This window comes from Terrisporobacter othiniensis (assembly GCF_000808015.1).
GTDB classification, from domain to species: Bacteria; Bacillota; Clostridia; order Peptostreptococcales; family Peptostreptococcaceae; genus Terrisporobacter; species Terrisporobacter muris.
In genome coordinates this window covers 1-55,536 of record NZ_JWHR01000093.1, presented here as the reverse complement: position 1 = coordinate 55,536, position 55,536 = coordinate 1, and the positions used below count along the sequence as shown (strand labels likewise).

The window sequence follows — 55,536 nt, the reverse complement described above, 5'->3', positions numbered from 1 at the left end:
TAAAATAAATATTTTCGACTTTTTTTATTTTAAATTTTATTAATAATACAAAAAATGAATAAATTAAAATAAATATATCAGTTATCAAATTTATAAAAATAATTATTACTTAATAAAAATAAGGAACTGTTACAAATATCACTTTTGTAACAGCTCCTTATTTTTTATTTTTTATTTTTTATTTTTTTCCATATATTGCTTCCAGTCTCCATTTTTAACTGGAACTAATTTATCATCTTTATTATAATCTGCTGATTCATTGTATTCATAGTAATATGCTTTTATAACAGTTCCTTCTGCAATCTTTACATTTACAACTTTTCTGTTATATTCATTTTCACTTTCCTTACCTTTTTCATAAGCTTCTAACTCATCAAGTTCTTTTAATACAGATTCAAAATCATTAAATGACATTAATTCTCCAACAACTTCTCCCTCTCCTGGAACTACTGCTGGGTATCCTTTATTTTCTATATGGAATAAATCTCCGCTTATTGTTCCTTTTACATTTTCTTTAACTTTACCATCTAGATAAGTTTTATAGTTGAACATATCACTTCTTAAGCTTCCATATACAAATACTCTTTCAACTTTCATATTTTCCATATATGAGTTCCAGTCACCATTTTTTACTTCTATTAATTTATCATCTTTGTTATAATCTGCTGATGGGTTGTACTCATAGTAATATGCTTTTTCTACACTACCATCTTCCAACTTAACATCTACAACTTTTCTATTATATTCATTTTCTTTTTCTTCACCTTCTACATAAGCTTCTAATTCATCTAAATCTTTTAATGTAGATTCGAAATCTTTAAATGTCATTAACTCTCCTATTACTTCTCCATCTCCTGGAACTACTGCTGGATATCCTTTATTATCTAAATGGAATAAATCGCCTTTAATTGTAGCCTTTTTATTTTCTTCAACTTTTCCGTTTAAATATACATCATAGTTAAACATATCGCTTCTTAAGCTTCCATAAACAAATACTTTATTAATGCTTTCAACTTCTTCTTTAGGAGTACTACATCCAGTCAAAGTTAGTAAAAATGTCAATAATAAAGTTCCTAATAAAATTTTCTTCATTATTTTTCCTCCAAGTTTATTTTTATTTGCATGTACTAGTTTACTTATACTAAACATTTAGTATTTTTATGTATTTGTTTTGTTTTTCTAAACATTAGGTTAAATATAACTATACAATAATCTCTACATTAAAATAACAAATTATACTCTATATGTCAATATATTCAAACTTAAAATTTATAAATAAGACGATAAAATATTTATGCATTAAAATAACTCTACCTTAATATTTTAAATATACTGAGGTAGAGTTATTTATTTTGCTATTTTTAGTTTCTGTATTACTTATTATTTTTTACTTATAGATTTAAATGAAGCAGTTTGTTCTTTAATTCCTTTTTCTGCTGCAAATCTTTCTATACTTGAAGCACCGAAGAAGCCATCAATTCCTTCAATGTTTTCTATTATGTAAGCAGCATCTTGTGGCTCTGCAATTGGTCCACCATGGCAAATAACCATTATATCTGGATTTACTTCTTTTCCTGCTTTCATTATAGCTTTTATTTTTTCAACACAATCATCTAATGTAAGAGCAGTTTTTGCTCCTATTGTACCTTTTGTTGTTAATCCCATATGTGCTACTAATATGTCTGCCCCTGCTTTTGCCATTGCTTTTGCTTGATTTGGATCAAATACATAAGGAGTTGTTAGCATATCTAACTCATGAGCTTTTCTTATCATTTCAACTTCTAAGTCGTATCCCATTCCCGTCTCTTCTAAGTTTTGTCTGAATACGCCATCAATTAATCCTACTGTTGGGAAGTTTTGAACTCCACTAAATCCTTGCTCTTTAAGTTGTTTTAGAAATACGTCCATTACTCTAAATGGATCTGTGCCACATACACCAGCTAAAACAGGCGTATCTTTTACAACTGGTAGTACTTCTGCACCCATCTCTACTACAATTTGGTTTGCATCTCCATAGGATAATAATCCCGCCAGTGAGCCGCGCCCTGCCATTCTATATCTACCTGAGTTATAGATTATTAACATATCTGCGCCCCCAGCTTCACTACTCTTAGCTGTAATACCTGTTCCAGCACCAACTCCTACAAGTATTTTACCTTGCTTAACATCTTCTTTAAATTTATTTATTATTTCTTGTCTTGTCATTTTATTCATCTAAGATTCCCCCTAACTATTAATTATTTTTCCATTAAATCTATTAAGTTTTGTGCTGCTCTTTGAGCAAATTCTATATCATTAATGTTACAATTCATCTCTTGGATTGTAACAACATCTTTATTTGTTAATTCTTTTAAAGTATCAAATAATTTTTTATCTTCTTCCTCTCCATAAAAAGGTTGGTCTTTGGCATCAATTCCCGAAACTCCTTTTAAAGGTAACATAAGTATAGTTTGTCCCTTTGACATATTTAATTTTTCAGCAATCTTTCTACCTATTAATTCATTTTCTTCTACAGTAGTTCTCATTAGTGTTACTGTAGGATTGTGTTTATATAAATTACGTCCTGTGAATTTTTCTGGCACTGTATCATAAGGTCCAAAGTTACACATATCTAAAGCACCTACTGATACTACTTGTGGTATATTATGTTTTGCAGCTGCTTCTAATCTATTAGGACCTGCATTTAGCACTCCACCAATAATTTCATCTGCCCATTCTGTTGTTGTAAGATCTAGAACCCCTTCTATAAATCCACCTTCTATAAGAGATTCCATTGTTCTTCCACCAACTCCTGTGGCATGAAATACTAAAACTTCATAACCTCTCTCTTCCATGTATTCTTTTGCTGCAGTTACACATGGAGTAGTTACACCAAACATAGTTGCTGCCACTAAAGGCTTTTTATCAAGAACTTTTTTGTTTTCAAATTTAACCATACCTACAATTGCAAACACAGCATTTGTAAATATTTTTGTTGAAATAGAATTAAGGCCTGCCACATCCACAATAGATGGCATCATAACAATATCACTTGTTCCCACATATTGAGATGTATTTCCCGAAGCCACTGTTGATACCATAAGTTTTGGTACACCAATAGGAAGAGCTCTCATTGCAGGAGTTACTAAAGAAGTTCCCCCTGACCCTCCAAAAGAAATAATTCCATCAAACTTTCCTTGTTCATAAAGCTTAGGTACTAACTTTTCCATACCTTTTGATAATACTTCTGTTGCCAATGCTCTATCTTTTTTGCTAACAATATCATTTATATTCCAACCTACCGCTTGTGCCACTTCTTCGTTGGATACGTCAGGTTCAAAAGTTGATTCAAAAACCCCTGTATGTATTGTTAAAGTACTTAGACCTAAACTTTCAATTAACTCTTTCACATATAAATATTCCTTGCCTTTAGTATCAAATGTACCAGCAATAGCAATAGTTTTCATGAATTAATCTCCCCTACAGATATATTTTATATAGTTGGTATAAATCAACTTATAATCTTTTGTTTTTTAATACTAACTATACCTTAATACTATTCTGTTTTACTTTTTAAGTAAACGTTTTTATGTTCTGTAATTTTGTGTTTATGTCGTATTGGGGAATATCCTTTATATTTTTTAAACATTTTGCTGAACTGTGAATAGTCATTATACCCAACCAATGATGCTACTGTTGATAGAGGAATATCTTTTTTATTTAAGATATCGACAGCTTTATTTATTCTAAACTTTACTAAATATTCTGGAAAAGAGCATCCAACTTCTTTTTTAAATAAACTACTTAAGTAACTTCTAGACACATGAGCTACTTTTGCCAAATCTAAAAATGATATTTCATTCATATAATTTTCAGCAACATATTTTTTAACGAATTCAACATAATCATAATGTTTTGTAATTCCGTCAAGCATTTTCACCATTAAATCATCTTCATCCACATTGGAAGTTGTTTTAAAATCTTTTATAGTTTTCGTAAGCGATTTTTCTAATGGAATTCTTTCAAAAGCAGAACCGCCAATATATCCCATTAAATCTTCATTACTATACATATATTGAATATCTATTGGTGTTTTAACAGGGCCACCATAAATTAATTTAATTACGTTTGGATTTAGTTCATTGCATAGTTTAAAAATTTTTTCCATTTTACTTTTTACACTTTCCAAAGAAAATACTTTCTTTGCCCCCAATAATCCCCCTTCAGTTAGTCCCAAATGAACACAAATAGTATCAGCTCCAGCCTCTATCATTTGCTTAGCTTGAATTTCATCAAAAACAAAAGCTACAGTAAATAAACCTTTCTTATGTGCTTTTCTTATTAAATCTACTTCTAATAAATAACTAAATCCTGATTCCTCTAATGCTTCCCTGAGCTTCCCATCAATAAGTCCAATAGTTGGATAGTTATTGACTCCAGAAAATCCTTTTCTTATTATTTCATCTATGTAAATATCAATATCTTTTGTGGGATCTGTTGCATTTACACCAAAAATGATAGGTATATCTTTTACTAAAGGAATAATTTCTCTTGATGCAAATTCCATAACCATGTCATTGCTGTTAGAGTATGGTAAAAAACCTGCTAATGACCCTCTTCCCATTTGACGAAATTTTCCTGAATTAAGCATTAAAAGGAAGTCTGCACCAGCCCTTTCTGAATACTTTGCTGTCATACCAGAACCTGTTGCTACTCCCAAAATATGGTTTCCTTTCTCTACCTGAGCTCTAAGTCTTTCTAATATTTTTCGCCTATCCATAATTTTCCCCCCTTATGCTTCCCTTTAAAATATTACTATGTAATTAAAGCCCCTAGTTATTTTTTTATAAATACTAGAGACTTTATATATTTTCAGATTTACTTTCTCTCATTTTAGTGATTCTTTTAATGAATTACTTTAATTAAAGCATATATGTAAATAGTAGTGATTAATATAGTAAATCACAATAAAAAAAATTCGCTTCGCTTAAGTGACGTGGCTGCGAAACACTTTAAGCCACTGCGTGGGCGCTATGAAATTTTAAGTAACGACCTTGATAAAAAACTAACTTTTTACATCTTAATATTTGTAATATTACTTCGTTTCACAAATTTCCCACAGATTTGAGAGCAATATAATTTCCTTATATGTAAAAAGTACCCACTAAAACAGATATTTTAGCGGGCACCCAATTTACAAATTATTCATTTTTCATTACATAACTATTTCTTTTACATTACCATCTCTATACATTATTTCGCCTTTTCCTATTGCTCCAACAGGACATACTAAGCTACATAAATGACATCCAACACATTTATCTTTATTTAAAGTTATTTCTCTAGTTTCTTCATCATATGTATAAGCTTGATGTCCTCCATCAAAACAAGAAACGTAACATCTTCCACATCCTATACATCTATCTTTATCTATTTCTGGATAAATAACAAATGTACGATCTATGTCTTCAGCAGGTATTATGTTGTTATTTGCAAGTCCTACTAAATCTTGTAATTTATCTATTCCTCTTTCTTCCATAAAATATGATAATCCACTTATCATATCTTCAACTATTCTATATCCATATTGCATTACAGCAGTTGTAACTTGTAAATGGCTTGCTCCTAATAATATAAATTCTAATGCATCTTTCCAAGTTTCTATACCACCTATACCACTTATAGGAACATCTTTTAATCTTTCATCTGTTCTCATTTGTTGTATAAATCTTAGAGCTACTGGTTTTACAGCTTTTCCTGAATAACCAGATATTGAAGATTTACCATTTACTATTGGAAGTCCTACCATTTTTTCAAAATCTACACCAGTTATTGATTTTATAGTGTTTATAGCAGATATTCCTGCTGCACCACCTTCTATAGAAGCTACTGCTGGAACTACCATATCTCCAATGTTTGGAGTCATTTTTGCTAATATTGGTAATTTAGATCCTCTAGCTACTGCTTGACAGTATTTTTTAACTAATTCTGGGTTTTGACCAACATCTGAACCCATAGCATGACTAGTCATTTGAGGACATGAGAAGTTACACTCTATCATATCTGCACCAGCTTCTGTAACTAATCTAGCTAGTTCTTCCCACTCTTTTTCGTTTTCACCCATTATAGACGCAACTATAACTTTATTTGGATAATTAGTTTTTAATTTTTTTAAAGCCTCTAAACTTTCTTCCAGTGGATGTTCAGAAATTTGTTCCATATTTTTAAATCCAACAAATTCAGTACTTTCTTTTCTTAAAGCGTCAAATCTTGGAGAGCAATCTGTAGGTATAAAGAAACCAAGAGTTTTAAATACAACTCCTCCCCATCCAGTTTCCAAAGCTTTCGCACACATTTCATAACAGTTATCTACAGGTGAAGAAGATAAAAAAAACGGATTTTCACACTTAACACCACAAAATTCTATTGATAAATCTTTTTTAAACATTAATTTGCCCACCTTTCTTTTATTTAAGGGATATTAATTATAATTTTTTATTAGCACTTTACTGAACTTTTTTCATTTACAAAGTCTATTACTTTCTTAGCCACTTCTTTACCGCTCTTTATAGCATAAACTACAGTTTTTTCACTTGAAACCACATCACCTGCTGCAAATATTCCTTTTGAAGAATCTAGTAATTCATCCACATTTTCTTCACTTTCTTGACTTATTGCTAATATATATTGATCACATTTCATTGTTATAGTTGTATCATTTCCTAAACTTTCAAATGTTGCTTTTTCAACTTTTGAATTACCTTCTATGCTAACTGGTTTAAATTTAACATACATGTTTACTCCAGCTTCTTTTGTTTCAACTTTTTCATCTATATATGCTGGCATTTCATTTTCAGTTCTTCTATATAATATATTAACGTTATCTGCACCTCTTAATTTTGCAGTTCTAGCAACGTCCATAGCCACGTCTCCACCACCAACTACTATAACATTTTTACCAACATATACATTTTGTGGTTCTTCTTTAACTTTTCTTAAGTAATCAACACCGATCTCAACATTTTCTAAATTTATTCCGTCTATATTTAAAGTCTTACCTTTGTGTAGTCCACATGCCCATATAACAGCATCAAAACCTTCTTTTAATAAATCTTCTGGTTTTTCTACTTTTACATTATTTTTAAATACAACACCTAATTCTTTTATTTGATTTATTTCATGAGCTACTAATTCCCCAGATAATCTATCACTTGGTATTCCATAAGTTAAATAACCGCCTAATTTTTCATCTCTTTCATAAACAGTTACATCATAACCTTCTTTTAATAACTCAACTGCTGCTGCAAGACCAGCTGGTCCAGATCCAACAACGCCAACCTTTTTATCAACATGTTTTCTTTCTCTTAACATTGGAACATTTAAAGTTTTATCTAATTCCATTAAATATTCTTGAAGCATTTTTATTTTTATAGGTGTTTTTAGACTTACTCTACTACAAGCACCTTCACAATAAGCTTTTGATGGACATACTTTACTACAAACTCCACCTAAAACATTGTTTTCTTTTATTGTTTCTATAGCTCCTTTTGGGTTTTCAAATCTTAATGATCTTATAAATTTTGCTGGGTCTGTTCCTGCTGGGCATGCTTTAGAACAAGGTGCATCATGACATAATAGGCATCTAGATGCCTCTTCACGTATTACTAACTCAAAATTCTTATCAGTTTTTTTGTTTTGATCCATTTTCATTTTCCTTTCTTAACTATTTTTTATTTTAGGCCTAATAAGGCTTAATGAACTTTTTTAATTTTCACTCAGAAACTTTCACATTTTTTATTACTTGTTTTTTATCTAATTGGTAAAATACATAAGATAATAGTGCTACAATAGCGCATCCTACTACCCAAGATAGTTTCATATTAGCAAGTGGCATTTTTAAATATAGAGATTCAAATGTATTAAGATTCCAGCCACATAAGCTGTTATAAGCATATATAGCATCTAAAATTCCATATACAAAACTAGCGTACATAGTGCATCTAGCTGCAAATAAACATCTTTTGTCATTAACTTTAGGTACAAATACATAGAATAAAATTAAAATTATTAAGGCTGGTGATAAAGAGTCTAGTAATGGTCCTACATAAGCCAAAATATTATCTAATCCTATGGCTCCAACCAAAGTACTACTTACACAAACAACTATTACAGCTGTTTTGTATGATATTTTTTTATTAGATACGTCTTCGAAAAATTCTGCTGCAGCTGCTGTTATTCCTACAGCTGTTGTTAATGATGCTATAGCTAAAGCTACACAATATAAAACTCCTCCTGATCCACCTAGTAAAAGAAATGCAACCTTTGTATACAACTTAACATATGTTAAATCTCCTGTTGGTCCCATTGCACCTCCAGTTGTTGCTCCAATAACCATATGTCCTAAATGGCTTAATGTAAGCATTCCAATACCACATATACCAACTTTTATAATATTGCTATTCATATTTTTTTCTGTTACGCCTTTTGCTCTTAGATTATTTAATATGACTATTCCAAAGACTAAAGCACATAGTATATCACCTGTGGCATATCCACCTGTAAATCCATAAGAAAAGGCTGAACCTTCATAAGATTTAGGGGCCCATGTTTTTGATATAGGATCTAGCAAACCTTTTCCAATGATGCATACAACTATAATCAATAATACTGGGAATAGAATCTTACCTATTTTGTCCATAGTGTCTGATCTACCTGCTAAAAACCAATATGTTACTAAATAGAAAATTATAGAAAATATAATTATTGGCAATTTACTACTTGTTTCAAACCCTGTTGCTTGAACTATACCATCCCATGATGATGCACTCATTCTTGGAACCACATATAATGGCCCTAGCATCAATATAGTAATTGTTGTAAAGATAGAACCAAATTTCGGCATAATTTTTTTTGTTAATGTATTATAAGTTCCCTCTCCTCTAACAAGAGCCACATAAGCTAACATTGGCATTAGTAATGCTGTAATAAGTACTCCTATAAAAGCTATAAATACAGAACTACCACTTTCTTTTCCCCAGTTCATTGGCCATGTCATACTTGATGACCCAAAATGCATGGAAAAAAGTGCAGCTCCCATTAAAAATAATTCCTTTGCTGGCAAACTATCTTTAATTTCTTTACTCTGCTTTTCCATAATACCCCCTCTTTCAAATGTGATTTTATGTAATTTATGTAATTTATGTAAACGGTTACATAAGGTTTATACTTAATTTATAATTCCATTTCTTACCATTGTCAACAAAAAAGTAATATTTTTGTTATTTTTTTATTTATATAACAAAAAAATGTACCGCATAAAAATATTTAATAATATTTTTATGTGGTAACTTCTTAAAATAGTTCACTCTCATATTCCTTATGGTAATTAACTTTCATCATAAATTTTTAATTTATTTATAGGGCAAACAAAAATGCATAACCCACATCCTATGCATTTTTCTTGATCAATCTTTATATCATTATCATTCACTGTATCTATTGCATTCTCTAAACAATGCTCTACACATAAGTTACAACCCTCTTCGCATTTTTTATTATCTGATTTACATGTCATCGGCTCTAGCGCTAATTCATCTAATGGTTTAATTTTTTCCAATGCCTTACCACATATTTCACTTATGGAATTAATTTTTTTCTCTTTAAACCACTTTTCTAGATCATTTACTATTTTTTTAATTATACTATCTCCATTTAACATAAGGGCTGTGCCAATTTGTACTGCAGATGCTCCTAACATAATATACTCTATTACATGCTCATAATTTCCTATTCCACCTATACCACAAACAGGTATATCTACAGATTGTGCAATAGATGCTACACTAGCTAATGCAATTGGTCTAATAGGTTCTCCAGAATATCCCCCATAAGTTGGTAACAACGGAATCTCTTTGTCTATATCTACACCCAAAATACATCTTATGGTATTTATAGCACTTATTGCACTTGCACCTGCCTTTTTTGCAGCTTTTGATACTTCACTTATATTATTAACATGCTGAGATAATTTCACCATTACTGGTATTTTTATATTTTTTGATACATCATTTACCACATTAAAAACAAACTCACTATCAGAACAAGGTATTTCTACACCTTCTCCTAATGGACTTGATAAGGATATTTCTATACCGTCTGCACCATATTTTTCTAGCTTCTTTGCCAAATATGTAATTTCTGATGGAGAGTGGCCTGATATGCTTGCTATAACAATTCCTCCATCACTTTTAGCTATTTTTAGTTCCTCTTTCCATCTTTCCAGTTGAAAACGACTATAAAATCTTATATTTTGTAATCCTTTTCCATTAAATGCTATTTGTTCTCCTGTTTTAGAGTATGGATCACTCACTATAGTTTCTGTAATTACAGCCCCTGCGCCAGCTCTTAGATTATTTCTTAATTTTTTACCATTACCATTCCAAGGACCGGCTGAAATTATTACTGGATTTTTTAAATTCAATCCCATGAAGTTAGTCTCTAACATAATTAAAATATCTCCCCTATTCTCCTACCATAACCACATGATTTGCGTATTTTAATCTTTGTTTCTAGTAATATTTCTTGAGTAAAACTATCTTCAGATTCAAGGTTATTAATTATATCAATCAATAATCTAGCACCTAGTACTCCTTGCTTATGTAGAGGATTTATTACTGTTGTTAATTTTGATTCAATCATCCTTGAAAGATTTATATTATCAAACCCTATAACAGCTATATCCTCTGGTACTTTTACATTATTATCCCTTAACGCCGCCATTGCAGCAAAAGCGAAAATATCATCTGTAGCAAAAATTGCCCTTGGTGGATTTTTCAATTTAAGTAACTTCTTAGTAAGTAAATAACCCTCATCCAAAGATACTTTCGAATGTAAAATATAATCTTTTTCCATTTTAATATTATTATTCTTCAAAGCTCTCTTAAAACCTTCTAACCTCAAGGCATTTTCTCTTTTTTCTTTCGGCCCGTTAATAATAGCAATTTTATCATATCCAATATCTATCAAATGCTTAGTTGCTTTATAGCTTGCTTTTTCATAATCAATTTTAACTGTATCAATTTCTTTACAAGCGTTACTTTCTCCTATTGACACTATAGGTATTCCTTTTGACTTTATAGAAAGTAGCTTCTGTCTACTTATTGAACTTGAGATAATTATTAGGCCATCAGTATTTCTTTTAATTAAACTATTTATACTGTCTTCTTCTTTTTGAGCGTCACATGAACCGTCACAAATAACAGTTATGTAACCGCTTTCCGTCATAATGTCCTCTATTCCTTTTATAATTTCCATATAGCTTGGATTCAAAATATCTGGAACAATAATTCCAATAGTTTCTGCTTTACCTATGTTCATCCCCCTAGCAAACCAGTTTGGTGTATAGTTACACTCATCGATAATAGCTTGAACTTTTTCTCTAGTAGCTTTAGCAACTGTTTCTGGATGATTTTGTACTCTAGATACTGTTGCTACTGATACACCTGCTTTCTCTGCAATCTGACGTATATCCATATATTCCCTTTCCCCAACCATTTGTATTATATTTATTTTTTATTTATTATGGTTTTTATTTCAACTATATTTTATCACATATTTAATAACTTTCATCTTAATATTATTGTTTCAATATTCACTCATTCCATTTTGGAATTGTTAAATTTTTATAAAATAGTTGACTTTCTAACTTTTCAGCCTTATAAAAATAGTATAGAAGATATGTAAACGTTTACATACTTTCTTAATATTATAAAATTTAATTATTGGAGGTAGGTTTGTATGTTTAAATGTAGTACTGAAAGAATGAGAGATAAAATTGAAACTTTTTCAAAATTCGGGGATGCAGGACATGGCGGAATAACAAGATACTCTTTATCTCCCGAAGCTATTAAAGCTAGAGATGAATTTGTAAAAAGAATGGAAGCTATTGGTGCAACTATAGAAACTGATGATATGGCTAATATGTATGCCACTTTACCAGGAACAGATCCCAACGCAAAAAGAATTGTAATGGGCTCTCACTGTGACTCTGTAAAAAACGGTGGTAACTATGATGGTATCTTAGGTGTTATGGGTGCTATGGAAGTTTTAGAAACTGTAGCTACTGAAAAAATACCTCATAAACATCCTCTTACTGCTATGATATGGACAAATGAAGAAGGTTCATTATACCCACCTGCAATGATGAGTTCAGGAATAGTGTGTAACGATGTACTTCCTGCAGAAATAGCTAAAAACTTCAAATATGAAAATATGATGAGCTCAAAAAGTGTATTAGATAAAACAACTACTTTCGGCTCTCAATTAGAAAAATTTAAATATAAAGGACAAAAAGAAAATCGTTTAAATACTGATAAATATAAATGCATGTTTGAACTTCATATAGAACAAGGTCCAATACTTGAAGATGCTGGCAATGATGTTGGTGTTGTTACTTGTGTACTTGGAATGTTCAACTGCCGTATAAAATTCTATGGTCAATCAGACCATGCTGGTACAACTCCTATGCATAAACGTCAAGACGCTTTATATGCTGCATCTCAAGCTCTTTGCTACTTACACGATGAAATAGACAAATTAGGAAATAAAGAGTTAGTTTATACTACAGGTGAAATAGTTTGTCACCCATGTGTACATACAGTTATACCTGATTTTGTGGAATTCTCTATAGACGTTCGTCATGAAGATCAAAAATTATTAGATAAAGTATATGAAATAGTAAGAAGTTTAGAAAATAAAGAATGGGCTAAATGCAAATGTGAAGTTGAATTAGCTTGGAACAGAGACACTGTTTACTATGACAAAGAATTAGTAGGATATGTTAAAAAATCAGCTGAAGAATTAAATATTCCTCATCAATATATTAATTCAGGTGCTGGACATGATGCTCAGTTCGTTTCTTACATGATGCCAACAACTATGATTTTCGTAGTTTCTAAAGATGGTCATTCACATTGTGAACAAGAATACTCTACTCCAGAGCAATGTGCAAACGGAGCTACAGTTCTTCTAAATGCTGTTTTAAAAGCTGATTTAACTGACTAATACTATAATCCACAATTAATAATATTTTTTTATTTGAGGAGGAAATTATGAGTAAATTTGATAAGGTAATAAAAAATGGTACTATTGTAACAGCTTCTGATACTTACAAAGGCGATATAGGTATAAAAGATGGAATAATAACTGAAATAGGTCAAAACTTAGATTGTGAAAATATAATAGATGCTACTGATAAATTAATAATACCTGGTGGTATAGATGCCCATACTCACTTAGATATGCCTTTTGGTGGAACTTTCTCAAGTGACGATTTTGAAACTGGTTCAAAAGCAGCTGCTATAGGTGGTACTACATCTGTAATAGACTACTGTGTTCAACCTGGTGATGGAACTTTAGCTGATGGTCTAAAAATATGGAAAGAAAAAGGATCTAAATCTTGCATAGATTATGGTCTTCATATAGCTGTTACTCATGCTGATAAGGAAACTTTAGAAGAAATGCCTAGTATGGTAGATGAAGGTGTTACAAGCTTTAAAGTTTACATGGTTTATGACGGAATGAGAGTTAACGATGCTGCATTTATGAATATATTAGAAAAATCAAAAGAATGTGGTGCTTTAGTAGCTGTTCACTGCGAAAACTATCATGTAATAAATCATAGAGTTGAAAAACTTCTAGCAGAAGGTAAAACAGAGCCTAAATATCATGCAGTTTCAAGACCAGCTAATTGTGAAGGTGAAGCAGCAAACAGAGCTATAACTCTTGCTAAATTAACTGATGCTCCTTTATTTATAGTTCACAACAGCTGTAAAGAGTCTATATCAAAAATAAAAGAAGCTCGTGAAGCTGGACTTCCAATTATGGGAGAAACTTGTCCTCAATACTTAATGTTATCAGATGATAATTATGAAGAACCTAATTTCAATGGTGCTAAATATGTAATGTCTCCTCCACTTCGTAATAAATCTAATTGGGATTACATATGGCAACAATTAAAAGATGGTACTATACAAACAGTAGCAACTGACCACTGTCCATTCTTCTTTGAACAAAAGAAATTAGGAAAAGACAATTTTGCTAAAATACCAAATGGTGGCCCTGGTATAGAAACAAGAATGCCAATAATGCTTTCTGAAGGACCAAAACATGGCTTATCTTTAAATAAAGTTGTTGAAGTAACTGCTACAAATGTGGCTAAAGTATTTGGTATGTATCCTAAAAAAGGTACTATAGCTATAGGAAGTGACGCTGACTTAGTATTATATGATCCTAACAAAGAAGTAACTTTAACTAAATCTATATTACATGAAAACGTTGATTATACTGCTTTTGAAGGAATTAAGTTAAATGGTTACCCTGTTATGACTTTATCTAGAGGTGATGTTATTGCTAAAGATGGTGAATATATAGGAACTGCTAATCGTGGTCAATTCATCAAACGTAATAAATCACAACTTCTTTAATATAAGGTTTATTAGGTGAATGATATGAAAAAAATGAGTTATCTTTGCGCACTGGGAATAACTACTGCCATACTTTGTGGTATATGGACATGGTTTGCTGGATATGTAGGACTTTTCGGTTGGGCTGGTTTTGCTGGATGTACTACTTACTTTGCATGTGGTCACCATGGTGTGGAAGGTCTTAAAAAAACTATTATCCCAAATATGGCTGGTGTTCTTTGTGGTGTTACTATATTCTTCTTAACTGATTTAGTTCCCATATTAGGTACTCTAGGTATATGGTGTGCCATAGTCACTTTTATAATGTGTATAATAGGTAAATCAAAATGGTTTGATTTTATCCCTGGTACTTTTATGGGATGTTTCTCAACATTTGCTGCTGGCGGAAACTGGATGATATTAGTTCCTTCTTTATTAATGGGTGCCTTACTTGGTATTTCTTGTGATAAAAGTGGTGATTGGTTTTTTAATACTTTAACAAAAAATAATTCCAGTGATAATAGCTCTAACAATGTAGAAGTTTAATGCAAGTATCTTCTCTTTGTATATAAAAACAACTCTATTTTAGGTTGTAGTTCTAAAGTGGAGTTGTTTTATATTGATATATTATGTTAAATATACTTAAATCCCTATTATGACTTATTTTTACTACTTGTTAATAAATATTTATACCTTAACCTTAATTTATATTTATTAACAATGTATATATAAGTTTAATAGTTTATATAAATCCCTAAAATTAAATTAATTGCCTGTAATACAGACAAAAGAAAGGAGTATCTCAAAATGATTTTTTATCATTAAAAGAGATACTCTCTTCTTTTCTATTTCTAAATTAAATATTTATGTTATCTACATATCACTATGTAGGTTACTATTTGAGCCACGCGTGGGCAAGCTGCTTAAAAAAATACATTCTTTATTAATGATATATCTATCAGATCTCCCCCAGATAAGATCAACAACCTTCCGCTCATATATCTGCTACATTTAATACTTAAGACTTGGATAATATTATACTTTGTTCTGTTACGCAAACTCATCCATTTCTCAGTAGCTTCATATGTAATTTTTGTTCCTTAGAACTAGACTTTATCCTAGGCTTCCTTCAGGTTCTAACTCACTATGAATACCCTTCCCCTTATCTAGTAGTTCCAATATCAATACTTCAATGGACTTTCTCAATCAAGTTGTTGCCCCTACTGGTCACAAAAAAAGATGAACTCACATAGAGCTCATCCTTTCCTTTTTTGTGGAACTATCTTTTTATTTTGAGATAGCCCCTTCTTCTATTTACTTATATATTATTTTCTATTCAGTTACTTTACAATACATAAAGTATTTATATCCAAGTGGTGAAGTATACATACCTTCTAACTTATCTGATATTATATATAAATCAGTGTAGTAATATAGTGGTATTATTGGCATATCTTTAGCTAATATATCTTCAGCCTCATGCATTTTTGCATATCTTTCTTTTGAATCAGTTGTAGCTTTTATTTCAGATACTAATTTATCGTATTCTTTGTTTGACCATTGAGCGTTATTATTTCCTCCACCAGTTATCCACATATCTATGAAAGATATTGGATCATTGTAGTCACCTAACCAACCATCACGAGCAACTTGGAAATCTCCTTGTTTTCTTGTTTCTAAGAATACGTTCCAGTCTTGAGATGATATAGTAGAATTCACTCCAAGATTTTCTTTCCACATATTTTGAACTGCTTCCATTATTGGCTCATGTCCTGGATTACACATAAGCTCTATACTTGGAAGACCTTTACCATTTTCATATCCAGCTTCTTTAAGAAGTTTCTTTGCTTTTTCAACATTTCCTTTATAATCTTTTACATCATACCATTTTTTAGCATTTTCGTGGAACTCAGTTTTTCCATCTGCATCAGTTAAACCAGTAGCAACAAATGAATCTGCAGGTATTTGACCACCTTTAGCTACTTTTTCAACTATATAATCTCTATCTATTGCTAAAGATAAAGCTTCTCTTACTTTTACATTATCTAATCCTTCTTTATTAACATTTATAGATAAGAAGTAAGTTCCAAGTTGTTTCTCTATTTCTAAACCTTTATCTTTCATTGCGTCTATTTCTTCACTTGGTAAATCATCACCAAATAATATTTCACCATTTTTAAATGCTGATAATATTGTGTTTTTATCTTCCATAAGTACGAAGTTAATAGTATCTGGTCCTAATTTATCTAAGTCATAGTAATTTTCATTTTTTACATATGTCATTTTAGCTTGATGTTCCCATTCTTTTAATACATAAGGTCCATTTCCTATATAAGTTTTTGGATCTGTTGACCAAGTATCTGCATTAGCTTCTACTACATCTTTTCTAACTGGGAATGTAGCTGGGAAAGCACATACTTCTAAGAAATATGGTGTAGGAGTTGCTAATGTAACTTCTACAGTTTTTTCGTCTAATGCTTTTATTCCTAATTCTTCTGGTTTTTTCTTTCCAGCCATTATTTCGTTAGCATTTTTAACCATGTCTATCATGTAGTTATAATCTGCACCAGTTTTTGGGTTAACTAATCTTTGCCATGAATATACGAAGTCTTCTGCTTTTACGGGCTCACCATCTGACCATTTTGCATCGTCACGAAGTGTGAAAGTATAAACAGTTTCATCTTTATTAACTTCATATTTTGCTGCTTGACCTTCTACTATTTTGTTGTCCTTATCTAGTTTCATTAATCCTTCAAAAGCATGGTTTATTAGTGTGGCTCCGTCTACTGCACTGTTTTTTGCTGGGTCTATTGTTGCTGGTTCTGGACCAACATTTACATTAATTTCAACCCCTCCCGATGAGTCGCCACCTGTAGAGCTACATCCAACTAAAGCTGTACTAATTGCTAAAGTTGATGCTAATAAGACTGCTAATTTTTTCTTAAATTTCATATTCCTCCCCCTATTCAAAAAAATCTCTATATATAATACTCTTAGTAATATATATCTTATATTTTTCCAATATTATGACAAGCTACAAAGTGGCCTTTGTCATACTCTTTTAATATTGGTGCTGAATTTTTACATTCATCAGTTGCATGTGGACATCTAGTTCTAAAAGTGCATCCACTTGGTGGATTTAAAGGACTTGGTATATCTCCTTTAAGTACTATACGTTTTCTTTCTCTGCTTGATTTTGGGTCTGCAATTGGAATGGCTGATAATAATGTTTTTGTATAAGGATGCATAGGGTTTTTATATAGTTCATTGCTTGATGTAAGTTCCACCAAATGACCTAAGTACATTACTCCAATTCTATTACTAATATGTTTTACTACGGATAAATCATGTGCTATAAACAAGTATGTAAATCCTCTTTCTTTTTGTAAATCTTCCAACATATTAACTATTTGTGCTTGTATTGAAACGTCAAGTGCTGATATAGGCTCGTCACAAACTATAAATTCTGGCTCTACAGCTAAAGCTCTAGCTATACCTATTCTTTGTCTTTGACCTCCTGAGAATTCATGCGGAAATCTATTGGCATGCTCTTTATTTAATCCTACAGTCTCCAACAAACCATAAATTTTTTCTTGTCTTTCTTGTCTGTTTTTATATAATTTGTGTATATCTAAAGGCTCTCCAATTATATCCCCAACTGTCATTCTAGGGTCTAAAGAAGCATATGGATCTTGAAATATTATTTGCATTCTTCTTCTATAAGAATGCATATTTACATTAGTGATATCTTCACCATCATATATAATTTTTCCCTCTGTTGGCTCATGAAGTCTAAGTATGGTTCTTCCCAAAGTAGTTTTACCACATCCACTTTCTCCAACTAATCCTAAAGTCTCACCCTTTTTTATATGAAGAGTTACATCATCCACAGCTTTTACAAAATTTGATTTAAGAAATCCCTCTTTTACTGGAAAGTATTTTTTTAATCCTGTAATTTCAACTAAATTAGTGTTTGCATTTTCCATGGTTTACTCCTCCCCTTCCAATTCTTCTTTCACTAATAACCAACAACTAACTTCATGATTTTCGTCAATTGTATAAACAGGAGGTACATTTTCCATGCATACTTTCATACAATGCTCACATCTTGGTGCAAAAGAACATCCTTTAGGTGGATTGATTAAATCCACAGGGTTACCTTCTATAGGTATTAATCTTTCGTGGGTTTCATTATTTATTTTAGGTATAGATTTTAATAATCCATGAGTATATGGATGTTTTGGATTATAAAAAATATCATCTATACTTCCTCTTTCTATAATATTTCCTGCATACATTACGGCAACTTTGTCACATATTTCTGATATAACTCCCAAATCATGAGTAATAAATATGATAGACATATTAATTTTTTCTTTTAATTCTTTTAATAATTCTATTATTTGAGCTTGTATAGTAACATCTAGAGCAGTTGTGGGTTCGTCTGCTATTAGTAGTTTAGGATTACAAGCTAGAGCCATAGCTATCATAGCACGTTGTCTCATTCCCCCAGAAAACTCGTGAGGATATTGTTTTAGTCTTTTTTGGGGCTGATTAATCCCAACAAGTTCAAATAATTCTATTATTCTTTTTCTTCTTCCTTCTTTATCTAAATCTGTATGTTTTTTTAAACTCTCATCAATTTGACTTCCAACGGTAAATATAGGATTAAGAGATGTCATAGGATCTTGGAATATCATCCCCACATCTTTTCCTCTTAGTTTTAGCATTTCAGATTCTGGCATATTAGTTATTTCTTTATTTTCAAAATTAATACTTCCACCTATTACTTTACCTGGTTCTGGAATAATTCCCATAAGTGCATAAGAAGCGACCGATTTCCCACTTCCTGACTCTCCAACTATTCCCATGGCTTCACCATATTTTAAATCATAAGATATTTTACGAACTGCTTTTACCTCTCCTGCATAAGTAAAAAAAGATACTTCCAATTCATCAACATTTAATAATACATCTTTTTTATTATTTGTAATCTCCATATAATTGTCCCCCTTATTTCTTTAATCTTGGGTCAAGGGCATCTCTTAGACCATCACCAAATAAGTTAAATGCAAGTATAATAATACTTATTGCTACAGCTGGAAACATTAATCTATATGGATAAGATGCAATTCCATCTAATGCATCTGAAGCCAATGAACCTAATGATGCTAATGGCTTGCTTACACCTATTCCTAAGAAACTCAAAAACGCCTCAGTAAATATTGCTGAAGGTATTTGTAACATGGTAGTAACTACTAGCTGACCTACACAGTTTGGAAGCAAATGTTTAAGTATTAATCTTTTATTATTAGCACCAAGTGCTCTAGCTGCACTAACGTACTCCATTTCTTTAAGTTGTAAAACTTGACCACGAACTATTCTTGCCATACCTACCCAGTACAGCAAACCATAAACTATGAACATGGCTATTATACCTGGCCCTAGAGTTTGAAGAGGGCCAAAAACACCACCAGAGTCAAAAGCCTTCGTCAGAGGTTCTTGCAATACTATTCTTAATAAAATAATGATTAGCATATCTGGTAAAGAGTAGATTATCTCAACTATTCTCATCATGACTATATCTACTTTCCCACCAATAAGACCAGAAATAGATCCATAAATTGAACCTATAACCAATACTATAAGAGCAGAACCTATACCTATTAATAAAGATATTCTTGCTCCTACCATAGTTCTTACTAACAAATCTCTTCCCAATTTATCTGTTCCAAAAGGGTGAGCCATGCAAGGTGTTAAGTTTTCATGTCCCCTTACTTGCTGGTCATATGTATAAGGACTTAAATAAGGCCCTATAAACGCAAATATAATAAATAGTACAATTACTATTAAAGAAATCATTGCTATTTTGTTATTTTTTAATCTTCTCCATGCATCTTTCCAGTAACTAGTATTCTCGCCCATAGAAATTAAGCTTTTTTGTTCTTGTTTTGAAACTGGCATAAAGTCTTCTGGAGATAATTTTAACTGAGTGGTAAAATGCTTACTTTTTTCTAAAATCATAATATTTATCCCCCTTATCTAATCATCTAACTTAATTCTAGGATCTACCAGTTTGTATAAGATATCACAAAGCAAGTTCATTAATATTACAAATGAAGCCAAAAATACAGTTGTACCCATTATAATATTATAATCTCTTGCATCTATTGCCTTAATAAAATATCTTCCAAGACCTGGAATATTAAATACTTTTTCTACAACAAATCCTCCTACAAGGGTGAATGCTACTAGAGGTCCTAAATATGTTATAACTGGTATTAATGAATTTTTTAGGGCATGCTTAAATGTAACTACAAACTCAGACATTCCCTTAGCCCTTGCCGTTCTAATATAATCCTGACCTAAAGCGTCAAGCATACTTGAACGCATTAATCTGGTTATATAGCACATAGGATAAAATCCCAAAGTAAATACAGGCAAAATGTAGCTCGAAGGTCCACTGAGTCCATATGTTGGTAGAATGTTTAATTGAATTGCAAACAACAACATAGATGCTGTTGCTATTACAAAGGACGGCACTGCAATACCAAGAGTTGATATTACACGAATTACACTATCCTGCCACTTCTCTCTTTTTAATGCTGACAAACATCCAAGTGGTATACCAAGCACTATTGCAAATATAATTGCCATGGCACCAATCTTAGCAGATATAGGAAATGACTGTTTTATTATTGTTAGAACTGGCACGTTTCGTTGTAGTTTATAACTAATTCCCAAATCTCCATGCAACAATTGCTTAAGATATATTGTGTATTGCTCAAATACTGGTTTGTCCAAACCATACTTTTCATTTAATGCTTGCTGGGCTATCTCATTTGCTTTTTCAGAAGCAAAGGGGCTTCCTGGTACTAATTTCATCAAAAAGAATGTAATAGTAGCTGCAACAAAAATAGTAAAAATAGCCATCAAAACACGTTTAAAAATAAACTTTACCGTGTCCACTGTTTCCCCCTCCTCATTTAACTTTTAATATAATTACCCACTTGAAACTTCGAAAAATAATATTTTGTATATTATTTATGTATTATATTTAGTTAGTTACTTACATATTAATTTACGGTTAATTTAATGTCAATGCGAGGATTTTTACAGATTTTTACCATTATCTACCAAATATCTTATTATTCTTCTATTTATAACAAATACCAACATTTTTCTCTGCTAAAAAATATATTTTTTTGTATTTTTATAATATTCCTTTATGGAATTTGTATTTAAGAATACATAACTCAGTATGCAACATTCTTTTTATGATGTTTTTTATACTTACCAGTTCATATAATGAAATAAATTTTCTTTCTTCCTTATAAAAAGCCCTGAATATTAATTATTGTACTCATATACAAAAATTAACCTCCATGACTTACATATTTTAAAGGTAAATACACTTTAAAATTACTTTCCTTTCCTAACATACTATCTACTTCTATCTTTCCATTATGAGCTTTAACTATTGATTTTACAATAGCCAAATCAATTACAGCCCACATGTATTTATTTAAAAACAACAATCCAACTAATACTATTACTAATATTAAAAATGTATTATCCTCATCTTTATTCATACTTTTTTATTTTTACTATTCACATTCTTATTTATTATTTTATTGTTGAGATCAAAGGCCTTATATCCTTCTTCATTAATTATTTTAATCAAATCGTTTATTGGTATTTTATCTTCATTATAATCAATCTTTACTGTACCTTTATTGTGTGATGCTTCAACTTTTATAACACCATCCTTTTCTAAAAGCACGTCTTCAATAAGATTTTCACAATTTACACATACCATGTCCTCAACCTTAAGTATTACTTTTTTAATGTTATCTTTCAAAGTATCTTCTCCCTTCTTTTTGTCTACTTATTAATATAAAAAGAAGTTGTGGAGATTTTATGGAGAAAACAAAAAACACCTAATCATTTAGGTACTTTATGTTACTAATATTTAGATTTCGACTTACTTAACATAAGTATGCTCTCTTATTTAAATGTAATGGTATCCACTGATATAATAACATACTTTTATTCGAGAAAAACATAAGGTCATACATTAATCTATTTTGATATAATAACATTAAATTTTATGCCGTATTTTACATCATCAATCCGAAATATATTTTGCTTTCTAAATGTTTTATTATAATTATATAAAATTTATAATATATTTTTCTATTTAGTGCAAATTATATAAAAGCTACTTAATGAAAAAAGGAGGTTTTTATGATGACTAATTCTATTAATAAAAAGAATTTTTCAACTGCTTGGTTAATAGTAATTGCTTGTGTACTTATCCAAGCCATACCATTTGGTGTAGCTTCCAATATTCAACCACAATTTGTTAGTTATGTTGTGGAAGAATTTGGATTTACCCTTGCAGGTTTTTCCTTAATATTCACAATAGGTACAGTTGCATCTGCTGTTGCATCACCTTTTATAGGTGCTTTATTCAATAAGGTAAACACTAAAGTAATGTATGTTGTCGGATGCATACTTTCTGGTGGAGGATTCTATCTATTCTCCATGTGTAGAGAGTTATGGCAATTTTATCTTGTTTCTGCTTTAGTTCAAATTGGTACATCTGTCATATCTGCAATAGGTGTTCCTCTTTTGATAAACAGCTGGTTTGATGATGTTACAAAAGGTAAAGCTATGGGTATAGCATTTGCTGGTAGTGGTCTTGGTAATATATTTTTACAACAATTAGTTACATCATCACTTGCAGCCAATGGTCCAAGTAGAACCTATATGATGTTTGGTATACTATCATTAATAGTTGGTTTACCTGTTTCCATTTTCTTATTAAGAATGCCTAGAGATGGAAGTGAAATTGTAAGGGGTAAAAATTCAACAGTACCATCAGATACTCCATCTAACAAAATGGGATACTCTTTCAAAGAGGCTACAAAACTTAGCTATTTCTGGGTATTTGGACTAGGGCTATTCTTCTTAGGTATGTATGTATCAGCTTTAGCCGTTCAATTTCCAGCTTATCTAAAGACTAATGTTGGTATGAGTCCAGTTCTAGTTGGAACCGTAGGATCAGTATTTGCCATATTCTGTTTATTAGGAAACTTAATTGGTGGAGCAATATTTGATAAACTAGGTATAACTAAATCACTTTTTGTTGCCTTTGGATTATCAGCATTTGCATGTTTATCTTTAATGTTTGCTAAAGAAATGCCAATGCTTGCATTTGCTTTTGCCATATTAAAAGGTTTATCAGTATTTGCTTATATGATTGGGCCATCTATTTTAACAGGTTCATTCTTCGGTCAAAAAGAATATGGTGCCATACTAGGTGTAATTCAAATATTCTTTGCTGTAGGTTTTGCAGCAGGTTCATCAGTATTTGGAGTATTCGTTGATAAATTTGGATATAGAGTTGCATGGATTTCTGTATTTGCATTTATAATTATATGTTATTTAGCATTAATAGCATCATCTAAAGGTATGGATAAATTGAATAGTAGTAGATATGATGATGATAATATAGACAAAGCTGGTTAAATCATTTCATATAAAAAGAGTTACTTATAATAATATAATTAACTCTTTTTTTATTAATCTCCCTATTTTTTCTAATTTTTCATACATAATAATCACATAAGTTCTCTATAATATGGAATTATAATTTATATGTAGGAGGTGCCTTTTTGAAGAAATTTATTTTCATTTTACTTATATCATCTTTATATTTTTCTTTATGTTCCTTTTCAAAAACTAAAGATTTGGACAATACTACAATAAGTTGGTTTTTTATACCCAACGATAAATCTGAAACTCCTCAGGTTGATGATAAATTAAACTTTAAACTAAGTGATTACAATGCCATTTACTCAAAATTTATTTGTGCTAATAATCTTAATTTCTCTCCATTTTTATTTCTAGGAATCTCTTTGTCCATTGGTAGGTAAGGAATTCCTCCAAATTTATTATCATATAATGATACTTCTTCTCTCACTGCTTTAATATGTAAAACTTCTTTTAATGTTTTGCTTTTTATCCTATCTACTATTTCTTTAACTTCTTCAAAACTTGCTGATTTCATTTTTATAACTACTCCTTTTATATCACCTAATATAAGCTTTTTCTTTAATTATAATATAGTTATCTGTTTTTTAAATAGTATAAAGCTGTATTTTTAAATATATATTGACTCACCTCTAGTTTACTACTTTTCTTCTTACTAAAAAAGGCCATCCCACTAAAATAGTAAGATTGACCTTATATATTACATAAATATATTTAATATCATTAACTCTACAAATCCTACAGCCCATACTATCGTACTTGCTATAGAATAACCTCTTAATTGTTCCTTAACCTCAGTAACTCCTAAAGTTCTGTTAACAACCCAGAAATAAGAATCGTTAAAGTGAGAGAATACAAGTGAACCCATACAAGCTGATAATACTGCAAGTTCTGGAGATAATCCAAGAGTAGCCATCATTGGTGCTGTTACAGACGCTGCTGTTGTCATAGCAACTGTACCACTACCTTGTATAAGTCTTACTATTGATGATATTGCAAATGGTATTATTACAGCTGGTAGGGCAGTATTTGCTATAAGTCCTGCTATGTAGTCTCCTGCACCAGAATCTCTTATTATCATTCCTAATGCTCCACCTGCACCAGTAACTAACATAATTACACCTGCAGATTTTATACCTTTTTCCATAGTATTTGTAATTTCTTTTTTGTCTTGGTCTTTACCAAGTCCATATATTGCTATTATCAAACCTAAACCAACAGCTATAACTGGTGCTCCCAAGAAGTTTATTACTTCTATTGCTCCACCTGTTAATCCCATTTGTGTAGTAACTGTTTTCATTAATATTAATATTATTGGTACAAATATTGGCATAAATGACATAACTGCTGATGGTAATACTTCTTCTGTTCCTATTAAAGTTGCTGCAGCTTCATCATAAGCAATTGATCCTAAATCTTCGCTAGTTAAATAGCTTTCACCATCTTCACTTGGTACTTTATATTGTTTTTTCCCTATATACTTAGCATAAAGAAGTCCAACTAATGTCATTGGTATAGCACAAACAATCCCTAATAATAATGTAGTCCCCACGTTTGCTCCATATATTCCTGCAACTCCTACAGGTCCTGGAGTAGGTGGTACTAATGTATGAGTTATAACTAAACCTAGTGCTAGTGATAAACCTAAAGATATAACTGATTTTTTAGTATTTCTTGATATTGATTTTGCAAGTGGTGATAAAATTACAAATCCTGAATCACAGAAAATTGGTATTGATACTAAAAATCCTGTAATAGCTAGAGCTAATTCTTCTCTACCTTTACCTAACTTTTCAACAAATATTTGAGCCATCTTTTTTGCTGCTCCAGATACTTCAAATATTTCACCCATCATTACACCAAATCCTATAATTATACCTATACTTCCAAGCGTATTACCAAATCCAGTTGTTATACTGTTTACTACATCTCCAGCTGGCATTCCACCAACTAATCCTGTTATTGATGCACTTATTATCATTGCTAAGAATGGATGCACCTTAGTTTTTAACATCATAAATATTAATAATGTTATTCCAAGGCCTAGACCTATTAATATTTGTGGTCCTGATACAACTAATTCGTTATTCATTGCGATTCCCCCAAGTTAATAAATTTTAATTTATGATTACTATATAAATAATACTTATCATTTTTTAAACAATGTATCTAAAAATTCGTATCCTCAATTGCTAATAACGTTAATTTAGATACATTGTTTTCAATATGGATAAAGTGAAACTTACTTATTATTAAAGTTTGGAGCATACTCTCCTGCAAGTCTTATTGCTTCTACTAAACTTACTTCGTTGGCTATGTTTTTCCATGCTATATCAAAAGCTGTTCCATGATCAACTGATGTTCTCAAGAACGGCATATTATTAGTTAATGATATAGTTCTGTGGAAGTCTACAGTTTTTGTAGCTATATGTCCTTGGTCATGATATAGAGAAAGTACTGCATCGAATTTTCCTTGTAGCCCAAAGAAGAACACTGAATCTGCACCTATTGGTCCTACTACATCTATTCCTTCTTTTCTTGCTCTTTCTATAGCTGGTTCTATTTCTCTTTCTTCATCACCAAATAGTCCATGCTCTCCACAGTGAGGATTTAGCCCTGCAACTGCCATTTTAGGATTTTCTATTCCAAGCTGTCTTAAAGCTTCTTTTGATCTTACTATAAATTCATACATATTTTCCTCAGTTACTAAATCACAAGCTTTTCTAAGTGATACGTGTCTGCTTAAGAAAAATACTCTTAAATCTCTAACTTGGAACATAGTTAAAGGATTATATGTTTTTGTTAAATCTTCTAGCACTTCTGTATGTCCTATATACGGTACATTTCCCGCTTTAAATGATTCTTTGTTAAGTGGTGTAGTTGCTATAGCTTTAACTTTACTATTCATAGCATAATCTACTGATTTAGCTAAATATTCAAAAGCAGCCTTTCCACACATTCCACTAACTTCACCTGGAACAAACTTGTCCATATCTATATTATCTATATTTACTAAGTTTAATGTTTTATTGTTATATACTCCATCTTTTGGATCTTCTATAACATTTATTGTCATTTCAACTTCACAAACTTCTATAGCTTTTTCTAATATTTCTTTATTTCCAAATACAACTATGTTCGCATAAGTGTTTGTTTCTTCTTTTGCTATTGATTTAACTACTATTTCTGGTCCTATTCCTGCTGGATCTCCTAAAGGTACTCCTATATATGCTTTATTCATAATTCTTCCTCCAAATTTAACTTCTTTCTTTATATTTATTTAAGCAACGGATATATCTGAAGCGGTAGCAAAGATATATCGTTGGCGTCATGAGCGTAGCGAATTTTAAGCAACGTGAATTGCTGAGCTTGCCGAAGCAATTACGTTGGCGCCATATTTTTACTACTTAACGTAATATTGTGTAGATACTTTTGTTGCCAAGTAATCTATACAAAGTGATAATGTTTTCTTATCACCTATAAGGCCACCTTTTGTGATTGCTGGCATATTAGGATATTTTCCTCCTATAAATCTGCCGTAAACAGCCAGCGGTATGATCTCATCTTTTATATCTATACCTTCCACACCTAGTCTTTTCATAACTTCCATAGTTACATCACCACCACTAGTGTATAGTGCTCCTATGGATGAATTTGATAATTCTAGGGCTAGCTCTGTTATCTTTGCTAAACCTTTATTTATTTTAACTGATATGGCTTCTTCATCCATTCCCAGTTTTTCTGATAGCTCACTCAAATTTAAAACTTCATCTTCCCTAGTTGTTGTAGTTATTCCAACAATATTAGATTGGTTAAGTTTTAATTTTCCTTCTATTATATGTAATACTCTTTCAACTTCTTGGTCTATTTGCTCATCATCAATAAGTTTTAATGGATTCACCTTCACAAGAGCTGGTGATTTTGTTGCAACTAAGTTTTCTATTTGACCTATAGTAGTTTTACTAACACTTCCTATGGCAAAAAAAACTTTCTTACCTTGTCCCACATGAGAAGATCCATATTTAGTATTCATCAAACATTTAGTAAATGGTCCAGGATCAACTGGTATAACATTTAATTTTGTTAAAGCAGATGCTTTTGCTATTGTTTCTATTTCATCATTAGTTACTGCATCTATAACAATTATTCTATTTCCTTCATCCACTAATAAGTTAATTTTTCTACTTAAAAATTCTTCTCCTCTTAATACATCACTAATTTGTATATCAGATACTTTAAATTTAGTTTGACTTTGTATAATTTCCTTAACACTTGAATTGGTAACTGGGCATTTTGGGTCTTTTGCCACTAAAGTATTTTGTAGTGGAACTGAATCTACTAATAAAAATCCACCTATAGAAATTCTCCCCGAGTCAGGATAAGATGCCACAACTACAGCAATTGAATTTTTATCTTGGTCTAAGATTGCATCTATTTCTGCTCCTATGTTTCCTCTTAAAGTTGAGTCTATTCTTTTTGTGTATACTGGTTGTAAATGCTTAACTCTTTGTACTTCTTCGCTTACTCTTGCATAAGCTTCTTCTTTAGTAATACCTCTACTATCAGTGCTTATAGCTACTACATCACAACGACTCATATTTTCATCATTTAGAAGAGCTGAATCTATAAATGTGGAACATTTAAAGCCTTCCTTTGCTAATAAAACACTTGTTGCATTTGCGCCTGTAAGATCATCGGCTATTACATATAATTTCATATGTCTCCCCCATCTTTAAACTAATTTAATGTTTACACCTTCATCTTCCATTTTCTTTATCAATTCTTCATCTAACCCTTCATTAGCAATGACTATTTCAAAATTTTTTAAGCTTCTGATTTTAGTAAAACTTCTTTTGTTGAATTTTGAATTGTCAGTTACAAGGACTCTATGCATGGCAGCTTCTATCATGGCTTGTTTCACCTTGGCTTTGTTTGGAACAAAAGTTGATAGTTCTAAGTTTTGATTTATAGCACTTGCCCCCACAAAGCATATATCTGCATTTATATTATTTAAGAAATCTATAGTATAAGTATCTAAACAACTTCCTGTGTTTCTTTGAATTCTTCCACCTGTACAATAAACTTCTAAATTTTCATACTTCATTAAATAGGCAGCAATTAATATATCTGTTGTAATTACTTTTAAATTATTTTTATCAACTAGCTGTTTTGCTATTTCCATGCAAGTTGTACCTGCGTCTAAAATAACTATGGAATTATCATTTACTAGCTTCACTGCTTCTTTTGCAATTCTTACTTTTTCTTCCATATAGCATTTTTCTTTGTCTTCGTAGTCAACTTCTTTTACCATGGAACTATCTATTACAGCTCCCCCAAATACCCTGGTGATTAGACCATCTTTTTCCATCTTATCTAGATCTCTTCTTATGGTCATGGTTGCCACTTCACAAATATCAGCTAATTCATTTACTGTAGCATTTTTATTTTTAACTATATAATCATATATTTTTTTGTGTCTATCTAATTGGAACATTATCATACCTTCTTTTCATGTTTATTTTGAAGTTCATTTATGTTCGTCTATGTTTACATTATTCCATAAACCCTCATTTTTTGCAAGCATTTTTGTTTATTTATGTTCGTTTATTTAATAACAAACAAATTCAAACACATTTGAACATGATTTATTATACCTTAATCACATAAACTTATCAAAATTTCCATAATTATTTGATTTCATTGTTTATTTTCTCACAAAAAAAAGCACTATCTATAGATAATGCCTTTTAACATTACTTTTTTTATTTTAATCACTCTTTTATATATTATTTTTCAGTGCAAACATCTAAAATATCCGAATATTCTCCAAAGCATATCTGACCGTTCAATTCTTTAAAAGCTCTTACTTTATAATAATATTTTTTACCCCTTCTCAAATTCTTATCTCTGAAAGAAGTTTTTCCATTATCTGTAAGAGTAGCTATTCTTTCATAATTTCCATTTTCACTAATTGCTCTATACACTTCATATCCAGAAGATCTGTATACAGTTTGCCAATCTAATTCTATAGAAGAGTTAGATACACAATTAGCATTTAGAAATTTTACTACAGCTGGACAAGTTGTAGTATCTAGTATATCAGATGGGCAACCTAAACATGTTTTATCTCCTACTTTTTTAAACGCTCTAATTTTGTAGTAATAATTAGTTCCACAATCCAAATCCTTATCTACATAGCATGTAGTTTTTCCACATACTCCCTCAATTTTTCTATATATCCCATTCTTCATAGTTGATCTGTAAATTCTATATCCAGTAGCACATTTTACACTACTCCACTGTAGTTTTATACATGTGGAAGTTTTTTTTGCTACCTGTACATTTGTGACTTTATCAGGCTTACAGTCTGTAGTAATACTTTGATTTACTTTATTTGTTTGTGCAAATGAGTAAGTTATACTTCCTAAGTTACTTATTATTAGTGTTAAGGTTAAAAATACTACCATGGTATTTCTAAATTTTTTTACCATTAATTTCCCTCCTATTTGTTCTTATGTAATAATCGCTATTATCTTCTATAATTTACCCTCTATTTTAATAAAAAATTCACTTCGCTTGAGCGACGTGTCGGCGAAACATTTTGCCGGCACTTCAGACAACGATCTTACTCAAAATTATACTTTTTTACAAACTTTTAAAATTATCTACTTTTCTGCTATTTTTTTATCAACATAATAAAGCTCACATTTCCGATAATATATATAAATCAGAAAAATAGGAGGCAAAATGAAAGTAAATGACAATATATATATGCTAAAAATTCCAACGAAAATGCATCCGGATAAATTTACTTATCCTGTAGTAATTATGAATAAAGGAAAAATGCTTTTAGTTGACAGTGCATATCCAGGAGAGTTTGAAACTATCAAAACTGCCTTTTATAAGGAAGGACTTGATATAAGATATTTAAGCTATATACTTTTAACACATAAAGGTTTTGACAATTTAGGTTGTACAAAAGATATTGTAAATGCTATACCAGATGTTATAGTTATGGCTCCTTCACTTGATAATAAATTTTTAGTTCATATAAAATTAAATGATAATGATATTACTCCTCATTTTGACAATATCAAAGTGATATCCACACCTGGTCATACACCTAGTCATGTTAGTTTATATATAAAAGACGAAGAGCTTTTAATTGCAGGCAATTTATTAAATATACAACTTAATTTATTGGAACTTACTAATAAAGGGTTAAATTTTGATAATGAAACTTACCTTAATTCTGTAAAAAAGGTCTCACAACTACCTATAAGTAAAGTTATTTCCTATCATGGTGGTATGTTGGAAGGTACAATAAGTGCTGGGATTAAGTCTTTGATTTGTTAATTTAGTTGGCATAAAAAATAGCTTTATTAGTTAATATAAAATTAATAGAGCTATTTTTTAGTACTATTGTAAGAAATAGTAAAATAACTACATTCGCCTTACTACTTGACTATGTTACCTATCTCCAGTATCATAAATTTTCTATCTCAACTGTTCTAATGTCCAGTTTGATTTTATTGAATTATTTAATTGAGATGTCTTAATTATATTATCGTCTTCATCTTTATCACCTGTAGCTATGGAATTTATATGGTCTATTGTAGGTACCAGTTACCAATAAGCCATGTAGGTCTCGTCCATTTTCCCGTTTCTATGATATGGAAATTCTTTTGGAAAGTATGTGGAGAAAACTTTTAGAATACCTGACTTTAATAATTTGTCTCCACTATACCTATCAATAAATCTATGTCTTATAAAGATTCTTAGTTTTTGTCTATCACTATAACTTCTTTTTTCTATTTTTTATATTCAAATTTGTACTGATTATTTATGATTTCTAAAGCTTTTTCTTTGTTGTTGTTTAAAAGTAGTTTTGAGGCCTTTTTTATTATTTCTATTTTTTCGTTTTTAGTCATCTTTTGTTTACACATCCTTTACTATTATATTATATGCTAAATCGTCAACTCAAGTTCAACACTTTATGTTTATGCTACAGCAAAGGCCTCCACAAGTGTTTTGTAACCAATACACTTACGAGGTCTTTAATTAAATTACTAGGAATATTTCTAAATGTATTGAAACAGTGAGAGTTAAATTCCTTGTAAGTAAAAAAGAACTGCCTCTTTATACAATTAAAACGTATATTGAGACAGTCCATTATATATATTAACTAATATGTTTTTTATACAAAATTTTATCCAAGTGACACATCTAAAATCATCATTATTACAAAACCTAGCGCAAATCCAATTGTTCCTATATTAGAGTGTTCTCCTGCAGATGATTCTGGAATCAATTCTTCTACTACGACATAAATCATAGCACCAGCAGCAAAAGATAAAAGATATGGCATTAATGGTTCAATAGTTGATGAAAATAGAATTGTCAATAATGCAGCAATAGGTTCCACTACTCCAGACAATGCTCCATATAAAAATGATTTTGATTTGCTAAAGCCTTCACTTCTAAGTGGCATTGAAATTATAGCACCTTCTGGAAAGTTTTGAATTGCAATCCCTATAGAAAGTGCGAAAGCTCCAGCTATTGTTATAACGCTATCTTGCCCCATAATCCCTGCAAAAACTACTCCAACTGCCATTCCTTCTGGTATATTATGAAGAACAACTGCCAATACAAGCATTGTTGTTTTTTTTATTTTTTCACTTTTTAATCCTTCTTGTTTGTCATTATTAGAATGTATATGAGGTATTATAATATCTAATAAAAGCATAAATACTATGCCTATAGAAATTCCTAAAGCTGCTGGTATAAATGATAATTTTCCCATATTGCTACTCATATTAAGAGATGGAATAATTAAAGACCATACTGATGCGGCTATCATTACACCAGATGCGAACCCCAGTAAACCTTTATTAACTAATTCATTAATTTCTTTTTTCATTATGAAAACACAAGCAGCTCCCAGTATTGTTCCAAAAAAAGGTATTAAAACTCCAATCAATATATTCATGTTTCTTAACTCCCCCTGACTTATCATAAACTAAGTGTAGTATTCTTTAATAACTAGATAAGCATATTTACATATTCTGTATTAAAATCTACAATATTAAACAATTTTTCATTACTTAAAAATCTTTATAAGTTCTCTAAGCTAATATCAAATATTTGTTCATATCTTTCTTCTAAATTGTACCATCCAGAGATATAAGGTGTTATAACAACATTTTTTCAAATTCTAAAGTCTATGATTACTAAGTAGTTGTTTTGGATTGACTACGTCAAGTCCCCCCCCAGATAGAGGCTCACTTTCTATTGTATCACATAAGGCCTCTGTATCTACAGATGTTCCTCTTCCCACATTTAACAATATACTTCCTTTTTTCATTTTTCTTATTCTATTTGCATCAAATAGTATTTGAATATCTTTTGTTTACACCTCCTTTACTATTACATTATATGAAAAAATGAAAGCATTTCATATGAATTCTTGTTCTAATCTATTTTTGGGATTTGTTTTGACTTTTAGAGATTTATGTATAAATAAAATAATAACCTAAATTTTAATCTCTTATTTTCATACTATTAAGATTTATTAAACTTTTGGTGGATATTCCTTTACCTATAGTTGAAAAGACATTATGTTTCTCATCATTCCACTATCTTCACTTGGGACCTCATCTATGTTTTCTTTTACCAGTGAATTTATCATATCTTTTGATTTAGGTCCTTGTACTACATACATATGATATTTAGATGTAATATCACTATACTCTATATTTACATCACCTTTATGCTTATTCATCCATGAGATTAGATATGGCGCAAACAAAGTAGATACATAAGGATCTTTTGAAAGTGTGTATTCTCCAATGGGAAAATACACACTTTTTACAATACTACCTAGTCATGGCTGTCATCATTTCTGTTACTTATCTATTTTATATTCAATTACATCTTTTCATGGAATGTTCTATTAATTACATCCATTTGTTGTTCTTTAGTTAACTTAATAAAGTTTACAGCATATCCAGATACTCTAATTGTAAGTTGTGGATACTGCTCTGGATGTTCCATTGCATGAAGTAGAGTTTCTCTAACAAGTACATTTACGTTTAAGTGATGAGCATCTTGTGAGAAATATCCATCCATCAAACTACTTAAATTTCTTATTCTTTCTTCTTCTGTTTTTCCTAAAGCATTTGGTATGATAGAAAATGTATTTGATATTCCATCTATTGAGTGATTATATGGAAGTTTGGCAACAGTTGCTAGTGATGCCAGTGAACCACTCTTATCTCTACCATGCATTGGATTAGCTCCTGGTGCAAATGGTTCTCCTGCTTTTCTACCATCTGGAGTTGCACCAGTTTTCTTACCATAAACCACATTTGAAGTTATAGTAAGAACAGATTGAGTATGGATAGCATTTCTGTAAGTTTTATTCCTTCTTATTTTATTCATCATGCTTTCTACTAAATAAACTGCTATACTATCTACTCTATCATCGTTATTACCATAAGTAGGGAAGTCACCTTCCACTTCAAAATCAACAGCTATACCTTGCTCATTTCTTATCGGTTTAACTTTTGCATATTTAATAGCCGATAAACTATCTGCACAAACAGAAAGTCCAGCTATACCACACGCCATTGTTCTAACTATATCTCTATCATGTAAAGCCATTTGTAAACGTTCATAGCAATATTTATCATGCATATAGTGTATTACATTTAATGTATTTACATAAAGTTTTGCTAACCAATCTGTATAATGTTCAAACTTTTCTAAAACTTCATCGTAATCTAAGTATTCGCCTTCTATTTTTCCAAATTTAGGTGCTACCTGTGTTCCCAGTTTTTCATCTACACCATCATTTATAGCATAAAGCAGTGTTTTGGCTAAGTTTACTCTAGCGCCAAAGAACTGCATTTGTTTACCAACACCCATAGCTGATACACAGCAAGCTATGGCGTAGTCATCTCCGTAGTAGTTTGTCATCATGTCGTCATTTTCATATTGAACTGAACTTGTATCTATAGAAACTTTTGAACAGAAATCTTTGAATCCTTGTGGTAATCTAGTGGACCATAAAACTGTTAAGTTTGGTTCTGGAGATGGCCCCAGTGTATAAAGTGTATTTAACATTCTAAAAGAGTTTTTAGTTACAAGTGTTCTTCCATCAAGACCCATACCGCCTATACTTTCTGTTACCCATGTTGGATCCCCTGAGAATAATTCATTGTAATCTGGTGTTCTAAGAAATTTAACAAGTCTTAATTTCATAACAAAGTGATCTATCATCTCTTGTGCCTCTTCTTCTGTTATTAATCCTGATTTTAAATCTCTTTCAATATAAATATCTAAGAAAGTAGAAGTTTTACCAAGAGACATAGCTGCACCATTTTGGTCTTTTATTGCTCCTAAAAATCCAAAATATACCCATTGAATAGCTTCTTTTGCATTCATTGCTGGCACAGAAATATCAAATCCATAAATTTCAGCCATCTCTTTTAATTGTTCCAATGCTCTTATTTGTTCAGATAGTTCTTCTCTTAATCTTATCACATCTTCTGACATTTCTTCATCGTCTAATTCATCTTTTTCAACTATTTTATTTTCAATTAGTCTATCCACACCATATAGAGCAACTCTTCTATAATCTCCTATTATTCTTCCTCTACCATAAGCATCTGGAAGACCTGTAATAATACCTGCTTTTCTTGCCAGTCTCATGTCTTTTGTATAAGCATCAAAAACACCTTGGTTATGAGTTTTTCTGTATTTAGAAAATATTTCTATTATCTCTTCATCCAACTCATATCCATATGCTTTACAAGATGATTCCACCATTCTTATACCACCAAAAGGCATTACTGCTCTTTTAAATGGCTCATCTGTTTGAAAACCTACTATAGTTTCTAAATCTTTGTTTAAATATCCTGCTTTATAAGCATTTATTCCAGATACAGTATGAGTATCCACATCTAATACTCCACCATTTTCTCTTTCTTTTTCATTTAATTCCATTACTTGTGACCATAATTTTTTAGTATTTTCTGTGGCTCCAGCTAGGAATTTATCATCACCTTCATATGGAGTGTAATTACTTTGTATAAAATCCCTAACATCTATTTTATCCTGCCAAATTCCATCTTTAAAGTCTCTCCAAGCATTTACTTCCATTTTTAGCGTATCCTTTCGTCATTGTATTATAAAGACAATATTTATCTAAGTATTATTTTCTCTAATAATATATATCCCCAAATTTTTATATTATTATTTGCAGTTGAAAATTATAATGTCTTCACAAAACATATAAATTATAATTTTTTAATATTAAAAAAGAGTGCTCCACTATTTTTAGTGAAACACCCTTATATATTCTTTCATAAATAAAAATTTACTTTTATTTATACTATATTCTCATTAACTTCCATAAGCTTATCTACTTCCCTATTGTTCTCTAAGTTAATAACCCTATCACAAACTCGAGCTACAAGATCCTTATCATGACTAATAACAATAAGCCCAATTCCATTATCCTTACAGTACTTAATCACCACCTGCCAAATTTGAGCCTGAGTTATGGCATCTAGCATTGTGGTCATCTCATCTGCAATCAGAAATTTCGTCTGTGGACTAAGTGCTCTAAGAACACAAAACCTTTGCAGCTCTCCACCAGAAAGTTCACTTGGCCATCTTTTTAGCCATTCTTTTTTAATTCCCATGGCTTCTATCATTTCATCACTTACTTCATAAGCTTCATTTAAAATTTTTATCATCTTCCATTTTGGATTTACTGATTTTTCTGGATGTTGAAAAATTAATTGCACTGGGTTAAATCCTGACTTCTCACTTTCACACCCTTCCAAAGAAACTCTTCCTTTATCAGGTTTTATATATCCTGCCAGGATTTTAGCAAAAGTAGTTTTTCCAAATCCGCTAGGTGCAACTATTCCAACGATTTCACTACTATCCACAGATAAATTTATATCTTTTAATATATATTTATCTCCTCTATATTTAAAGTTAATATTTTCAGCCTTAAGTAGCATATAAACATCTCACCTTTCCATCTCTTATTTCTTTCATTTCAGGTTTTATGTTTTCACAATCAGGTGTTCTTTTTTCACATCTATCATAAAATAAACATCCCACAGGTAGTTCACTAGCCAGCGGTTGACTTCCTTTTATTGATTGGAATTTATTATTAGGTAGTGCATTAAATAGTGCTTTTGTATATGGATGTCTTAAATTTTCTCCACCATTTTTAAAGTCTTCTGCTTTTGCAATTTCCAAAGTAGTACCCCCATAGAATATTGCCACCCTGTCTGCAATTTTTAGTGCTGCAGATATATCATGAGTAATTATAAGCAATGCACATCCACTGTCAGCCAAATCTCTAAAATCTTTCAATGCTTCGTTCAAAGACTTTTCATCAAGACCTGGTGTTGGTTCGTCTGCTATTATTACTTCGCAATCAGAAACTAGCGCACTAGAAAGTAGCACCTTTCTTGCCATTCCACCTGATAGCTGGAAAGGATAATATTTTTCCACTTTTTCTTCTAAATTATATTTGCTAAAAACATTTCTAAGTATGCTATTACTTTTCTTTTTATCTTTTATAGAAATTTTAACTTGTTTTCCAACCTCCATTAATGGATCTAAGTAGTTAACTGATTGAGGAATAAACACAATTTCCTTTCCTCTAAGTTTTTCTTTTCTTTTTTCATCTAAGGGCTCATTCTTGTAAGTTATATCTCCCTTTGTAACCGCATTGCTAGGTAGTATTCCAAGTAAGGAGTGAGCAAGCAAACTTTTACCTGAGCCACTAGATCCCACAACTGCCAATATTTCACCTTTGTATAAATCAATATCTAAATTATTTATAGCTTTTGAATCTATTCTTTTTAATCCTTTTGTGTACTGACTAAAACATATCTCCAAATTTCTAACACTTAAAATTGGTTCCTTATTCATGACTACCTCCTAGTTATACGCTGTTTTAGAATCAATTAATTTTCCTATTTTTTTACCCATATTATCTACCATCATAGAAACTAAAACTAAAGATATACCTGGGAAAAATGCTAACCACCATTTTCCACTAGTCAAATATTTCATAGCTTCTGATAAAATAATTCCTATAGCTGGTTCATGAGATTGTAGACCAAATCCTAAGAAAGTTACTGAGGCTTCATGTAAGATAGCATGAGGGAAAATTAATACTATTCCAACTAAAAGCTGTGGTATTACATGAGGTAAAATATGATTTTTAGCTATATATAAATTTGATTTTCCAAAGTTTCTTGCTATTTTTGTATAATCAGATTCTTTTACTTGCATAACTTCTGCTCTAATTATTCTAGTAAGTGACGTCCAGTGAGTTAATGATACCCCAAGAACTATTCCCTTTAGTCCTCCACCCGCTGCCATGGAAATTAATATTATTATTAAAGTGTGAGGTACTGATAAGACTAAATCTATAAACCAAGTTATAACTGAATCTACTTTTTTTCCACAAGTAGGCCCTATGATACCTAGTATCACAGCAATAATTCCACTTATAATAGAAGATAAAACTCCTATTTTCATACTTATGCTTAGTCCTTTTAATGTTCTAAAAAACATATCCCTTCCTATCCAGTCCGTTCCAAATATGTGAGTCATTGAAGGTGCTTGACTTTTATTAATTAAATCAATACTAAACTTTTCTGGATCAATAACACTCCCTGCAATAAGTATTGCTATAAAAAATACTATAAATATTACTAGGGAAAGTATTGTTTTCTCTCTAATTCCAAATTCAAATGGGGAAGATTTTCTTTTCACAGTGCTATTTAATTCACTCATTATGCCGCTTCCCCTCCTTTAATCCTTGGATCTATTATTCTATATAGTAAATCCGCAATCACATTTCCACTATAAACAAATATACAACTGATTATTACTATTCCCATAAGTAAAGGTAAGTCTCCCTTAAGTCCTGCTGATACTGTTGCTTGACCTAATCCTGGATAAGAAAATACCTGCTCTGCAAATATTGTTCCTGCAAACAATTCACTAAATGATAAAAACTGTAGTGTTATGGCAGGAAGTGAAACATTTTTTATTACATGGTTAAAAATTATACTTCTTTTGCTTTCTCCACGCGCTTTTGCAAATAAAACATAGTCGCTATTCATAACTTCTATAACTTTTTCTCTAGTATGTAAGCAAATATTAGAAACACCTATAAGGCTTAAAGTGAATGCAGGAAGAATTATATGGCTGACTAAATCCGTAAAGGTCACATCAGCTGAACTTACACCTATTGGTACTCCCAGGGCTACTGGGAACCATCCAAGAGAAACAGAAAATACCATAATAAATAAAATACCTAGCCAAAATGTTGGTGTTGATATAACTATATAGCAGTATCCACGTATTATTTTATCTATTACTTTATTTTCATTAGTACCACTGATTATTCCCATTACAAAACCTAATAAGCCGGAAATAACCCAGGCTATCATCATTAAATATAGAGATGCTTTAAACTTTTGACCTATAACTTCTAGAACTGGTCTTCTATAAATTAATGAAGTTCCCCAGTCTCCTTGAATAATTGATTTGAACCAACACATAAATCTTTCCACTGGTGGTTGGTTTAATCCCCAATGTTCTGCAATTAATTCTCTTTGTGCTGCACTTACTTTTGTACTAGCCCCCACATAAGCTGTTACTGGGTCTATTGGAGATAGCTCCATCAACACAAAAGTAACTATGCAGAGAGCCACTAATAATGTTATTAATCTTATAATTTTTTTTGATAGGAAAACTCCTATATTTTTACTATTTTTCATCCAATAAACTCCCCTTTTGCAATCTTCGCATTTATAAATTCCATTCTTTCCTTGAACAAATACCAATGTATTTATTCAAGGAAAGAATGGAATTTTCACATATATTCTAATGTGAGGACATCCTAAAAGAATGTCCTCTACTTACATTATATAGATTATTTTGTCTTATTTCCACGACCATTCTGTAACATTATCAAAAATTCTTCCACCATGAGGTTGAACAACTGGATTTCCTATATCAAATCCTTCACTTACTATATAAACATGATTTGCATTTACTAACCAACAGTATGGAGCATCACCTATAGCTGAAGCACCAGTTTTTCCATCCCATTGAGCTTTTTGCCAGTATGGTAGAGCTTCTTCTTCATTTTCACTCTCTAAAGCTTTGTCTATGTATTTATTTACAGTTTTATTATCATAGAATCCTGCATTATCCCACTCAACTGGTGTATTTGCAGCTCCACCATAGTATAAGTTATAAAGTTCTGATGGATCTCCTGACCCAAATCCAAATAATACAGCTTCTTTGTGTATATCTTCCACTATTGTATCCCAAGTTCTTTCTTCTAAAGTTACTTCTATTCCTAATTCTTTAGCTACTTTTTGGAATTCCAATCCCATTGCTTGTCTATAGTTTCCAGCAGTATATAATAATTTGAAAGATGCTTTAGTTCCATCTTTTTCTAATATTCCATCATTATCACTATCTTTCCATCCACCATCTTCTAATATTTTCTTAGCAGCATCAACATCATTGTATTTTGACTCATCAAGTACTGTTTCTTCATTTAACCAAGGCATTTTTTCAAGTCCAGTTGTAGATACTGTTCCATATCCATTAAGAACTCCATCAACCATTCCTTGTCTATCAACAGCAGTATTTAATGCTTTTCTTATTGCTTCATCGCTTGTAACATTATTTCCTATTTCATTTCCACTTTCAGTTTTTTTGCCAGTATTTGCAACCATTGGGAATTCCACACCATAAGTTTCTATACTTGGTATGTCTAAAATTTCAGTTCCCTCAACTTTTTCTTTAGCAAGGTCTCCATTTATAGTTGCCATATCAACATCACCTGATTTTACAGCAGCATATGCTGCATCAGTTTCTAAAAATACCATAGTTAATTTTTTTATACTTGGTTTATCTCCATAGTAATCTTCATTAGCTTCTGCTATAACTTGTTGTCCTTTTGCCCAGTCTACAAATTTGTATGGTCCAGATCCTATTGGGTTATCTTTGAATGCATCATCATAAGCATGTTTAGGAACTATACCACAAGCACCTAATTTTTCTATAAATGTAGACATTGGTCTTTTAAGTTTAAATTCTACTGTAGTATCATCTTTAGCTTCTATTTTGTCAATCATTGTTAAGTCAACTTCTGTTGAACTGTCTTTAGTTGTTTGATATGTAAATGCAACATCCTCTGCAGTTAAAGTTTTTCCGTCAGTAAACTTAGCATCATCTCTTATTGTAACTGTCCAAGTTAATTTATCATCAGATATTTTATAATCCTTTGCTAAATCATTTTCCCATCCAAGTTCTTTATCTCTTTTCATTAATGTTGAGAAAAACAGCTTAGTTATAGATCCATGTCCGCCAGTTATTGCATCAAACCCAGCTTCAGGTTCTGCTCCAACAGCAACTACTAACTCATTATTTTCTTTTCTTTGTTCAACTCCAGATTTTTTTGAAGAATCAGAGCCCTCATTTGAAGTATTAGAACATCCTGCTAGAGTTCCTACTAATAATACCATTGATAATAGCTTAGCAATATTTTTCTTTAATTTCATTTTTCTTTAGCCCCCTCATATTATATTTCCCTATAATTTGTCATGTTTCCCTATAATTTTTAATTTTTAACAAAAAAAGCCACGAAAGTATATTCACCTTCATGGCTTTTTTGTGATCTTCATAGATCCATTTCATATTCAAATTATGATAAAATTGTAACATTACTTTTATTCATTAGCAATATATTTTTAAATTTTTCCATATTATTTTTTTAAAAATTAAATTCTAAGTAACAACTTTAGCGAAATTTTATATCTTATATGTACTTATTAATTTCTCTGTATGAATATCCACAATATACTTTTGCTTTTTTCTTAAGTCAAATTTTTTATCCATAAATACTGCTACTATCACATAAACTAAAAATGTAATTCTAAAAATACTAAACAAAGAAACTATTGTAACACCAAAGTATAATAAATTTAAGCTTCTCTTTTTATATTTAATATTTATATAATTTCCTATTAATATATGCGTGTCCCTGAAAATAAAATAGTATGATAAATATTCCAAACAAGTAAGTATTGTTTTTAAATAAACATTGGTCATATTCACATTACTAATCCTTAACAAGTTAACTAAAATAATATATCCCAATCCATAATAAAAATACTCTTTTTTTATACACATAAAGTTTCCATAGCTTCTTATGGATCTCATCATAAAGTATTTTCTCTTTGCATTTTCATTTAAAATTCTAAGTCTTTTTCCACACATTATAGATAGGAAATATATACAAGATACCATTCCAAATGGGAATATGGCTATAAGTAAATAATAAATAACCTCTAAATTAATCTTAATAAATGGCAATAAATTTTCTAATCTATCTAGTATTGCTGGATTATTTTTAACATAATCTATGTATCCTTGGAATTCTTGCATAAAGCTATATCCTATAATATTTTTAGCATAAATATCTACTAATACCATAAATATAATGCCAATTATAGCCCCTAAATACAAATCATCAAAAATCTCTGATGATTTTAATATTAAATAACCACATAATAATCCTAACAGAAAACTTTGGCTAACTAATATGGCCGCTGCAAAGTTACCAAGAACAAATAAAATTAAAACAACGCTATTTATTCCACACATTAATGTATATTTGAATTCACACCTAAAATAAATTAATGCAAATATTATTGGTACCCCAAAATCTAAATATAAGCCATACCCTAATCCTGTAGATAAAGCTATCATTGTAATAATAATAAAAGCCGATGATAATATAGCAGCTTCTGTTAATTTTTTCACTGAACTATTCAATTTTATGCCTCCAAAAACTTTTAAATTAAATCTAGTATATCACTTTTTGTCAAATTTATCTCTTAATAAGAGAAGGTCATTTAAATTACCTCAACTTCAATTTATTATAATATATTGTGCACCCTAGAACTCATGTTATCTGTTATAATAGAAGATATAGGTTTAGGTTAGGGGGATTTTTTATGACTTTTGAACAATTAAAGTCTTTTTTAGCCATAGTAAAGTATAATCATTTTACCCTAGCATCACAAGAATTATATATATCTCAATCCTCAATATCAAAACATATAAAATCATTGGAAAAAGAACTTGGAGTTGAGCTATTTAATAGACAGCATAGAAGTATAAAACTCACTGATGCAGGAGAAGAGTTCTATAAGTTCGCACACAAATCTATGGCAGATTATAAAAATATTTTATTAGATATGAAAAAATATTCTTGTGAAGAAAGCAGTTCTATCTCCATTGGAGTAATAGATACCATGGTGGAATATGGTGTGGCATCTCTTATTGGAGACTTTCAAATGGAATATCCTAATATTCAAGTAGATTTAATCGAAAGGTCTAATAGTAAAATTATTGAATACATTAATGAATCCATGTTAAATCTAGGATTTATTAATTCCCATTATGAGCATAAAAATATTTTAAGTCTTCACAAAATAATTGATGATGAATTGGTCCTTGTAACATCTAAAAAGCACCCTTTGGCTGGAAGATCTTCTGTAGATATTTTCGATACAGCTAAGGAAAAATATATTTGCGTCAATGGAGATTATTATTTACATAATGTATTTTTAAATACTTGGGGCAATCTTAATTATTTTCCAAACACTTTGTATATAGACTCTCAAACGAAAACACTTTTAGCTTTAGTTTGTGAAAATATAGGTATAACACTACTTCCTTATAATGTAGCTTTATCTTACAAAAAAAATATTGATAATAGCATACATATTTGCCATTTGCAAAACTCTTTCTCAGCAAATATTTTCTTATCACAATTAAAAAATAGACGACTTAGTAAAAATGAAACTCTTTTTAAAGATTTTGCTATTAGATGGTTTGAAAAAAATAAGATATCACATAAATTATTAGAAAATAAATAACCTTTCAAAAAAAAACAAGTAGAACTTATCATTCTTCTTGTTTTTTTACTTTAATTATATATTCAAATTTAATTCTTTTAATAATCTACTTACTATCCATTTCAATATTTACATTTAATTTTTCATACTTTTATTTTATACCTAAACTCTTTTAATCCATATTATTCAAAATCTCTTTTGCAACAAGTTTATCATCAAATTCAACTATTTCGTCTTTAATTATTTGATAATTTTCATGACCTTTACCTGCTATAAGTACTATATCTCCTTCTTTTGCTCTTTGAATTGCCTCTTTAATAGCATCTTTTCTATCTACTGTAACAATGTAGTTTTCTTTATTTTTATCTATCCCTATTAATATATCTTTTATTATTTCACTTGGGTCCTCATACCTTGGATTGTCTGAGGTTATTATAGCTAAATCTGAATATTTTTGAGCTATTCTTCCCATAAGAGGTCTTTTTTCTTTTTCTCTATTTCCACCACATCCAAAAACTGTAATTATTCTGCCTCTTGCAAATGCTTTTATACTTTTTAAAACATTGTCCAGGGCATCAGGCGTATGAGCATAATCCACAAATACATGAATATTTTTATTATTATCCACCCTTTCAAACCTACCATTTACACCTTTTAATTTACTTATTCGATTCACAATTTCATTTATATCCATACCTAATACATAACAAGCGCAAATAACTGCTAAACAATTATAAACTGTAAACTGTCCCACCATATTTAAAGTTACTTTAGTTTCAAAATTATTTGGTCCAAGTAATGTAAATACTGTTTTGTCTTCATAAAGCTTTACATTCTTAGCCGTAAATGTAGATTCATAATTTATTCCATAGGTGTAATATGGCACTTCTAATTCTTTAATACTGTCTAATATTATTCTTCCATTCACATCATCTATATTAATAATATTTGCACTTGTGGTCATGTGAAATAAAGATTCTTTTGCTTTTCTATAATTTTCAAAGGTTTTATGAAAGTCTAAATGATCTTCTGTTAAGTTTGTAAATATACCTATTTTATATTTTAAATTTTCCACTCTTTTTAAAGCTAAAGCATGTGATGAAACTTCCATAGTACAATATTTACAATTATTTTTAACCATATTATTTAGACTTTTTTGAATTTCAATATTATTGGGAGTTGTATTTTTATTTAAATAATTATCTCTCCCATCAAATATACCTGTAGTTCCAATAAAACCACATTTATCATCTTGGCTAAGTATATCTTTTAAAAAAGTCGCCACACTAGTCTTTCCATTGGTACCCGTTACTCCTATTAATTCTATTTTTTCACTTGGGTCTTCATAAAAATTTCTTCCTAGAATAGTCATAACTTCATTTGTGCTTTTTACTTTTATATAAGTAAATCCATCGTCTTTTTGGACATCTTCTTCAATTATAAATGCAACTGCACCTTTAGCCTTTGCACTTTCAATAAATTTATGTCCATTAACATTAGCACCATTAATACAAATTAATAAATCCCCTTCTTTTACATTTCTTGAATCGTATTCTAACCCTTTTATTTCTACATCCTTAGGACCTAATAATAAAATTTTTTCTATATCTTTTAAAATATGTTCTAATTTCATGAAATCACCCTTCAATCTTTATTTTCCTCTTGATAGGATTTAAGCCTTTTTAAAACATCTTCATTCTCCCTAAAAAAATTAATTAGCTCCTCAATTTTTATCAACGTTTCAACATTTATTGTGTGTTCTATAGTCTCTGTTTCCTCATGAATAGACTCTTTTATTCCAATAATAGTTAAAAATTTTTTTATGGTATTATGTCTATTTAAAAGTCTTTCTCCAACACTTTCTCCCAAAGATGTTAATTCAATGTTATCGTATTTTTTATAAATTAACATATTTTTATCATTTAGTTTTTTTATCATTTTTGTTACTGAGGGTGGTTTAATATTGAGTTTTTTAGAGATATCCTTAACTTGTACTTTATCATTTTCAAGATTTAATCTGTAAATCATCTCAATATAATCCTCTTCGCTAGGTGTTAATTTATTATTTTTCATATACTCATTAAAAGTGTAGTAATCTTCTCTTTTACTCACAAAACCCCCTCCTATAATTTTATATTTTTAATAAGTTTTAAATATTACTACCTTTTTCGAACACTTTTAGTCATATGTGCATAATCTAAATTAAGAATGTTAGCCTAAGCTAAAACTCACTACGCTCGTATCGTCAACGACATGCTTTTGCTCAGCTTCATGCAAGTCCGTTGCTTAAAACAAACCTTATTTGTGAAGTTTGTCACTTATCTTGAGCTATATGCTGAGGATCATCTTAGGTAATGACTCTGCTAATTTTTAGATATCAATTAATTGGGGGTGCAATATGAAAAAACTTACAGACATCAAGGTGAAAAATACTGTTAAGGTTGAGAGTTTACTTTCTACGGGAAACTTAAAAGAAAGAATGCTTGCTTTAGGTTTAACTGAAGGAGCTGAGATAGATGTTCTTAGAAAGGGTCCAAAAAACAATTTAACAGTTTACAACATTAGGGGTAGTAAGATTGCTTTACGCCAAGAAGAAAGTAATTTAATCTTAGTATCATATATTTAATAATTATTTATTTTAGGGGGATAACATTATGGGTTTGACACAACAATCTACTAAAATAAAATCTTTAGAAGACATTTTTCATATAGAAAAAAAAGATAATGAATTTATGATTGCTTTAGCTGGTAATCCAAACACAGGAAAAAGTACAGTTTTTAATTATTTAACTGGTTTAAAACAACATACAGGTAATTGGCCTGGTAAAACTGTTTGTACTGCTAGGGGGGATTTTTCTTATAGAGATATTAATTACAGCCTTATAGATTTGCCTGGCACTTATTCTTTATTTCCTCTGTCACAAGAGGAAATAGTTGCTCGTGACTTTATTTGTTTTGGAAGTCCTGATGCTGTTATTGTTGTTTGTGATAGCACTTGTATAGAGAGAAATTTAAATCTTCTTTTTCAAGTAATGGAACTGACAGACAATGTGGTTTTATGTTTGAATTTACTTGATGAAGCAAATAAAAAAGGTATTAAAATTGATAAGAATAAGCTTGAAGATAAACTTGGTATTCCTGTTGTTTTGACTGCTGCCAGAAGTGGACTAGGTATGGAAGACCTTAAAGAAACTTTAAATAAAGTTGTAAAAAATGAATATAAGTTTGAAAATAAACCTGTATACTACGATGAAGAAATTGAAAGTATAGTTGGCTCCATTAAAGAAGATTTGATAAATATAATCCCTGCAATTAATCCTAGATGGTTGGGTCTTAGATTGATTGATGGCGATGAAAGTATTTTAACGTCTTTAAATGATTATACAGAAAATGATATTTTGAATGAATTAAATAATGTTAAAAGTAAAATGCCCGATGTTTTTGATAAAAGTAAAATAAGAAGTCACTTTACCAAGACAACTTATGACTATGCAAAGGCTATAAGTGATGAAGTTGTGACAATTACTAATAAAAACGCCATAGATAGAGATGAAAAGATTGATAAAGTTGTCTCCTCTAAAATCTTAGGCATTCCACTTATGTTATTACTACTTTGTGGAATACTTTGGATTACCATTGAAGGTGCCAACGTACCTTCAGCCATGCTTTCTGATCTTCTATTTTCTATCGAACCAAAAATTTATACTTTGTTAAATAGCATTGGTTTTCCCCTATGGTTAAATGAAATGTTAACTTATGGAATGTATAGAACTTTAGCTTGGGTTGTATCTGTCATGCTACCACCTATGGCTATTTTCTTCCCTTTATTTACCTTACTAGAAGATTTAGGATATCTTCCTAGAGTAGCCTTTAATTTAGACCATTTATTCAAGAAGGCATGTTGTCATGGAAAGCAATGTTTGACTATGTGTATGGGGTTTGGTTGCAATGCTGCAGGAGTTATTGGTTGTAGAATAATCGACTCTCCAAGGGAGCGATTGATAGCCATACTTACTAATAACTTTGTTCCTTGTAATGGACGATTTCCTACCTTAATAGCCATATCAAGTATATTCTTCAGCTCAGTTATTAGTAGCAATTTTTTATCTAGTAGTGTCACTGCCCTTTCCATTACTTTATTAATAATTGTAGGTGTACTTACTACTTTACTAGTTTCTTTTCTGTTGTCTAAGACTTTGTTGAAAGGAATTCCATCAACTTTTACTTTAGAACTTCCACCATACAGACCACCTCAAGTAGGAAGATTGATCTACACTTCGATTATGGATAGAACTTTGTTTGTTCTAAGAAGAGCTGTTACTGTAGCTATTCCAGCAGGAATTATCATATGGATTTTTGCCAATATTTACATTGGAGATATGAGTATATTGTCTCATGCCGCCAAAGCTTTAGATCCTTTAGGTAAAGTAATAGGACTTGATGGTTTTATTTTATTGGCATTCATACTAGGTTTTCCTGCCAACGAAATCGTAGTACCTATTTTGATTATGAGTTATATGGCTACGGGTAAAATGATTGAATTTGATGAACTATCAGCCCTTGGTGAGCTTCTTAGAAACAATGGCTGGACTTATTTAACAGCCTTGAATATGATGTTATTTAGCTTACTTCACTGGCCATGCGCTACCACTCTACTAACTATAAAGAAGGAAACAAATAGTACAAAGTGGACTGTATTAGGATTTTTAATTCCTACAGCTATAGCTTTTATTGTATGTTTTATTACTACAACTATTTATAATATTATTGTTTAAGGTTAAAAAAAGCATGGAGCTATTTAGAATACTACTCCATGCTTTTATTATACTTCCCTAGGAATCATAATTTCAAATTCAGTTTTATAGTTTTCTCTAGGTTCTACAATACTTATGCTTCCACCATGAGCATCTATTATTTTTTTACTAATAGCTAGTCCTAAACCTGAACCTTTTTTTGTGCGTGATTTTTCTCCTACTACAAAAGGTTCAAATATATTTTTACTTATTTCCTCAGGAATACCGTATCCATTGTCAGCAATATTGATTTTTACTTTATCATAATCTTTTTCTAATTTAAACAGTATAGCTAGGTTTTTATCATTATGTTTCAATGAGTTGTTAATAATATTTTCAAATACTCGCTTTAGTTGAAATCTATCTATATTACAGTAAATAGGCTCATCAGGAATATCAGCATCTACTTCAACATCTCTTATATCCAGTTCCTCATACTTTCCTGCAAGATAAACTCTTACATATTCGCATATATCAATTCTTTCAAATACAAGTTTATAATCTGGATGTTCTAATTTACTATATTCATAGAAAGTATTAATCAATTCATCCAAATCATCAGCTTTCCTATATATGGTCATAAGGTATTGATTTTTTTCTTCTTCTGAAACCAGATCATCACAAATAGCCTTTGAATATCCTTTTATAACAGTTATTGGAGTTTTTAAATCATGAGAAATATCTGCAAGCATTTTTTGTTTTTCTTCTTCCAAGCTTTTACTCTTAATTTCACTATTGTATAGCTTTCTTGACATATCATTAAAACTAATGCAAATATCACAAAACTCTTGTGGTCCCTCACATTCTAAATAGTTTTCACGCTCTCCATTTTTAAATTTTATAATGGCTTCATTCAAAATATTTATAGGTCTTTTTACTTTGTGATTTAACCAAAAAATGAATACTATTATTAAAATAATATAAATGAATATAAATATTATAAATGCAGCTATATAGGTTAACTCAATTTTACTATAAAGTTCATTACTAAGAGAAGGAGTATATATTAAAAGTGTCATCTTCTCATTATATTTATCTTTGAAGTAATATTTTCTAATATCATATCCCTTTAAATAGGTTCCTGTTAAATATTTAAATTCATCTTTGGTAAAAGTTTTTTTATTATCACCTGTATTTGTATATATTAAATTTAATTTTTCATCTACAACATAAATCTGATTATGTATATGATTCTCTTCATCATAATAAGTTATGGATACTGATATATTTTCCTTGCCTTTATCATTTTTATATTTTTGAATATCAATATAAGGATTATCATAATAATCATGTATATATTTCAGCTCTTCATCTGTAAATTTTTTATTAACTTTGTTAGGATCACTTTCATAGATAACTTTATTATCCTTATCTAAAATCTGAATAAAGCTATCTTTTCCTGCTAATTTTTTTATACGTGACTTATTAATTTTGCCAGATTCCTTATCACGAATTAAACTCGCATAATCTACTAATTCTTTAACCATCGGTTCACTAACAATATTTTTTATTTCATAATTTACACCTTTCAATATGCATATAATAGAAATTACAATAATACCTGTAAAAAAAATATAGTTTCTAACTAAAATTGTATAAAATCTACTTTTATTTTTTTTCAATTTTATAACCAATCCCCCTTACAGTTTTAATATACTCAGGATTTTTCGAATCATCTTCCACTTTTTCACGAAGCCTAGAAACATGAACCATCATAGTATTATTATCACTTTCAATATAATCCCCATTAATTGCTTCACACATCTGTAATTTGGTATATACTTTCCCTGGAGTTTTCATAAGAAGAGCCAAAATTTTATACTCTGTAGGAGTTACAATAACTTCTTCTCCTCTTTTAAATAAAGCTAATTTTTGTGTATCTAAAGTCAAGTCTCCTACTATTAATTGTGTTTCTTCTTTTTCTACAATAGTTTTATTAAAATGATAAAATCTTCTTAAATTAGAATTAACTCTTGCCACTATTTCCATTGGATTAAAAGGCTTTGTTATATAATCATCTGCACCTAAATTTAACCCTAGAATTTTATCATCATCTTCATTTTTAGCAGATAAAATAATTATTGGTATAGTATATTTTGATCTAATTTGCATAGTTAACTCATAACCATCCATTTTAGGCATCATAATATCCATAACTACTAAATCTACCTTTATATTTTCTATTATATTTAAAGCATCTATTCCGTTTTGTGCAGACATAACTCTATGTCCATCACTTTCAAGATAAATTTTTAGTAGCTTTATTATATCTATATCATCTTCTACAACAAGTATATTATAAGTCAAAATTTTCACCTCTTCTTTTTCTCGTAACTTTAACATAGTGATTTCCTTTAATATTTAAAATGTGAGTACCTGCAATAAATATACCACTTATTAATACTAATAAGTAAAAACTTATTCCTCTACTTACAAGCATGGCTGAACTTAAAATTTGAGCTGGGAATAAAGTTTTGTAAATAACCATAAATCCACTTTCACTAACTCCTACAGCTCCAGGTAACGGTAAAGCAGATACACTAATATATAAAACTGCTTGTAACATAACTACTGTAGTTAAAGAATACCCACTTAAGCCAAATGCTTTATATATCCAAAATGGTACGCTATGAAGAGCCACTATTTGTACTGTTGTGGTCATCAAAACTTTCAAAACTGTAAGTTTATTTTCCTTGAAATACTTAGCACTTTCTTTGTATTCTTTTACCTGCTCTGTTGCCATCTCTTTAAATTTATCTACTTTTTTATATTTAATCTTTCCTAAAATAAAACAAATAAAATCGATAAACTTTCCTATAAATCTTTTTGAAAAAATTGCTGTTAATATAAGTAGCATAACTAATGTATTTAAAATAATTCCTAATAAAACTAAATATTTTATACTCCCTAATGTATTAACTAGTAATTTATGCTCAGCTATATATCCAACTATAGCCATAGTTACTGTTACAAATTGAAAACTAGCAAGGTCCATAAGCAGTGCCAAAGATGAATGTGATACTTGAATTCCATCTTTATGCATATAATAAACTTGCATTGGCTGTCCTCCTGATGCAGAAGGTGTTACAGAACTAAAAAATAATCCTACAATTGCATATTTTATCGATGTAAAAAAATTAATATCATACTCCATAAGTTTTAAATTTCTACCTATATTTATACCTTCACAAATAATAAAAGTACAACTACAAACTATACCTATAGTAGTATAACTTATATTAAGAGAAGAGATTGTATTTATAATTTCTTCTATATTATTATTTTTAAAAATTATATAAAAGGTTAATAAAATTAACCCAATAAATAGTCCACCATTTTTTAACATATTCTTTGGCGAAACTTTTTTATTCATAATAATCCTCCATAATTAAAAATTTATAGCCTTCTTTCTTCCATATTGGAATTGCTTTTTCTAAGGCCTTTATAGTTCTTGATGGTGCCTCGTTTTCGCCACGTCCATCATGTAAACATATTATACTACCATCTTTACTTCTTCTTAATAATTTATCACATATAATATCAGCTGTTGTATTACCTTCCCAATCTTGTGCCATAACATCCCACAATATTTTAGTTAGGTTGTGCCTTTTTACTTCATAATTTGTAAATATATTGCAATGCCCCCAAGGAGGTCTATAATACTTCACATCAACACCAAGTTCCTTCATTGTTTTTACACTTTGTTCAAAATCATAAGAAGTGTATGCTTTACTTTGAAATAATGCATTTTTATGTTCAAAAGAATGAAGAGCTATACAGTGACCTTCTTCTTTCATTCTATTTACTATTATAGGATTTTTCTTAGCAAAAGTTGCTACCATAAAAAAAGTTGCCTTTATATTATGTTTTTTTAACAAATCCAAAAGACAAGATGTGTACTTTTCATCTGGACCATCATCAAAAGTTAAATAAAGTACTTTTTCATTTAACTTATTTTTCTTTGTTAATTTATGTTGAAGTTTATATAGATAAGTTGGCACAATACTATAGCACAGCAATATTATTGCCAATATTATCATAATTTTTAATAACATGCATTTAACCCTCCATAATAGTAATTAAGTGGTGATGCACTTTGTAATTTTTCTTTTTCAAGTAGTATATTTTCTTTCATACTTTCTAAAAGCAGTTCATTATTTAGCAAAGATGTTACATCTTCATAAATATCCACACCTTTAGTCCATACTACTTTACCAATACAACTATCTTGTATATATTTAGCATTTCCTATTTCCTGATATAAAAATGGTCTAATAACATATAATGGCGTTTCACTAAAAAGAGCTTCAAATAATGTTATTCCACCAGATTTTGAAATTATCAAATCTGCTTTTTTCATATATTTATCAACTTTATCAGTATAACCTATTGCCTCTATATTAGGGTACTTATTTTTTATAAGTTCTAGTAGTTTTTTATTTTTTCCGGCAATAAAGGTTATTTTTACATTATCATCTTTTGAAAGACTTTCTAAAAAATCCAAAGAACATGGAATAAGGCCTAAACCTCCACCAATTACTAATACTTCTTTTTTATCTTTTATTTTTCCAATTATTTTTTCTTCCTTAAATTTTTGTCTTATAGGAATTCCACTAATTACTATCTTATCACTTTCCACACTTTTGCACAAAAGTGATTTTTTTGTTATCTCACTACCTACAAAATACATATCTGTTTTTTCACTAATCCATTCCTCATTTACAGATATATCTGTAATATAAGTATAAAGAGGAATATTAGAATTTCTCATTTTTTTGTATGCAGAAAAATATTGAGAGCATGCAGGAAAAGTAGAAACTACTAAGTCCACATCATTGTTTTTTAATAATAAATCTATTTTTTTTGTCACTGATTTTTTAAGTGGTACACTAGTTCTTTTTGCTACAACTTTATTAAAACAATTATAAATTAAAGAAAACTTATCAACCATAAAATTGAAACAATCGTATATTAGTTTACTAAGTTTTGGAAATATATACTCTATCATGTCGATTATAATTACTGTTGCCTCTGGTTTATCTTTTAATATTTCTTCTTTAACAGCCTGTGCTGCTGAGTAGTGACCCATTCCAAATGCCCCTGTAAATATTAATACCTTCATTTTAATTACCTCGCAATCTTTTAACTAAGCATAGTATACATTAATTATTTTCCTGGTGCCTTTACATTTTCGTAAGATTAAGTAATATAATAGGCATTTTAACTTACATTTTCGTCACATTTACTTTTTCTTAATTTAAGTAATCAAAAAAGTCATATTAAAATAACATTTTTAATATGACTTTCAATCAACTTTAGCAACGTCCCAATATCTTGACAAGATATTCGAAGCTAATTTTTTATTTAATTATAATAATACAGCCATTAAAACTATAGCTGAAACAATTTGTAAAAGTCCTACAAATAGTCCATACAATGATGCATTTTTTCCTTGTTTAATTAAATCTTTTATATTAACTCTAAGTCCTATAGCTGCTAGGGCTATTATTTCTAATACATGACTTATTTCTTTGCACATAGCTGATAAGCTATCTGGTATTATATGAGCGGAAAATAGGCCACACATTATGAAAAATCCTATTACATACCATGGTACTTTTATTTTTTTCTCCTCAACCTCTTCTATCTCTTCGTTTATTATTTCTTTATTATTTTTATTTTTTATATGACCAAAAGAAAAAACTACAAATACTAAGAATATAATACGTACTATTTTAAATATTGTAGAAAGATCCTTAACACCTTCATTTACCATAGCCCCACTGGCAACAACTTGTCCGACAGATTGTAATATACCACCTATCATGCCTGATGTATGTAGTAAATCATTATTATATATAAACTTAGCTATGGCAGGTAATACAAACATTAAAATAATTCCTGTAACATTTACTATTGTTATTGCTATACCTTTTTCATCATCCTTAGCATCTATTACTGGCGCTGTTGCTGCTATGGCAGAAGAACCACAAACGGCATTACCACTTGCCATTAAAAATCTAAAGTTTTCACCAAATCCTAATTTTTTTCCTATATATATAGTTCCTATAATAGTAACTGTCATTTGTAATATAATAAAAACAACTCCGCTAAACCCTATTTCTGAAATTGTACTTATACTAAGAGTTGCTCCAAGTAAAACTATCGAATATGATAATAAATCAGACTCAGAATATTTGTATCCACTTTGAAAAACTTTTTGATTTAAAAATATATTACCAACAAACATACCTAAAAAAATGGCTATAGAAGCAGCCCCTAAGGATGGTACAAATTTTCCTAAAAACATACTAATAATTGCCACCATAATTGCTACCAAAAGACCAGGTAGTATATCTTTTATTTTAGTCATAATATTTCTTCCCATTGTTGTCTTATTTTTCCTTTCTTATCTTTTTATTGTTTTATCTCCAAAAATAGTATAATATGTTTAAAATAATAAGTAAAATAACTATTTTTTATGATAATAATAAGTAAAATTAATGGTTATAATAATAGAGTTAAAGTTATACTTATTATATTGACTTATATCATTAATAATAGGAGGAAGTATATTTTGATTGAAGAATTAAAAACTTTTATATCTGTAGTTGAATTTAAAAACTTTACTAAGGCTGCCAAATACCTTAATTTATCTCAGCCAAGTGTTAGTAACCATATTAAAAACTTAGAAAGGTATTTTGATACAAAAATTATTGATAGATCCATTAAGCAGAAAAATATATATATTACAGA

General features: G+C 30.1%; 49 protein-coding genes. 9 read left to right on the top strand and 40 right to left on the bottom strand.

The window, feature by feature from the left end; translation table 11 throughout:
* Positions 1 to 171: 171 nt before the first annotated feature.
* From QX51_RS20670 to QX51_RS10335, 9 genes are all read right to left on the bottom strand, one after another.
* Positions 172 to 1,092 (bottom strand): gamma-glutamylcyclotransferase family protein, encoded by a 921-nt coding sequence (locus tag QX51_RS20670; protein ID WP_161791919.1) that lies wholly within the window; start codon positions 1,090 to 1,092, stop codon positions 172 to 174.
* Between the two features lie 288 nt (positions 1,093 to 1,380).
* On the bottom strand, positions 1,381 to 2,214 hold the full coding sequence (locus tag QX51_RS10370) for a phosphoenolpyruvate hydrolase family protein (RefSeq protein WP_039679844.1): 834 nt from the start codon (positions 2,212 to 2,214) through the stop codon (positions 1,381 to 1,383).
* 23 nt (positions 2,215 to 2,237) lie between these two features.
* Positions 2,238 to 3,446 carry a Tm-1-like ATP-binding domain-containing protein gene (locus QX51_RS10365; protein ID WP_039679843.1) on the bottom strand — a complete coding sequence of 403 codons (1,209 nt, stop codon included), beginning with the start codon at positions 3,444 to 3,446 and terminating at the stop codon, positions 2,238 to 2,240.
* Positions 3,447 to 3,535: 89 nt separating this feature from the next.
* Positions 3,536 to 4,759, bottom strand: coding sequence for a phosphoenolpyruvate hydrolase family protein (locus QX51_RS10360; protein ID WP_039679842.1), 1,224 nt, complete (start codon positions 4,757 to 4,759; stop codon positions 3,536 to 3,538).
* Positions 4,760 to 5,194: 435 nt separating this feature from the next.
* Positions 5,195 to 6,427 (bottom strand): NAD-dependent dihydropyrimidine dehydrogenase subunit PreA, encoded by a 1,233-nt coding sequence (gene preA / locus QX51_RS10355; protein ID WP_039679841.1) that lies wholly within the window; start codon positions 6,425 to 6,427, stop codon positions 5,195 to 5,197.
* 50 nt (positions 6,428 to 6,477) lie between these two features.
* Positions 6,478 to 7,683 carry an FAD-dependent oxidoreductase gene (locus tag QX51_RS10350; RefSeq protein WP_039679840.1) on the bottom strand — a complete coding sequence of 402 codons (1,206 nt, stop codon included), beginning with the start codon at positions 7,681 to 7,683 and terminating at the stop codon, positions 6,478 to 6,480.
* A 67-nt stretch (positions 7,684 to 7,750) separates the two neighbouring features.
* Positions 7,751 to 9,133, bottom strand: a complete 1,383-nt coding sequence (gene brnQ, locus QX51_RS10345) for a branched-chain amino acid transport system II carrier protein (protein WP_039679839.1) — start codon at positions 9,131 to 9,133, stop codon at positions 7,751 to 7,753.
* A gap of 231 nt (positions 9,134 to 9,364) precedes the next feature.
* Complete coding sequence (locus tag QX51_RS10340) at positions 9,365 to 10,483, bottom strand: nitronate monooxygenase (RefSeq protein ID WP_039679838.1); 1,119 nt, start codon at positions 10,481 to 10,483, stop codon at positions 9,365 to 9,367.
* A gap of 2 nt (positions 10,484 to 10,485) precedes the next feature.
* On the bottom strand, positions 10,486 to 11,511 hold the full coding sequence (locus QX51_RS10335; RefSeq protein WP_039679837.1) for a LacI family DNA-binding transcriptional regulator: 1,026 nt from the start codon (positions 11,509 to 11,511) through the stop codon (positions 10,486 to 10,488).
* Positions 11,512 to 11,775: 264 nt separating this feature from the next.
* Between QX51_RS10335 and QX51_RS10330 the strand changes: the two genes are divergently transcribed.
* The 3 genes from QX51_RS10330 to QX51_RS10320 are packed head-to-tail and all read left to right on the top strand — an operon-like array spanning position 11,776 to position 14,987.
* Complete coding sequence (locus tag QX51_RS10330) at positions 11,776 to 13,041, top strand: Zn-dependent hydrolase (protein WP_039679836.1); 1,266 nt, start codon at positions 11,776 to 11,778, stop codon at positions 13,039 to 13,041.
* 47 nt (positions 13,042 to 13,088) lie between these two features.
* Positions 13,089 to 14,462: a dihydropyrimidinase gene (hydA, locus tag QX51_RS10325; protein WP_039679835.1), complete on the top strand. Its 1,374-nt coding sequence runs from the start codon at positions 13,089 to 13,091 to the stop codon at positions 14,460 to 14,462.
* Between the two features lie 24 nt (positions 14,463 to 14,486).
* On the top strand, positions 14,487 to 14,987 hold the full coding sequence (locus tag QX51_RS10320; RefSeq protein WP_079764787.1) for a DUF1097 domain-containing protein: 501 nt from the start codon (positions 14,487 to 14,489) through the stop codon (positions 14,985 to 14,987).
* 786 nt (positions 14,988 to 15,773) lie between these two features.
* Here the strand turns inward: QX51_RS10320 and QX51_RS10315 are convergent.
* The 7 genes from QX51_RS10315 to QX51_RS10285 form a co-directional block, all read right to left on the bottom strand.
* Complete coding sequence (locus tag QX51_RS10315) at positions 15,774 to 17,393, bottom strand: peptide ABC transporter substrate-binding protein (protein ID WP_039679834.1); 1,620 nt, start codon at positions 17,391 to 17,393, stop codon at positions 15,774 to 15,776.
* Between the two features lie 56 nt (positions 17,394 to 17,449).
* Complete coding sequence (locus tag QX51_RS10310) at positions 17,450 to 18,427, bottom strand: ABC transporter ATP-binding protein (RefSeq protein ID WP_039679833.1); 978 nt, start codon at positions 18,425 to 18,427, stop codon at positions 17,450 to 17,452.
* A gap of 3 nt (positions 18,428 to 18,430) precedes the next feature.
* Entirely contained in the window at positions 18,431 to 19,441 is a 1,011-nt protein-coding gene (locus tag QX51_RS10305) for an ABC transporter ATP-binding protein (RefSeq protein WP_039679832.1), read from the bottom strand.
* Between the two features lie 13 nt (positions 19,442 to 19,454).
* Positions 19,455 to 20,465 (bottom strand): ABC transporter permease, encoded by a 1,011-nt coding sequence (locus QX51_RS10300; RefSeq protein ID WP_039679831.1) that lies wholly within the window; start codon positions 20,463 to 20,465, stop codon positions 19,455 to 19,457.
* An 18-nt stretch (positions 20,466 to 20,483) separates the two neighbouring features.
* Positions 20,484 to 21,410: an ABC transporter permease gene (locus tag QX51_RS10295; protein ID WP_257560119.1), complete on the bottom strand. Its 927-nt coding sequence runs from the start codon at positions 21,408 to 21,410 to the stop codon at positions 20,484 to 20,486.
* Positions 21,411 to 21,817: 407 nt separating this feature from the next.
* The gene (locus tag QX51_RS10290; RefSeq protein WP_039679830.1) at positions 21,818 to 22,033 is read right to left on the bottom strand and encodes a HAMP domain-containing histidine kinase; all 216 of its coding nucleotides are present in this window, start codon (positions 22,031 to 22,033) and stop codon (positions 21,818 to 21,820) included.
* On the bottom strand, positions 22,030 to 22,302 hold the full coding sequence (locus QX51_RS10285; RefSeq protein ID WP_039679829.1) for a heavy-metal-associated domain-containing protein: 273 nt from the start codon (positions 22,300 to 22,302) through the stop codon (positions 22,030 to 22,032). Before QX51_RS10285 ends, QX51_RS10290 begins: the two co-directional genes overlap by 4 nt.
* Positions 22,303 to 22,691: 389 nt before the next feature.
* On the opposite strand from QX51_RS10285, the gene QX51_RS10280 reads away from it, so the two are divergent.
* Positions 22,692 to 23,975 carry a conjugated bile salt MFS transporter gene (locus tag QX51_RS10280; protein ID WP_242842723.1) on the top strand — a complete coding sequence of 428 codons (1,284 nt, stop codon included), beginning with the start codon at positions 22,692 to 22,694 and terminating at the stop codon, positions 23,973 to 23,975.
* Positions 23,976 to 24,300: 325 nt separating this feature from the next.
* Here QX51_RS10280 and QX51_RS10275 read toward each other — a convergent pair whose 3' ends face one another.
* The 6 genes from QX51_RS10275 to QX51_RS10250 all read right to left on the bottom strand — a co-directional run bounded on the left by QX51_RS10275 (position 24,301) and on the right by QX51_RS10250 (position 30,490).
* On the bottom strand, positions 24,301 to 24,516 hold the full coding sequence (locus tag QX51_RS10275) for a DUF1963 domain-containing protein (protein ID WP_039679827.1): 216 nt from the start codon (positions 24,514 to 24,516) through the stop codon (positions 24,301 to 24,303).
* 183 nt (positions 24,517 to 24,699) lie between these two features.
* A complete protein-coding gene (locus QX51_RS10270; protein WP_039679826.1) occupies positions 24,700 to 26,091 on the bottom strand; it encodes a GntP family permease in 1,392 nt (463 codons plus the stop codon).
* Positions 26,092 to 26,241: 150 nt separating this feature from the next.
* The gene (gene pdxA, locus QX51_RS10265; RefSeq protein WP_039679825.1) at positions 26,242 to 27,240 is read right to left on the bottom strand and encodes a 4-hydroxythreonine-4-phosphate dehydrogenase PdxA; all 999 of its coding nucleotides are present in this window, start codon (positions 27,238 to 27,240) and stop codon (positions 26,242 to 26,244) included.
* A 162-nt stretch (positions 27,241 to 27,402) separates the two neighbouring features.
* Complete coding sequence (locus QX51_RS10260) at positions 27,403 to 28,716, bottom strand: four-carbon acid sugar kinase family protein (RefSeq protein ID WP_039679824.1); 1,314 nt, start codon at positions 28,714 to 28,716, stop codon at positions 27,403 to 27,405.
* Between the two features lie 15 nt (positions 28,717 to 28,731).
* Positions 28,732 to 29,493, bottom strand: a complete 762-nt coding sequence (locus QX51_RS10255) for a DeoR/GlpR family DNA-binding transcription regulator (protein WP_039679823.1) — start codon at positions 29,491 to 29,493, stop codon at positions 28,732 to 28,734.
* A gap of 292 nt (positions 29,494 to 29,785) precedes the next feature.
* Positions 29,786 to 30,490: a fibronectin type III domain-containing protein gene (locus QX51_RS10250; protein ID WP_039679822.1), complete on the bottom strand. Its 705-nt coding sequence runs from the start codon at positions 30,488 to 30,490 to the stop codon at positions 29,786 to 29,788.
* 256 nt (positions 30,491 to 30,746) lie between these two features.
* On the opposite strand from QX51_RS10250, the gene QX51_RS19510 reads away from it, so the two are divergent.
* A complete protein-coding gene (locus QX51_RS19510; protein WP_052232990.1) occupies positions 30,747 to 31,355 on the top strand; it encodes an MBL fold metallo-hydrolase in 609 nt (202 codons plus the stop codon).
* Between the two features lie 853 nt (positions 31,356 to 32,208).
* On the opposite strand, the gene QX51_RS10240 is transcribed toward QX51_RS19510, so the two are convergent.
* From QX51_RS10240 to QX51_RS10200, 10 genes are all read right to left on the bottom strand, one after another.
* Complete coding sequence (locus QX51_RS10240) at positions 32,209 to 32,988, bottom strand: ZIP family metal transporter (protein WP_039679821.1); 780 nt, start codon at positions 32,986 to 32,988, stop codon at positions 32,209 to 32,211.
* 225 nt (positions 32,989 to 33,213) lie between these two features.
* Positions 33,214 to 33,393 carry an NAD(P)-dependent oxidoreductase gene (locus QX51_RS19990; protein WP_278246223.1) on the bottom strand — a complete coding sequence of 60 codons (180 nt, stop codon included), beginning with the start codon at positions 33,391 to 33,393 and terminating at the stop codon, positions 33,214 to 33,216.
* A 204-nt stretch (positions 33,394 to 33,597) separates the two neighbouring features.
* Positions 33,598 to 33,861, bottom strand: coding sequence for a hypothetical protein (locus QX51_RS10235; RefSeq protein ID WP_039679820.1), 264 nt, complete (start codon positions 33,859 to 33,861; stop codon positions 33,598 to 33,600).
* Between the two features lie 65 nt (positions 33,862 to 33,926).
* Positions 33,927 to 36,161, bottom strand: a complete 2,235-nt coding sequence (pflB, locus tag QX51_RS10230; protein WP_039679819.1) for a formate C-acetyltransferase — start codon at positions 36,159 to 36,161, stop codon at positions 33,927 to 33,929.
* 227 nt (positions 36,162 to 36,388) lie between these two features.
* Positions 36,389 to 37,033, bottom strand: coding sequence for an ABC transporter ATP-binding protein (locus tag QX51_RS10225; protein ID WP_039679818.1), 645 nt, complete (start codon positions 37,031 to 37,033; stop codon positions 36,389 to 36,391).
* Complete coding sequence (locus QX51_RS10220) at positions 37,023 to 37,958, bottom strand: oligopeptide/dipeptide ABC transporter ATP-binding protein (protein ID WP_039679817.1); 936 nt, start codon at positions 37,956 to 37,958, stop codon at positions 37,023 to 37,025. Before QX51_RS10220 ends, QX51_RS10225 begins: the two co-directional genes overlap by 11 nt.
* A gap of 9 nt (positions 37,959 to 37,967) precedes the next feature.
* On the bottom strand, positions 37,968 to 38,831 hold the full coding sequence (locus QX51_RS10215; protein WP_039679816.1) for an ABC transporter permease: 864 nt from the start codon (positions 38,829 to 38,831) through the stop codon (positions 37,968 to 37,970).
* Positions 38,831 to 39,823 (bottom strand): ABC transporter permease, encoded by a 993-nt coding sequence (locus tag QX51_RS10210; RefSeq protein ID WP_039679815.1) that lies wholly within the window; start codon positions 39,821 to 39,823, stop codon positions 38,831 to 38,833. The genes QX51_RS10215 and QX51_RS10210 overlap by 1 nt, the downstream gene beginning before the upstream one ends.
* A gap of 165 nt (positions 39,824 to 39,988) precedes the next feature.
* The gene (locus QX51_RS10205) at positions 39,989 to 41,623 is read right to left on the bottom strand and encodes an ABC transporter substrate-binding protein (RefSeq protein WP_039679814.1); all 1,635 of its coding nucleotides are present in this window, start codon (positions 41,621 to 41,623) and stop codon (positions 39,989 to 39,991) included.
* Positions 41,624 to 41,873: 250 nt separating this feature from the next.
* Positions 41,874 to 42,899 carry a YybS family protein gene (locus QX51_RS10200; RefSeq protein WP_052232989.1) on the bottom strand — a complete coding sequence of 342 codons (1,026 nt, stop codon included), beginning with the start codon at positions 42,897 to 42,899 and terminating at the stop codon, positions 41,874 to 41,876.
* Positions 42,900 to 43,081: 182 nt separating this feature from the next.
* Here QX51_RS10200 and QX51_RS10195 point away from each other — a divergent pair, with 182 nt between their 5' ends.
* Positions 43,082 to 44,008, top strand: coding sequence for a LysR family transcriptional regulator (locus QX51_RS10195; RefSeq protein WP_039679813.1), 927 nt, complete (start codon positions 43,082 to 43,084; stop codon positions 44,006 to 44,008).
* A 151-nt stretch (positions 44,009 to 44,159) separates the two neighbouring features.
* On the opposite strand, the gene QX51_RS10190 is transcribed toward QX51_RS10195, so the two are convergent.
* Both QX51_RS10190 and QX51_RS10185 read right to left on the bottom strand, forming a co-directional pair.
* Complete coding sequence (locus QX51_RS10190; RefSeq protein WP_039679845.1) at positions 44,160 to 45,620, bottom strand: UDP-N-acetylmuramoyl-L-alanyl-D-glutamate--2,6-diaminopimelate ligase; 1,461 nt, start codon at positions 45,618 to 45,620, stop codon at positions 44,160 to 44,162.
* 11 nt (positions 45,621 to 45,631) lie between these two features.
* Entirely contained in the window at positions 45,632 to 46,099 is a 468-nt protein-coding gene (locus QX51_RS10185; RefSeq protein ID WP_039679812.1) for a metal-dependent transcriptional regulator, read from the bottom strand.
* Positions 46,100 to 46,385: 286 nt separating this feature from the next.
* On the opposite strand from QX51_RS10185, the gene QX51_RS10180 reads away from it, so the two are divergent.
* Together QX51_RS10180 and feoB are read left to right on the top strand one after the other, a co-directional pair.
* A complete protein-coding gene (locus QX51_RS10180) occupies positions 46,386 to 46,613 on the top strand; it encodes a FeoA family protein (RefSeq protein ID WP_039679811.1) in 228 nt (75 codons plus the stop codon).
* 28 nt (positions 46,614 to 46,641) lie between these two features.
* Positions 46,642 to 48,762 (top strand): ferrous iron transport protein B, encoded by a 2,121-nt coding sequence (gene feoB, locus QX51_RS10175; RefSeq protein ID WP_039679810.1) that lies wholly within the window; start codon positions 46,642 to 46,644, stop codon positions 48,760 to 48,762.
* A gap of 47 nt (positions 48,763 to 48,809) precedes the next feature.
* Here the strand turns inward: feoB and QX51_RS10170 are convergent, their stop codons facing one another.
* The 6 genes from QX51_RS10170 to QX51_RS10145 all read right to left on the bottom strand — a co-directional run bounded on the left by QX51_RS10170 (position 48,810) and on the right by QX51_RS10145 (position 55,153).
* Entirely contained in the window at positions 48,810 to 50,402 is a 1,593-nt protein-coding gene (locus QX51_RS10170) for a HAMP domain-containing sensor histidine kinase (protein WP_152607229.1), read from the bottom strand.
* Complete coding sequence (locus tag QX51_RS10165; RefSeq protein WP_052232988.1) at positions 50,389 to 51,123, bottom strand: response regulator transcription factor; 735 nt, start codon at positions 51,121 to 51,123, stop codon at positions 50,389 to 50,391. The genes QX51_RS10170 and QX51_RS10165 overlap by 14 nt, the downstream gene beginning before the upstream one ends.
* Positions 51,077 to 52,153, bottom strand: a complete 1,077-nt coding sequence (locus QX51_RS10160) for a lysylphosphatidylglycerol synthase transmembrane domain-containing protein (protein ID WP_039679807.1) — start codon at positions 52,151 to 52,153, stop codon at positions 51,077 to 51,079. Before QX51_RS10160 ends, QX51_RS10165 begins: the two co-directional genes overlap by 47 nt.
* Positions 52,146 to 52,835 carry a polysaccharide deacetylase family protein gene (locus tag QX51_RS10155; protein ID WP_039679806.1) on the bottom strand — a complete coding sequence of 230 codons (690 nt, stop codon included), beginning with the start codon at positions 52,833 to 52,835 and terminating at the stop codon, positions 52,146 to 52,148. The genes QX51_RS10160 and QX51_RS10155 overlap by 8 nt, the downstream gene beginning before the upstream one ends.
* A complete protein-coding gene (locus tag QX51_RS10150; protein ID WP_039679805.1) occupies positions 52,826 to 53,902 on the bottom strand; it encodes an MGDG synthase family glycosyltransferase in 1,077 nt (358 codons plus the stop codon). Before QX51_RS10150 ends, QX51_RS10155 begins: the two co-directional genes overlap by 10 nt.
* Positions 53,903 to 54,148: 246 nt before the next feature.
* Positions 54,149 to 55,153 (bottom strand): YeiH family protein, encoded by a 1,005-nt coding sequence (locus tag QX51_RS10145; protein WP_139045042.1) that lies wholly within the window; start codon positions 55,151 to 55,153, stop codon positions 54,149 to 54,151.
* A 108-nt stretch (positions 55,154 to 55,261) separates the two neighbouring features.
* Between QX51_RS10145 and QX51_RS21670 the strand changes: the two genes are divergently transcribed.
* On the top strand, positions 55,262 to 55,536 hold a 275-nt coding region (locus QX51_RS21670; protein ID WP_334291546.1), incomplete at its 3' end, for a helix-turn-helix domain-containing protein.

Coding starts and splice junctions, on each gene's coding strand:
- QX51_RS10210 (WP_039679815.1), bottom strand. CDS start 39,823: ATGAAAAATAGTAAAAATATAGGAGTTTTCCTATCAAAAAAAATTATA.
- QX51_RS10165 (WP_052232988.1), bottom strand. CDS start 51,123: ATGTTAAAGTTACGAGAAAAAGAAGAGGTGAAAATTTTGACTTATAAT.
- pflB (WP_039679819.1), bottom strand. CDS start 36,161: ATGGAAGTAAATGCTTGGAGAGACTTTAAAGATGGAATTTGGCAGGAT.
- QX51_RS10240 (WP_039679821.1), bottom strand. CDS start 32,988: ATGAATATATTGATTGGAGTTTTAATACCTTTTTTTGGAACAATACTG.
- QX51_RS10300 (WP_039679831.1), bottom strand. CDS start 20,465: ATGATTTTAGAAAAAAGTAAGCATTTTACCACTCAGTTAAAATTATCT.
- QX51_RS10320 (WP_079764787.1), top strand. CDS start 14,487: ATGAAAAAAATGAGTTATCTTTGCGCACTGGGAATAACTACTGCCATA.
- QX51_RS10275 (WP_039679827.1), bottom strand. CDS start 24,516: ATGAAATCAGCAAGTTTTGAAGAAGTTAAAGAAATAGTAGATAGGATA.
- QX51_RS10150 (WP_039679805.1), bottom strand. CDS start 53,902: ATGAAGGTATTAATATTTACAGGGGCATTTGGAATGGGTCACTACTCA.
- QX51_RS10315 (WP_039679834.1), bottom strand. CDS start 17,393: ATGAAATTTAAGAAAAAATTAGCAGTCTTATTAGCATCAACTTTAGCA.
- QX51_RS10310 (WP_039679833.1), bottom strand. CDS start 18,427: ATGGAAAATGCAAACACTAATTTAGTTGAAATTACAGGATTAAAAAAA.
- QX51_RS10160 (WP_039679807.1), bottom strand. CDS start 52,153: ATGAATAAAAAAGTTTCGCCAAAGAATATGTTAAAAAATGGTGGACTA.
- feoB (WP_039679810.1), top strand. CDS start 46,642: ATGGGTTTGACACAACAATCTACTAAAATAAAATCTTTAGAAGACATT.
- QX51_RS10190 (WP_039679845.1), bottom strand. CDS start 45,620: ATGAAATTAGAACATATTTTAAAAGATATAGAAAAAATTTTATTATTA.
- QX51_RS10370 (WP_039679844.1), bottom strand. CDS start 2,214: ATGAATAAAATGACAAGACAAGAAATAATAAATAAATTTAAAGAAGAT.
- QX51_RS10155 (WP_039679806.1), bottom strand. CDS start 52,835: ATGTTATTAAAAATTATGATAATATTGGCAATAATATTGCTGTGCTAT.
- QX51_RS10365 (WP_039679843.1), bottom strand. CDS start 3,446: ATGAAAACTATTGCTATTGCTGGTACATTTGATACTAAAGGCAAGGAA.
- QX51_RS10145 (WP_139045042.1), bottom strand. CDS start 55,153: ATGACTAAAATAAAAGATATACTACCTGGTCTTTTGGTAGCAATTATG.
- QX51_RS10215 (WP_039679816.1), bottom strand. CDS start 38,831: ATGAGTGAATTAAATAGCACTGTGAAAAGAAAATCTTCCCCATTTGAA.
- brnQ (WP_039679839.1), bottom strand. CDS start 9,133: ATGGAAAAGCAGAGTAAAGAAATTAAAGATAGTTTGCCAGCAAAGGAA.
- QX51_RS20670 (WP_161791919.1), bottom strand. CDS start 1,092: ATGAAGAAAATTTTATTAGGAACTTTATTATTGACATTTTTACTAACT.
- QX51_RS10180 (WP_039679811.1), top strand. CDS start 46,386: ATGAAAAAACTTACAGACATCAAGGTGAAAAATACTGTTAAGGTTGAG.
- QX51_RS10290 (WP_039679830.1), bottom strand. CDS start 22,033: ATGAATAAAGATGAGGATAATACATTTTTAATATTAGTAATAGTATTA.
- QX51_RS10205 (WP_039679814.1), bottom strand. CDS start 41,623: ATGAAATTAAAGAAAAATATTGCTAAGCTATTATCAATGGTATTATTA.
- QX51_RS19510 (WP_052232990.1), top strand. CDS start 30,747: ATGAAAGTAAATGACAATATATATATGCTAAAAATTCCAACGAAAATG.
- QX51_RS10250 (WP_039679822.1), bottom strand. CDS start 30,490: ATGGTAAAAAAATTTAGAAATACCATGGTAGTATTTTTAACCTTAACA.
- QX51_RS10260 (WP_039679824.1), bottom strand. CDS start 28,716: ATGAAATTATATGTAATAGCCGATGATCTTACAGGCGCAAATGCAACA.
- pdxA (WP_039679825.1), bottom strand. CDS start 27,240: ATGAATAAAGCATATATAGGAGTACCTTTAGGAGATCCAGCAGGAATA.
- QX51_RS10280 (WP_242842723.1), top strand. CDS start 22,692: ATGACTAATTCTATTAATAAAAAGAATTTTTCAACTGCTTGGTTAATA.
- QX51_RS10340 (WP_039679838.1), bottom strand. CDS start 10,483: ATGTTAGAGACTAACTTCATGGGATTGAATTTAAAAAATCCAGTAATA.
- QX51_RS10350 (WP_039679840.1), bottom strand. CDS start 7,683: ATGGATCAAAACAAAAAAACTGATAAGAATTTTGAGTTAGTAATACGT.
- QX51_RS10360 (WP_039679842.1), bottom strand. CDS start 4,759: ATGGATAGGCGAAAAATATTAGAAAGACTTAGAGCTCAGGTAGAGAAA.
- preA (WP_039679841.1), bottom strand. CDS start 6,427: ATGTTTAAAAAAGATTTATCAATAGAATTTTGTGGTGTTAAGTGTGAA.
- QX51_RS10270 (WP_039679826.1), bottom strand. CDS start 26,091: ATGAATAACGAATTAGTTGTATCAGGACCACAAATATTAATAGGTCTA.
- QX51_RS10255 (WP_039679823.1), bottom strand. CDS start 29,493: ATGTTCCAATTAGATAGACACAAAAAAATATATGATTATATAGTTAAA.
- QX51_RS10335 (WP_039679837.1), bottom strand. CDS start 11,511: ATGGATATACGTCAGATTGCAGAGAAAGCAGGTGTATCAGTAGCAACA.
- hydA (WP_039679835.1), top strand. CDS start 13,089: ATGAGTAAATTTGATAAGGTAATAAAAAATGGTACTATTGTAACAGCT.
- QX51_RS10330 (WP_039679836.1), top strand. CDS start 11,776: ATGTTTAAATGTAGTACTGAAAGAATGAGAGATAAAATTGAAACTTTT.
- QX51_RS10195 (WP_039679813.1), top strand. CDS start 43,082: ATGACTTTTGAACAATTAAAGTCTTTTTTAGCCATAGTAAAGTATAAT.
- QX51_RS10220 (WP_039679817.1), bottom strand. CDS start 37,958: ATGAATAAGGAACCAATTTTAAGTGTTAGAAATTTGGAGATATGTTTT.
- QX51_RS10305 (WP_039679832.1), bottom strand. CDS start 19,441: ATGGAGATTACAAATAATAAAAAAGATGTATTATTAAATGTTGATGAA.
- QX51_RS10225 (WP_039679818.1), bottom strand. CDS start 37,033: ATGCTACTTAAGGCTGAAAATATTAACTTTAAATATAGAGGAGATAAA.